Annotated in this window: 37 protein-coding genes, 3 tRNA genes, 9 rRNA genes, 1 other RNA gene, 1 pseudogene and 1 other annotated feature (1 of these 52 running past the window's edge); of the genes and pseudogenes, 45 read left to right on the top strand and 6 right to left on the bottom strand. The window is 40.6% G+C overall.

The features are described from left to right. From dnaA to asnB, 20 genes and pseudogenes are all read left to right on the top strand, one after another. Positions 1-1,350 carry a chromosomal replication initiator protein DnaA gene (gene dnaA / locus MKY46_RS00005; protein WP_036119568.1) on the top strand — a complete coding sequence of 450 codons (1,350 nt, stop codon included), beginning with the start codon at positions 1-3 and terminating at the stop codon, positions 1,348-1,350. A 169-nt stretch (positions 1,351-1,519) separates the two neighbouring features. Then, entirely contained in the window at positions 1,520-2,656 is a 1,137-nt protein-coding gene (gene dnaN, locus MKY46_RS00010) for a DNA polymerase III subunit beta (RefSeq protein WP_036119570.1), read from the top strand. 111 nt (positions 2,657-2,767) lie between these two features. Then, positions 2,768-2,992, top strand: coding sequence for a S4 domain-containing protein YaaA (gene yaaA / locus MKY46_RS00015; RefSeq protein WP_036119572.1), 225 nt, complete (start codon positions 2,768-2,770; stop codon positions 2,990-2,992). 3 nt (positions 2,993-2,995) lie between these two features. Beyond that, positions 2,996-4,111: a DNA replication/repair protein RecF gene (gene recF, locus MKY46_RS00020; RefSeq protein ID WP_036119574.1), complete on the top strand. Its 1,116-nt coding sequence runs from the start codon at positions 2,996-2,998 to the stop codon at positions 4,109-4,111. Between the two features lie 92 nt (positions 4,112-4,203). Beyond that, complete coding sequence (gene gyrB / locus MKY46_RS00025) at positions 4,204-6,138, top strand: DNA topoisomerase (ATP-hydrolyzing) subunit B (protein ID WP_340833591.1); 1,935 nt, start codon at positions 4,204-4,206, stop codon at positions 6,136-6,138. Positions 6,139-6,163: 25 nt separating this feature from the next. Beyond that, positions 6,164-8,632 (top strand): DNA gyrase subunit A, encoded by a 2,469-nt coding sequence (gene gyrA / locus MKY46_RS00030; RefSeq protein ID WP_036119576.1) that lies wholly within the window; start codon positions 6,164-6,166, stop codon positions 8,630-8,632. 142 nt (positions 8,633-8,774) lie between these two features. Next, positions 8,775-9,857 carry an HD-GYP domain-containing protein gene (locus MKY46_RS00035; RefSeq protein ID WP_058844066.1) on the top strand — a complete coding sequence of 361 codons (1,083 nt, stop codon included), beginning with the start codon at positions 8,775-8,777 and terminating at the stop codon, positions 9,855-9,857. A gap of 429 nt (positions 9,858-10,286) precedes the next feature. Then, a 16S ribosomal RNA gene (locus tag MKY46_RS00040) occupies positions 10,287-11,838 on the top strand. A 94-nt stretch (positions 11,839-11,932) separates the two neighbouring features. Next, a tRNA-Ile gene (locus tag MKY46_RS00045) sits at positions 11,933-12,009 on the top strand. A gap of 12 nt (positions 12,010-12,021) precedes the next feature. Beyond that, positions 12,022-12,097, top strand: a tRNA-Ala gene (locus tag MKY46_RS00050). 89 nt (positions 12,098-12,186) lie between these two features. Continuing rightward, a 23S ribosomal RNA gene (locus MKY46_RS00055) occupies positions 12,187-15,114 on the top strand. Positions 15,115-15,305: 191 nt separating this feature from the next. Then, positions 15,306-15,421: ribosomal RNA gene (gene rrf, locus MKY46_RS00060) — 5S ribosomal RNA — on the top strand. The 16S, 23S and 5S rRNA genes sit together here with 2 tRNA genes alongside, the layout of an rRNA operon. A gap of 169 nt (positions 15,422-15,590) precedes the next feature. Then, positions 15,591-16,090, top strand: a pseudogene (gene tnpA / locus MKY46_RS23765) (IS200/IS605 family transposase). Positions 16,091-16,593: 503 nt separating this feature from the next. Next, a complete protein-coding gene (locus MKY46_RS00070) occupies positions 16,594-17,487 on the top strand; it encodes a patatin-like phospholipase family protein (protein WP_036124545.1) in 894 nt (297 codons plus the stop codon). A 307-nt stretch (positions 17,488-17,794) separates the two neighbouring features. Further along, a 16S ribosomal RNA gene (locus MKY46_RS00075) occupies positions 17,795-19,346 on the top strand. A 182-nt stretch (positions 19,347-19,528) separates the two neighbouring features. Beyond that, positions 19,529-22,456: ribosomal RNA gene (locus MKY46_RS00080) — 23S ribosomal RNA — on the top strand. Between the two features lie 187 nt (positions 22,457-22,643). Continuing rightward, positions 22,644-22,759, top strand: a 5S ribosomal RNA gene (gene rrf, locus MKY46_RS00085). 293 nt (positions 22,760-23,052) lie between these two features. Beyond that, positions 23,053-24,516, top strand: coding sequence for an IMP dehydrogenase (guaB, locus tag MKY46_RS00090; RefSeq protein ID WP_036122042.1), 1,464 nt, complete (start codon positions 23,053-23,055; stop codon positions 24,514-24,516). Between the two features lie 142 nt (positions 24,517-24,658). Next, complete coding sequence (locus MKY46_RS00095; RefSeq protein WP_080717062.1) at positions 24,659-25,990, top strand: D-alanyl-D-alanine carboxypeptidase family protein; 1,332 nt, start codon at positions 24,659-24,661, stop codon at positions 25,988-25,990. 100 nt (positions 25,991-26,090) lie between these two features. Then, positions 26,091-27,926, top strand: coding sequence for an asparagine synthase (glutamine-hydrolyzing) (asnB, locus tag MKY46_RS00100; protein WP_340833593.1), 1,836 nt, complete (start codon positions 26,091-26,093; stop codon positions 27,924-27,926). A gap of 18 nt (positions 27,927-27,944) precedes the next feature. Here asnB and pdxR read toward each other — a convergent pair whose 3' ends face one another. Further along, positions 27,945-29,366 (bottom strand): MocR-like pyridoxine biosynthesis transcription factor PdxR, encoded by a 1,422-nt coding sequence (gene pdxR, locus MKY46_RS00105; protein WP_080717063.1) that lies wholly within the window; start codon positions 29,364-29,366, stop codon positions 27,945-27,947. 102 nt (positions 29,367-29,468) lie between these two features. Here pdxR and pdxS point away from each other — a divergent pair, with 102 nt between their 5' ends. The 4 genes from pdxS to MKY46_RS00125 all read left to right on the top strand — a co-directional run bounded on the left by pdxS (position 29,469) and on the right by MKY46_RS00125 (position 33,207). Beyond that, positions 29,469-30,353 carry a pyridoxal 5'-phosphate synthase lyase subunit PdxS gene (pdxS, locus tag MKY46_RS00110; RefSeq protein ID WP_340833596.1) on the top strand — a complete coding sequence of 295 codons (885 nt, stop codon included), beginning with the start codon at positions 29,469-29,471 and terminating at the stop codon, positions 30,351-30,353. Between the two features lies 1 nt (position 30,354). Beyond that, the gene (pdxT, locus tag MKY46_RS00115) at positions 30,355-30,918 is read left to right on the top strand and encodes a pyridoxal 5'-phosphate synthase glutaminase subunit PdxT (protein ID WP_036122068.1); all 564 of its coding nucleotides are present in this window, start codon (positions 30,355-30,357) and stop codon (positions 30,916-30,918) included. Positions 30,919-30,967: 49 nt separating this feature from the next. Next, positions 30,968-31,183: a binding site (T-box leader), on the top strand. Positions 31,184-31,259: 76 nt separating this feature from the next. Then, complete coding sequence (serS, locus tag MKY46_RS00120) at positions 31,260-32,540, top strand: serine--tRNA ligase (protein ID WP_036122092.1); 1,281 nt, start codon at positions 31,260-31,262, stop codon at positions 32,538-32,540. A 421-nt stretch (positions 32,541-32,961) separates the two neighbouring features. Beyond that, complete coding sequence (locus MKY46_RS00125) at positions 32,962-33,207, top strand: sigma 54-interacting transcriptional regulator (protein WP_051891647.1); 246 nt, start codon at positions 32,962-32,964, stop codon at positions 33,205-33,207. 118 nt (positions 33,208-33,325) lie between these two features. On the opposite strand, the gene tadA is transcribed toward MKY46_RS00125, so the two are convergent. Further along, positions 33,326-33,841: a tRNA adenosine(34) deaminase TadA gene (tadA, locus tag MKY46_RS00130; RefSeq protein ID WP_196243739.1), complete on the bottom strand. Its 516-nt coding sequence runs from the start codon at positions 33,839-33,841 to the stop codon at positions 33,326-33,328. Positions 33,842-34,075: 234 nt separating this feature from the next. Here tadA and MKY46_RS00135 point away from each other — a divergent pair, with 234 nt between their 5' ends. The 10 genes from MKY46_RS00135 to MKY46_RS00180 all read left to right on the top strand — a co-directional run bounded on the left by MKY46_RS00135 (position 34,076) and on the right by MKY46_RS00180 (position 42,442). Next, positions 34,076-34,411, top strand: a complete 336-nt coding sequence (locus MKY46_RS00135; protein WP_036122070.1) for an ArsR/SmtB family transcription factor — start codon at positions 34,076-34,078, stop codon at positions 34,409-34,411. Between the two features lie 19 nt (positions 34,412-34,430). Beyond that, the gene (locus MKY46_RS00140; protein WP_036122073.1) at positions 34,431-35,378 is read left to right on the top strand and encodes a cation diffusion facilitator family transporter; all 948 of its coding nucleotides are present in this window, start codon (positions 34,431-34,433) and stop codon (positions 35,376-35,378) included. Between the two features lie 67 nt (positions 35,379-35,445). Beyond that, on the top strand, positions 35,446-35,778 hold the full coding sequence (locus MKY46_RS00145; protein ID WP_036122075.1) for a metal-sensitive transcriptional regulator: 333 nt from the start codon (positions 35,446-35,448) through the stop codon (positions 35,776-35,778). A 32-nt stretch (positions 35,779-35,810) separates the two neighbouring features. Further along, on the top strand, positions 35,811-36,017 hold the full coding sequence (gene copZ / locus MKY46_RS00150; protein ID WP_058843215.1) for a copper chaperone CopZ: 207 nt from the start codon (positions 35,811-35,813) through the stop codon (positions 36,015-36,017). Positions 36,018-36,098: 81 nt separating this feature from the next. Then, complete coding sequence (locus tag MKY46_RS00155) at positions 36,099-38,510, top strand: heavy metal translocating P-type ATPase (protein WP_340833598.1); 2,412 nt, start codon at positions 36,099-36,101, stop codon at positions 38,508-38,510. 215 nt (positions 38,511-38,725) lie between these two features. Continuing rightward, the gene (locus tag MKY46_RS00160; protein ID WP_036122083.1) at positions 38,726-39,361 is read left to right on the top strand and encodes a deoxynucleoside kinase; all 636 of its coding nucleotides are present in this window, start codon (positions 38,726-38,728) and stop codon (positions 39,359-39,361) included. After that, positions 39,361-40,029 carry a deoxynucleoside kinase gene (locus MKY46_RS00165; RefSeq protein WP_036122086.1) on the top strand — a complete coding sequence of 223 codons (669 nt, stop codon included), beginning with the start codon at positions 39,361-39,363 and terminating at the stop codon, positions 40,027-40,029. Before MKY46_RS00160 ends, MKY46_RS00165 begins: the two co-directional genes overlap by 1 nt. An 84-nt stretch (positions 40,030-40,113) precedes the next feature. Then, complete coding sequence (locus MKY46_RS00170; RefSeq protein ID WP_058843213.1) at positions 40,114-40,641, top strand: LOG family protein; 528 nt, start codon at positions 40,114-40,116, stop codon at positions 40,639-40,641. 81 nt (positions 40,642-40,722) lie between these two features. Next, a complete protein-coding gene (locus MKY46_RS00175) occupies positions 40,723-41,631 on the top strand; it encodes a methyl-accepting chemotaxis protein (RefSeq protein ID WP_141905875.1) in 909 nt (302 codons plus the stop codon). 190 nt (positions 41,632-41,821) lie between these two features. After that, the gene (locus MKY46_RS00180; protein WP_036122116.1) at positions 41,822-42,442 is read left to right on the top strand and encodes an RraA family protein; all 621 of its coding nucleotides are present in this window, start codon (positions 41,822-41,824) and stop codon (positions 42,440-42,442) included. Between the two features lie 45 nt (positions 42,443-42,487). Here MKY46_RS00180 and MKY46_RS00185 read toward each other — a convergent pair whose 3' ends face one another. The 4 genes from MKY46_RS00185 to MKY46_RS00200 form a co-directional block, all read right to left on the bottom strand. Further along, entirely contained in the window at positions 42,488-43,762 is a 1,275-nt protein-coding gene (locus tag MKY46_RS00185; RefSeq protein ID WP_036122120.1) for a cation:dicarboxylate symporter family transporter, read from the bottom strand. A gap of 92 nt (positions 43,763-43,854) precedes the next feature. Next, positions 43,855-44,733: a response regulator gene (locus MKY46_RS00190; protein WP_036122124.1), complete on the bottom strand. Its 879-nt coding sequence runs from the start codon at positions 44,731-44,733 to the stop codon at positions 43,855-43,857. Further along, positions 44,734-45,993 (bottom strand): sensor histidine kinase, encoded by a 1,260-nt coding sequence (locus MKY46_RS00195; RefSeq protein WP_051891648.1) that lies wholly within the window; start codon positions 45,991-45,993, stop codon positions 44,734-44,736. Between the two features lie 128 nt (positions 45,994-46,121). Next, positions 46,122-46,214: transfer RNA gene (locus MKY46_RS00200), tRNA-Ser, on the bottom strand. 167 nt (positions 46,215-46,381) lie between these two features. On the opposite strand from MKY46_RS00200, the gene ffs reads away from it, so the two are divergent. The 11 genes from ffs to MKY46_RS00255 form a co-directional block, all read left to right on the top strand. Continuing rightward, positions 46,382-46,649, top strand: an RNA gene (gene ffs / locus MKY46_RS00205) — signal recognition particle sRNA large type. 143 nt (positions 46,650-46,792) lie between these two features. Beyond that, positions 46,793-48,577: a DNA polymerase III subunit gamma/tau gene (gene dnaX, locus MKY46_RS00210; RefSeq protein ID WP_330494076.1), complete on the top strand. Its 1,785-nt coding sequence runs from the start codon at positions 46,793-46,795 to the stop codon at positions 48,575-48,577. A gap of 21 nt (positions 48,578-48,598) precedes the next feature. Further along, a complete protein-coding gene (locus MKY46_RS00215; RefSeq protein ID WP_036122138.1) occupies positions 48,599-48,913 on the top strand; it encodes a YbaB/EbfC family nucleoid-associated protein in 315 nt (104 codons plus the stop codon). Between the two features lie 11 nt (positions 48,914-48,924). Then, on the top strand, positions 48,925-49,521 hold the full coding sequence (gene recR, locus MKY46_RS00220; RefSeq protein WP_036122141.1) for a recombination mediator RecR: 597 nt from the start codon (positions 48,925-48,927) through the stop codon (positions 49,519-49,521). 13 nt (positions 49,522-49,534) lie between these two features. Then, entirely contained in the window at positions 49,535-49,750 is a 216-nt protein-coding gene (locus MKY46_RS00225; protein ID WP_036122143.1) for a YaaL family protein, read from the top strand. A 76-nt stretch (positions 49,751-49,826) separates the two neighbouring features. Further along, positions 49,827-50,099, top strand: coding sequence for a pro-sigmaK processing inhibitor BofA family protein (locus MKY46_RS00230; RefSeq protein ID WP_036122146.1), 273 nt, complete (start codon positions 49,827-49,829; stop codon positions 50,097-50,099). 280 nt (positions 50,100-50,379) lie between these two features. Continuing rightward, a 16S ribosomal RNA gene (locus MKY46_RS00235) occupies positions 50,380-51,931 on the top strand. A 182-nt stretch (positions 51,932-52,113) separates the two neighbouring features. Further along, positions 52,114-55,041: ribosomal RNA gene (locus MKY46_RS00240) — 23S ribosomal RNA — on the top strand. A 189-nt stretch (positions 55,042-55,230) separates the two neighbouring features. After that, positions 55,231-55,346, top strand: a 5S ribosomal RNA gene (gene rrf / locus MKY46_RS00245). Positions 55,347-55,452: 106 nt separating this feature from the next. After that, positions 55,453-55,890, top strand: a complete 438-nt coding sequence (locus MKY46_RS00250; protein WP_036122269.1) for an SRPBCC domain-containing protein — start codon at positions 55,453-55,455, stop codon at positions 55,888-55,890. Between the two features lie 376 nt (positions 55,891-56,266). Beyond that, positions 56,267-57,671 carry the 5' portion of an aminotransferase class I/II-fold pyridoxal phosphate-dependent enzyme gene (locus MKY46_RS00255; RefSeq protein WP_036122273.1) on the top strand. Its footprint extends 29 nt past the window's final position, so 1,405 of the gene's 1,434 nt are visible here — the first part of the coding sequence; the start codon lies at positions 56,267-56,269; its stop codon lies off the right edge, out of view.

Consider the following 57,671-nt stretch of genomic DNA (forward strand, 5'->3'; position numbering starts at 1 on the left):
TTGGAACATTTAGAAGAACTATGGAATAATGTCCTGGCTCAAGTTGAACAAAAAATTTCTAAACCAAGCTTCGAAACGTGGCTAAAGTCTACAAAACTACTATCTTATAATGGTAGTGGTTCCACTGTGACAATAGCTGCGCCTAATTCGTTTGCTCGAGACTGGCTTGAGAATCATTATATTCATTTGATTACAGGTATATTAACGGAGCTTACAGGCGAAGACTTGCTTATTAAATTTGTTGTTCAAAAAAACCAGGATTCGGACGATTTCGATTTGCCGGCGCCGATTATCCAAGCGAAAAATAACGATCACCATGATATTTCACCAGGTATGTTAAATCCGAAATATACTTTTGATACGTTTGTTATTGGCTCTGGTAACCGCTTTGCACACGCTGCCTCGTTAGCTGTCGCTGAAGCCCCTGCAAAGGCATATAATCCTTTCTTTATTTATGGGGGAGTTGGGCTAGGTAAAACACACTTAATGCATGCGATTGGCCATTATGTTTTAGAACATAATCCAAATGCAAAAGTAGTCTACTTATCATCCGAGAAATTTACAAATGAATTTATTAACTCTATTCGTGATAACAAAGCACTTGATTTTCGCAATAAGTACCGCAACGTGGATGTACTGCTAATTGATGATATTCAATTCCTTGCTGGAAAAGAATCAACTCAAGAAGAATTTTTCCACACTTTTAATACTTTACATGAAGAATCAAAACAAATTGTTATATCCAGTGACCGTCCTCCTAAGGAAATTCCAACATTGGAAGATCGTCTACGTTCACGCTTTGAGTGGGGGTTAATAACTGATATTGCGCCGCCTGATTTGGAAACTCGTATAGCTATCTTGCGCAAAAAAGCAAAAGCAGATGGTCTAGAGGTACCAAATGAAGTAATGCTTTATATTGCGAACCAGATTGACTCCAATATTAGGGAGCTTGAAGGTGCGCTTATTCGCGTCGTCGCCTATTCTTCACTGGTGAACAAAGATATTACGGCAACATTAGCAGCTGAGGCATTAAAAGATATAATCCCAAATTCAAAGCCGCGAGCAGTGACAATACTAGATATTCAAAATGCAGTAGGGGAACATTTTAATATACGTTTAGAAGATTTCTCTGCCAAAAAACGTACAAAATTAATTGCTTTCCCACGTCAAATCGCTATGTATTTATCACGCGAATTAACAGATTTTTCGCTGCCGAAAATTGGCGAAGAATTTGGTGGTCGCGATCATACGACTGTCATCCATGCACACGAAAAAATATCTTCTATGTTGAAAGATGACGTTCAACTACAACAAGATGTTAAACAAATTCGTAGTATGTTAGGTAAGTAATTACTGTGGACAAACCAACTATTTAAACACAAACTTATACACAGTCTATCTACATGTGGATAGACTGATTTTATTCATAAAAATACACTTATCCACAAATCCACAGGGCCTATTACTATATCTTTTTATTTTATATAAATAAATAATATAAATATGTGAGGGAAATAGAATGAAATTTGATATTTTACGTGACCGTTTATTAGAGGGTTTAAATGATGTCATGAAAGCAGTAAGTTCAAAAACAACTATTCCGATTTTAACGGGGATTAAAATTGATGTAACAGAGGAAGGTATCCGCTTAACAGGTAGTGATGCTGATATTACAATTCAAACATTTATTCCAGTAGAGGAAGATGGACAACAAATTATTCACATTACTGAAACAGGATCTATTGTTGTACAAGCACGTATGTTTAATGAAATTGTACGTAAATTACCAACAAACGATGTTGAAATCCAAGTAACACCAGGTTTCCAAACGCATATTCGTTCAGGTAAATCTGAGTTCCATCTAATTGGCTCTGATGCAGCAGAGTACCCATTATTACCAGAATTAACGGAAGATCAAAAATTTACTATTCCGGCTGATCTTTTAAAAACAATTATCCGTGAAACAGTATTTGCTGTTGCCACTTCTGAAAGTAGACCAGTGTTGACAGGTGTAAACTGGCAGATCAAAAACGAAACTTTAATCTGTGTTGCAACAGATAGTCATCGATTAGCAAGACGTAAAGTGCAATTGGAAAATTTACCAGAAGTTGAACATAGCGTAGTTATTCCAGGGAAAAGTTTAAATGAATTAAATAAAGTACTAGAAGATTCAACAAATCTAGTGCAAATTGTTATTACAAGCCAGCAAGTATTATTTAAAACTGGTGATGTATTATTCTTCTCTCGTTTACTGGAAGGCAATTACCCAGATACAACGCGTTTAATCCCTGAAGAATATCAAACAAATGTAACGATTAACGGTAAAGCTTTATTACAAGCTATCGATCGTGCGTCACTTGTTGCACGAGGAGATCGTAACAATGTTGTACGTTTTGAAATATTAGATAACCAAGCAGTTGAAGTTTCTTCTAATTCTCCGGAGATCGGTAAAGTGCAAGAAGAAATTCCTGTTGAATCATTAGAAGGAGAAAGCTTGAAAATTTCCTTCAGTGCAAAATATATGATGGAAGCTTTAAAAGCAATTGATGGCCAAGATGTAGTTATTCAATTTACAGGAGCGATGAGACCATTTATTTTACGCTCCGTTCACGATGATGCTATTTTACAATTGATTTTACCTGTACGAACTTATTAAAAATTTCATAACTGCTAAGATAGTCGCTATTGTGACTATCTTTTTTTACTTATGGCGTAATTTTAGGTATGATAGAGAGATAGACAGTCTGTATTCGGAGGGAAACACACTATGCAGGACATTAAAATTGATGAGGAGTTCATCACGTTAGGGCAGCTTTTAAAAATCACTGATGCCATTAGTTCAGGTGGCATGGCCAAGTGGTTTTTACAAGAAAATGCTGTATATGTAAATGGAGAAGTAGACGATCGTCGAGGTCGAAAATTACGTGACGGAGACGTTATAAATATTCCCGGATGTGGTCGCTTCCAAATCGTAGGACCAGCTGGACAATAAATTATGTATATTGAGCAAATAAAACTTACAAATTATCGTAACTATGATGCCTTAGCTTTAAACTTTTCTCCAAAAATTAATGTTTTTATTGGTGAAAATGCTCAAGGAAAAACAAATGTTATGGAGTCCATCTATGTTTTAGCAATGGCTAAATCCCATCGAACAACGAACGATAAAGAATTGATACGTTGGGATTCAGACTATGGTAAAATAGAAGGGGCCGTTAAAAAAAGGCATGGTATTTTACCAATCGAACTTACGATTACAAAGAAAGGTAAAAAGGGCAAGATAAATCATATAGAGCAAAGTCGCCTCAGTCATTATATTGGTCAAATGAACGTTGTTATGTTTGCGCCAGAAGACTTGAACGTTGTAAAGGGGAGTCCTCAAATACGCCGACGTTTTATTGATATGGAGATTGGGCAAATTTCGCCTGTCTATTTACATGATTTATTGACCTTTCAAAAAGTTTTAAAACAACGTAACCATTTCTTAAAGATGAATCAAGGCAAGTCCATGTCAAATGATGTGATGTATGAGGTCTACAATGAACAATATATTCATGCAGCTACCCAAATTATTCGTAAAAGATTTCAATTTATGGATTTATTGCAGGAGTGGGCTGAACCTATACACGCAGGCATATCACAAGGTAAAGAAACACTGGTTATAAAATATCGTACGGTAGCTGGTATTGAAAAAGAACACTCTACCAGTGAAATTGAAAATACTTTACATCAAAAATTGATTGAAGCGAGAGAACGTGAATTTGACAGGGGTGTGACACTTGTTGGCCCACACCGTGATGATTTGCAGTTTTTAGTAAATGGCTATGATGTTCAAACTTATGGCTCTCAAGGACAACAACGTACAACTGCATTGTCTTTAAAGCTTGCTGAAATTGAATTAATTAAACAAGAAACAAAAGAAACACCCATACTACTTTTAGATGATGTTTTGTCGGAACTCGATGATTATCGTCAATCGCATTTATTAAATACCATTCAAGGTGAAGTCCAAACCTTTGTAACAACTACAAGTGTGGATGGAATTCATCATGAAACGATGGAACAGGCTCAACTGTTCCACGTGAAACAAGGTGCGATTGAAAAAAGTTAGCCAGGGTAGTTTTTTAGATTACAAAAGAATGGTAATAGTCAGCTCGGTTGACTGTTCATTCATTTACACACAATGATGTTATGAAGGAGTAGATGAAAGCCGTGGCTATAGAGAACGAAGGTTTACAAAACCAAGCTTATGAAGCCGATCAGATACAGGTACTAGAAGGTTTAGAGGCAGTACGTAAAAGACCAGGGATGTATATCGGTTCAACAAGTTCTAAAGGGCTTCACCATTTAGTATGGGAAATTGTTGACAATAGTATCGATGAAGCTCTTGCAGGATTTTGTACAGATATACAAGTAACAATTGAAAAAGAGAACTGGATTCGCGTAGAAGATAACGGTCGAGGTATTCCAGTTAGCATTCAAGAAAAAATGGGTAAGCCAGCTGTTGAAGTTATTATGACGGTTTTACATGCTGGTGGTAAATTTGGCGGTGGAGGCTATAAAGTTTCTGGTGGTCTTCATGGAGTTGGGGCATCAGTGGTGAATGCACTCTCTGTTGAAACAATTGTTCAGGTTCATCGTGAAGGTCATATTCATGAAATTAAGTTTGAACGTGGGAAAACTGTTCAAGAATTAATGGTGATCGGTGAAACAAACCACAATGGTACAACAACGCGATTTAAAGCTGATCCAGAAATTTTTAAAGAAACGACTGTTTATGAATATGATATTTTAGCTCATCGTATTAGAGAATTGGCTTATTTAAATCGTGGTATTAAGATTACGATTGCTGATGAACGAGAAGAAGAGATTCGTTCAACTACATATCACTATGAAGGTGGTATTCGATCTTATGTTGAGCATTTAAACCAATCTAAAGAGCCAATCCATGATCCAATTGATGTTCTTGGAGAGAAGGATGGCATCTCAGTGGAAATTGCTATGCAATACAATGCTGGATTCTCCTCTAATATTTTTTCATTTGCTAATAATATTAATACGTATGAAGGCGGTACACATGAGTCTGGTTTTAAAACAGCCCTTACACGTGTTATTAACGACTATGCTCGAAAAAATGGATTGCTTAAAGAATCTGATGCCAATCTTACAGGCGAGGATGTACGTGAAGGGTTAACAGCTATTGTTTCTGTTAAACATCCAGATCCACAATTTGAAGGACAAACGAAAACAAAGCTAGGGAATTCAGAAGTAAGTCAAATTACTAATTCATTATTCTCAGATGGCTTTGAACGTTTTATGTTAGAAAATCCAACTGTTGCTCGTAAGGTTGTAGAAAAAGGTTTAATGGCTGCCCGTGCACGTGTAGCTGCGAAAAAGGCACGTGAATTTACTCGTCGTAAAAATGCACTTGAAGTATCAAGCTTACCGGGTAAATTAGCTGACTGTTCTTCTACTATCCCCGCTGATTGTGAAATTTATATTGTTGAAGGTGATTCAGCCGGCGGTTCGGCTAAATCTGGACGTGACCGTCACTTCCAAGCGATTTTGCCTTTACGTGGTAAGATTCTTAACGTTGAGAAAGCCCGACTAGATAAAATTTTATCGAATGCGGAAATTCGTGCAATGATTACAGCATTCGGCACAGGTATTGGTGAAGAGTTTAATTTAGAAAAAGCTCGTTATCATAAAATCATTATCATGACAGATGCCGATGTCGATGGAGCACATATTCGTACATTACTTTTAACATTCTTCTTCCGTTTCCTTCGACCACTTATAGAAGCAGGCTATATTTATATTGCACAGCCACCACTTTATCAAGTGAAACAAGGTAAGCATATTGAGTACTGCTACGATGAAGAAACATTAAAAGAAATTATAGAACGACTACCAAAAATGCCAAAACCAAATGTGCAGCGTTATAAAGGTCTTGGTGAAATGAACGCTGAGCAACTTTGGGAAACAACAATGGATCCAGAGTACCGCACATTATTACAAGTAGAATTAGATGATGCAATTAAAGCTAACCAAGCATTTGAGCGTTTAATGGGCGATGAAGTTGAACCTCGTCGTCAATTTATCGAGGAAAATGCTGTATACGCTAATTTAGATATCTAATTTTTCTTGAGAGGAGGTCTACACTTTGTCAGAACAAGAACGCTCCGGTGTTAAAGGAGTTAATATCACAGAAGAAATTGAAACATCCTTTCTTGATTATGCAATGAGTGTAATTGTATCGCGTGCATTACCTGATGTACGTGATGGATTAAAACCAGTTCATCGTCGTATTTTATATGGGATGCAGGAATTAGGTAACACCGCAGATAAAGCTTACAAAAAATCAGCACGTATTGTTGGGGATGTAATGGGTAAGTACCATCCACATGGTGACTCATCCATTTATGATGCAATGGTACGTATGGCGCAAGATTTTAGTTATCGTTATATGCTTGTTGATGGTCACGGAAACTTTGGCTCTGTTGATGGTGATGGAGCAGCAGCCATGCGTTATACAGAATCACGTATGTCTAAAATAGCTATGGAAATGCTTCGTGATATCAATAAAGATACAATTGACTACACTGATAACTATGATGGATCAGAAAAAGAACCAATTGTTTTACCAAGTCGCTATCCCAACCTTTTAGTGAACGGTGCTGCGGGAATTGCCGTTGGTATGGCAACGAATATTCCTCCTCACCAGTTAGGAGAAACAATTGATGCTGTTATAGCACTTTCTGAAAATCCAGCCATTACTACTGAGGAGTTAATGGATATTATTCCAGGTCCTGATTTCCCTACTGGAGGATTGATTTTAGGGCGTAGTGGTATTCGCAGAGCTTATGAAACTGGACGCGGTTCCATCATTATTCGCGCGAAGGTGGAAATTGAGCAAAAGTCAAATGGTAAGGAGACCATTCTTATTCATGAATTACCTTACCAAGTGAATAAGGCTAAGCTTATTGAAAAAATTGCAGAGCTTGTACGTGATAAAAAAATAGATGGTATTACAAATTTACGTGATGAATCTGACCGTCGCGGTATGCGAGTAGTCATTGAAGTTCGTAAAGATGCCAACGCTAATGTAGTTTTAAATAATTTATATAAACAAACAGCTATGCAATCAAGCTTTGGTATCAATATGCTGTCATTAGTAAATGGTCAACCAAAAGTATTGGGCTTAAAAGAAATGCTTTACCATTATTTAGAGCACCAAAAGGTAATTATTCGTCGTCGTACAGAATTCGAACTTCGAAAGGCTGAAGATCGTGCTCATATTTTAGAAGGCTTACGAATTGCACTCGATCATATTGATGAAATAATTGCCATCATTCGTGGTTCGCGTAGCGGCGAAGAAGCAAAGCCGCAATTAATGGAGCGTTTTAGCTTATCAGAGCGCCAGGCTCAAGCTATTTTAGATATGCGTTTAGTTCGCTTAAGTGGATTAGAACGTGAAAAAATTGAAGCAGAATACCAAGAGCTTCAAATTCTTATTGCGGATTTAAAAGCAATTTTAGCGGATGAAGAAAAAATTGTGGATATTATTCGTACTGAAATTTTAGAGGTGAAAGAACGTTTTAATGATATACGCCGTACTGAGATTACATCTGGTGGTCTAGAAATGATTGAGGATGAGGACTTAATTCCTGTTGAAAACTCAGTTGTTACTTTAACACATAATGGCTATATCAAGCGTTTAGCTGCGAATACATATCGTAGTCAAAAGCGTGGTGGTCGTGGTGTACAAGGGATGGGGACAAACGAAGATGATTTTGTAGAGCATCTAATGAATACTTCTACCCATGATACAATTTTATTCTTTACGACCAAAGGTAAAGTATTTAGAGCAAAAGGATATGAAATTCCAGAGTTCGGTCGTACCGCTAAAGGATTACCAATTGTAAACCTACTCAACATAGATAAAGGTGAAAAAGTAACAGCCATGATTCGCGTTGGATCGTTTGATGAAGATGCTTACTTTATCTTTACGACGAAAACAGGTATTACGAAACGTACACCTGTCTCACAATTTGCTAACATTCGAACAAATGGTTTAATAGCTATTAGCTTACGAGAAGATGATGATCTTATTTCTGTACGTCTAACAGATGGAGATAAGCAAGTGATTATTGGTACACGCGATGGTATGCTCGTTCGTTTCCAAGAAGATGACATTCGTTCTATGGGTCGTACAGCTGGTGGAGTGCGAGGCATTAAGCTACGTGATGGTGACGAAGTAGTAGGCATGGAGATTGTTGAACCAGGGCAAGAAATTTTAGTAGTTACTGAAAAAGGTTACGGTAAACGTACTTCTGAAGATGAATATCGTTTACAAAGTCGCGGTGGTGTAGGTCTGAAAACCATCCAGATTACAGATAAAAATGGACCTATGGTAGCTGTGAAAACAGTTGATGGTTCTGAAGATCTCATGCTTATTACAATCAACGGTATGTTGATCCGTATGGATATCAATGATATTTCATTAATTGGACGTAGTACGCAAGGAGTTCGTTTAATTCGATTAGGAGACGACGAATTAGTTGCGACTGTAGCTAAAGTTGAAAAAGCTGAAGAGTCTCCAGAAGACGAAGAAGATGAAATAGAGGAATAATTTCAACCGATGACGACAGAATTACATGTTGTTCATCGGTTTTTTTTACGTAAATAATGAAAAATAAGTAATTATTTAGAATTCCATGATAAAATGAAGATACCTTATTTGAAGCAAGAAACAGTGGAGAGGTGTTCATTTCGTGGAAACTATATATGTTCCGATTTCAGAGTTAGGCGTTGGTAAAGTAATTTCTGAAGATATTTTTGCTAATACACAGTATCCAATCATTTTTAAAGATACGATGATTTCCTACGTACATTTGCAAGTATTTCATGCGTTTAATATTTTCAACGTCCCCGTTTATAAAAATGAAAACGATACTCGAGTAGAGAAGAAAGAAAATGATGTTGAGGTTGTGATAGAAGAAATACCGACTTTTAGAAAAGTCTATAATAATTCTGTTGAACAATTCAAAAAAGAATTTAAAAATTGGGAAGCCGGAGCAAAAGTAGATATTGCCAAGGCAAGGACAATTATTTTACCTCTAGTAGAGATGGTCCTAGATGATCGTACAATTATATTTGATTTAAATGAGTATTCAAATGCGAAAGACTACTTGTATCACCATTGTGTTGCAACTGGTTTGATTTCCGCAGTGATTGCTCAAAAGCTTGGTTATGATAGAGGGATTACCATTCAAGTTGCAATAGGTGGTTTATTAGCTGATTGTGGTATGGCTAAAGTACACCCACGTATTAGAGATAAGAAGACACCTTTAACAGAGCAAGAGTATAATGAAATTTATAAACATCCAATTTATAGCTATAATATGGTAAAAGATTTAACGATTTTAAAGGAGACAATGAAAGAGGCAATTTTCCAACACCATGAACGTTTAAATGGAAGTGGTTATCCGAAAGGTGAAAAGATCGCTAATATCTCAATTTTTGCTCAAATTATAGCTGTGGCAGATGTCTTTCATGCTATGACATGTGAACGAGTATATAGATCAAAACAATCTTCATTTAAAGTTATAGAAATGATTAATGAATCTGAGTTTGGGAAGTTCGATATTAAAGTAGTACGTGCTTTAATCGATATTGTTGCAGATCTTCCTATAGGTACGATTGTTGAACTGTCTAATTTGGAACGTGGTGAAGTAATGTTTGTAAATAAATTTGCACCAACACGTCCACTCATTAAATTAATCCATTCAGGAGAAATTTTCGATTTAGGAAAAAATCGTAGTTTTTATATTTCACGAATTATAACAAGTCTTTAAAAATATTAGGGCAAACCATATATTATGGCTTGCCATTTTTTGACCCTTAATGCCATTAGTAAAGTATGTGTCCATGTTGAGTATAGTTTGCATCTTCTTTACTAAGTGTCTGGATAGTATATTTTTATAAAATAACAAACAATATTAATCCATTAGGTAGTAGTCTTATTTGCTATGATGGTGTTTAAACGCATTTAATTATATTGCATTTAAATATTTTCGGAGAAAGTGTTGACATAGTTTTAGAATCTTGATATTATAAATGAGTCGCCAAGAGGTGACAGTGAAATAATGAACATGAACCTTGAAAACTGAACAAGCAAAACGTAATCAATAAAGTTTTCAGTAACTAACTTCGGTTAGTGAACAAAACAAAATTTTGGACATCAAAATGATGCCAGCAAAACAATTTGAGCTATTCAAATTTCTTTTATGGAGAGTTTGATCCTGGCTCAGGACGAACGCTGGCGGCGTGCCTAATACATGCAAGTCGAGCGAACAGAGAAGGAGCTTGCTCCTTCGACGTTAGCGGCGGACGGGTGAGTAACACGTGGGCAACCTACCTTATAGTTTGGGATAACTCCGGGAAACCGGGGCTAATACCGAATAATCTGTTTCACCTCATGGTGAAATACTGAAAGACGGTTTCGGCTGTCGCTATAGGATGGGCCCGCGGCGCATTAGCTAGTTGGTGAGGTAACGGCTCACCAAGGCGACGATGCGTAGCCGACCTGAGAGGGTGATCGGCCACACTGGGACTGAGACACGGCCCAGACTCCTACGGGAGGCAGCAGTAGGGAATCTTCCACAATGGGCGAAAGCCTGATGGAGCAACGCCGCGTGAGTGAAGAAGGATTTCGGTTCGTAAAACTCTGTTGTAAGGGAAGAACAAGTACAGTAGTAACTGGCTGTACCTTGACGGTACCTTATTAGAAAGCCACGGCTAACTACGTGCCAGCAGCCGCGGTAATACGTAGGTGGCAAGCGTTGTCCGGAATTATTGGGCGTAAAGCGCGCGCAGGTGGTTTCTTAAGTCTGATGTGAAAGCCCACGGCTCAACCGTGGAGGGTCATTGGAAACTGGGAGACTTGAGTGCAGAAGAGGATAGTGGAATTCCAAGTGTAGCGGTGAAATGCGTAGAGATTTGGAGGAACACCAGTGGCGAAGGCGACTATCTGGTCTGTAACTGACACTGAGGCGCGAAAGCGTGGGGAGCAAACAGGATTAGATACCCTGGTAGTCCACGCCGTAAACGATGAGTGCTAAGTGTTAGGGGGTTTCCGCCCCTTAGTGCTGCAGCTAACGCATTAAGCACTCCGCCTGGGGAGTACGGTCGCAAGACTGAAACTCAAAGGAATTGACGGGGGCCCGCACAAGCGGTGGAGCATGTGGTTTAATTCGAAGCAACGCGAAGAACCTTACCAGGTCTTGACATCCCGTTGACCACTGTAGAGATATAGTTTCCCCTTCGGGGGCAACGGTGACAGGTGGTGCATGGTTGTCGTCAGCTCGTGTCGTGAGATGTTGGGTTAAGTCCCGCAACGAGCGCAACCCTTGATCTTAGTTGCCATCATTTAGTTGGGCACTCTAAGGTGACTGCCGGTGACAAACCGGAGGAAGGTGGGGATGACGTCAAATCATCATGCCCCTTATGACCTGGGCTACACACGTGCTACAATGGACGATACAAACGGTTGCCAACTCGCGAGAGGGAGCTAATCCGATAAAGTCGTTCTCAGTTCGGATTGTAGGCTGCAACTCGCCTACATGAAGCCGGAATCGCTAGTAATCGCGGATCAGCATGCCGCGGTGAATACGTTCCCGGGCCTTGTACACACCGCCCGTCACACCACGAGAGTTTGTAACACCCGAAGTCGGTGAGGTAACCTTTTGGAGCCAGCCGCCGAAGGTGGGATAGATGATTGGGGTGAAGTCGTAACAAGGTAGCCGTATCGGAAGGTGCGGCTGGATCACCTCCTTTCTAAGGATTATTTCGGAATACAAACCTAGGGTTTGTAAGATTACGTTTTGCGTTCAGTTTTGAAGGTTTATTAAATAATATAAAACTTCCAAGAGGGCCTATAGCTCAGCTGGTTAGAGCGCACGCCTGATAAGCGTGAGGTCGATGGTTCGAGTCCATTTAGGCCCACCATATATACCTCTTGGGGCCTTAGCTCAGCTGGGAGAGCGCCTGCCTTGCACGCAGGAGGTCAGCGGTTCGATCCCGCTAGGCTCCACCAATCTTTGTTCTTTGAAAACTGGATAAAACGACATTGAAATTGTAACAAACACATTTATTTTTTAAGTTTTTTTATAGGCTTAATAACTTGGTTAAGTTATTAAGGGCGCACGGCGAATGCCTTGGCACTAGGAGCCGAAGAAGGACGGCACTAACACCGATATGCTTCGGGGAGCTGTAAGTGAGCTTTGATCCGGAGATTTCCGAATGGGGGAACCCACTACGTTTAATCGCGTAGTATCTTGACGTGAATACATAGCGTCTTGAAGGCAGACCCAGGGAACTGAAACATCTAAGTACCTGGAGGAAGAGAAAGAAAAATCGATTCCCTGAGTAGCGGCGAGCGAAACGGGAAGAGCCCAAACCAAGAGGCTTGCCTCTTGGGGTTGTAGGACACTCAATACGGAGTTACAAAAGAGCGAGTTAGATGAAGCGACTTGGAAAGGTCCGCCAGAGCAGGTAAAAGCCCTGTAGTCGAAAGTTCGTTCTCTCCTGAGTGGATCCTGAGTACGGCGGAACACGTGAAATTCCGTCGGAATCCGGGAGGACCATCTCCCAAGGCTAAATACTACCTAGTGACCGATAGTGAACCAGTACCGTGAGGGAAAGGTGAAAAGCACCCCGGAAGGGGAGTGAAAGAGATCCTGAAACCGTGTGCCTACAAGTAGTTAGAGCCCGTTAATGGGTGATAGCGTGCCTTTTGTAGAATGAACCGGCGAGTTACGATTACGTGCGAGGTTAAGCTTTAGAAGGCGGAGCCGCAGCGAAAGCGAGTCTGAATAGGGCGAAATAGTACGTGGTCGTAGACCCGAAACCAGGTGATCTACCCATGTCCAGGGTGAAGGTAAGGTAACACTTACTGGAGGCCCGAACCCACGCACGTTGAAAAGTGCGGGGATGAGGTGTGGGTAGCGGAGAAATTCCAATCGAACTTGGAGATAGCTGGTTCTCTCCGAAATAGCTTTAGGGCTAGCCTCGTGATGAGAATACTGGAGGTAGAGCACTGTTTGGACTAGGGGGCCATCCCGGTTTACCGAATTCAGACAAACTCCGAATGCCAGATATTTATACACGGGAGTCAGACTGCGAGTGATAAGATCCGTAGTCAAAAGGGAAACAGCCCAGACCACCAGCTAAGGTCCCAAAGTAATCGTTAAGTGGAAAAGGATGTGGCGTTGCACAGACAACCAGGATGTTGGCTTAGAAGCAGCCATCATTTAAAGAGTGCGTAATAGCTCACTGGTCGAGTGACGCTGCGCCGAAAATGTATCGGGGCTAAACGATTCACCGAAGCTGTGGATTGACATCTACGATGTCAGTGGTAGGAGAGCGTTCTAAGTGCGTTGAAGTCAGACCGGAAGGACTGGTGGAGCGCTTAGAAGTGAGAATGCCGGTATGAGTAGCGAAAGACGGGTGAGAATCCCGTCCACCGTATGACTAAGGTTTCCTGAGGAAGGCTCGTCCGCTCAGGGTTAGTCGGGACCTAAGCCGAGGCCGATAGGCGTAGGCGATGGACAACAGGTTGATATTCCTGTACCACCTCCTCACCGTTTGAGAAATGGGGGGACGCAGTAGGATAGGGTAAGCGCGCTGTTGGTTATGCGCGTCCAAGCAGTAAGGCGTGTGTGTAGGCAAATCCGCACACTGTAACGTTGAGCTGTGATGGCGAGTCCGTATGGACGAAGTTCCTGATTTCACACTGCCAAGAAAAGCCTCTATCGAGGTGAGAGGTGCCCGTACCGCAAACCGACACAGGTAGTCGAGGAGAGAATCCTAAGGTGTGCGAGAGAACTCTCGTTAAGGAACTCGGCAAAATGACCCCGTAACTTCGGGAGAAGGGGTGCTCTTGAGCGTGCAAGCGCATGAGAGCCGCAGTGAATAGGCCCAGGCGACTGTTTAGCAAAAACACAGGTCTCTGCAAAACCGTAAGGTGACGTATAGGGGCTGACGCCTGCCCGGTGCTGGAAGGTTAAGAGGAGTGGTTAGCGCAAGCGAAGCTGCGAATTGAAGCCCCAGTAAACGGCGGCCGTAACTATAACGGTCCTAAGGTAGCGAAATTCCTTGTCGGGTAAGTTCCGACCCGCACGAAAGGCGTAACGATCTGGGCACTGTCTCAACGAGAGACTCGGTGAAATTATAGTACCTGTGAAGATGCAGGTTACCCGCGACAGGACGGAAAGACCCCGTGGAGCTTTACTGTAGCCTGATATTGAATTTTGGTACAACTTGTACAGGATAGGTAGGAGCCAGAGATCTCGGAGCGCCAGCTTCGAAGGAGGCGTCGGTGGGATACTACCCTGGTTGTATTGAAATTCTAACCCATGCCCCTTAGCGGGGCAGGAGACAGTGTCAGGCGGACAGTTTGACTGGGGCGGTCGCCTCCTAAAAGGTAACGGAGGCGCCCAAAGGTTCCCTCAGAATGGTTGGAAATCATTCGTAGAGTGTAAAGGCACAAGGGAGCTTGACTGCGAGACCTACAAGTCGAGCAGGGTCGAAAGACGGGCTTAGTGATCCGGTGGTTCCGCATGGAAGGGCCATCGCTCAACGGATAAAAGCTACCCCGGGGATAACAGGCTTATCTCCCCCAAGAGTCCACATCGACGGGGAGGTTTGGCACCTCGATGTCGGCTCATCGCATCCTGGGGCTGTAGTCGGTCCCAAGGGTTGGGCTGTTCGCCCATTAAAGCGGTACGCGAGCTGGGTTCAGAACGTCGTGAGACAGTTCGGTCCCTATCCGTCGTGGGCGTAGGAAATTTGAGAGGAGCTGTCCTTAGTACGAGAGGACCGGGATGGACACACCGCTGGTGTACCAGTTGTCTTGCCAAAGGCATCGCTGGGTAGCTATGTGTGGACGGGATAAGTGCTGAAAGCATCTAAGCATGAAGCCCCCCTCAAGATGAGATTTCCCATTACGCAAGTAAGTAAGATCCCTCAAAGACGATGAGGTAGATAGGTTCGAGGTGGAAGTGTGGTGACACATGGAGCTGACGAATACTAATCGATCGAGGACTTAACCAAAAACGTTTGAACCATTCAATGAACCGTTTATCCAGTTTTGAAAGAACAAAACTTTCAATAAAAAAAGAGCTTCAAGACACAAGTAGAACAAGGAAGCAAACGAGTGATTGAAGGAGCGTACTTCTGTACGTGACTGATTGAACGAGAGCAGCTGACGCAGTAATACGCCGTGTATTGAAGGTCGACCATAGTCTAGTGATGATGGCAAAGAGGTCACACCCGTTCCCATACCGAACACGGAAGTTAAGCTCTTTAGCGCCGATGGTAGTTGGGGGCTTCCCCCTGTGAGAGTAGGACGTCGCTAGGCAATAGAAACAGTCAGCTGTGTGCTGGCTGTTTTTTTATTTTTGTATCTTTTGAAAACCCCTTGCTATGCGAGGGGTTCTAAAGAGCTTCTAGCTATGGACAAGAAAAAATCCCCAATCGTATAATGAATTCTGGTCTGGTCAACCGACTTCGTACGAAAGGGGATCCAAATAGATAACAAGAGTTTAGCACACACAACATGGAATTGTAAGTATCACATTGTCTTTGCGCCAAAATATAGAAGGCAGATTATTTGTGTACAAATTAAAGTTAATATAGGGAGAATCCTTTGCTAGTTAGGTGAAAGAAAAGGAGCAGAAATTATCGAAGCAACAGCCTGCCCTGATTATATTCATATGTTGGTGAGTAATTCTCCAAAATTAAGTGTTTCATATGGGTTATTTGAAAGGGAAAGGTAGTTTAATGAAATTTGATTGACAGGCGAATCTGAAATACAAATATATTAACAGGGAGTTTTGATGTCGTGGATATTATGTAGATACAGTAGGAAGAAACAAAAAACATTCAGAAATATATAATCAATGACAACAGTATTCTTGAGGATCAAATGATCATGAAGGGTTGTTCGTGCATAAAAATCTTGACTAATTTAAATTTATTTTCAGCTATATGTATGGAATGTCCTGTGCGCTTCCTTTCTCTACTATGACATAATAAGACCAATTATATTTTTGCATAAATCGTTACACTATTTTTTTGTTGGTAGATTTCTGAAAAATGTAGTGATTTCACCTTAACCATAACGAAATGTATGGCCTGCCCTTACCTTACCTGACTGTTTCGCCTCTTTCTCCTCTACGAATTGTTTCAATAGCATTTTAACTGTGTATGTTTTATATTCAGTTCCTCTAGTACTTGTTTTACTGGTATACAAGCAACTTCATTTCATTTGCCCTCATTTTACTTCAAATGGGTAACTTACTCTTAATAGCCATAGAAAAAACGTCTCTCTTAATTAATAGGTCAGTATGTACTAATTACCTTCCTTTTGTGAAATCCCTTTTATTCCGTATATTAGAAAAAATCCAATTTGATCATAAACAAAAGTTGTTAACCATGTTTTAGGTTTCGACAATAAAGTATAAATTTTAGTTCTAATCATCATTACCCTCTCTTATACTGTAAAGATTACATCAAAAAGGAGAGGAAATTTTGTGGATTGATGGCGTTTTTTCTGGTGGTGGTTTGAAGGGATTTGCCCTGGTTGGGGCATATCAAGTACTAGAAGCTGAACATTTTCGTTTTAAACGTGTAGCTGGTACAAGTGCAGGTGCAATTTTAGCTGCGTTTATTGCTGCGGGATATAGCGGTAAAGAGATCGAAGCTATGCTAGAAGAATTGGATGTACCTTCATTACTGGATCCTAGAAGAACAATATTACCTTTCCCTTTTATGAAATGGATAAATGTTTATAATCATTTAGGTCTTTATAAAGGAAAGGCATTAGAAAAATGGTTTTTTCAAAAATTAGCTGCAAAAGGTGTATATACTTTTGGAGATTTGCCTAAAGATTCACTAAAATTAGTAGCTTCAGATTTGACCAATGGTAGAATGATTGTTTTACCAGATGATCTACACAAATATCAGATTGATGCGAAGAACTTTTCAGTTGCTTGTGCACTACGTATGAGTTGTGGTATACCATTTTTCTTTGAACCAGTTACCTTAAAAACTGGCAAAGGAGAATCAGTAATCGTGGATGGTGGGGTTTTAAGTAATTTCCCATTATGGATATTTGATGATAAAGAAGGTCGAAAAGTACGACCAATTTTGGGTTTGAAGCTAAGCAGAAGGAGAGAAGAACAATGTCCGCAAGAAATTAAAAATGGCCTAAACTTATTTGAAGCATTATTTTCAACTATGAAAGACGCACATGATGAGAGGTATATATCAAGGCGACATGAAAGAGATATTATCTTTATTCCTGTAGAAGATTATAGTGCAACTCAATTTGATTTAAATGAGGAGACAAAAGAAACTCTTTTAGAAATAGGAAGAAATCGTACAATTCAATTTTTACGGAATTGGCCAAGGTTGAAATTTTAGTTCGTTTAAAATTATTTATATAAAACTATTGACCAATAATAAATGAGGTGTTATTATATAAAAGTTGCTGTTGAGATAAGCAACTACTAAAATATAAAAATAAAATAACTGTTGACATTAAATATTAAACATGTTATTATATAAAAGTTAGCTCTTAACAAAGAGAAAACATAAAATGAACCTTGAAAACTGAACAAGCAAAACGTAATCAATAAAGTTTTTAGTAACTAACCTTGGTTAGTGAACAAAACAAAATTTTGGACATCAAAATGATGCCAGCAAAACAATTTGAGCTATTCAAATTTCTTTTATGGAGAGTTTGATCCTGGCTCAGGACGAACGCTGGCGGCGTGCCTAATACATGCAAGTCGAGCGAACAGAGAAGGAGCTTGCTCCTTCGACGTTAGCGGCGGACGGGTGAGTAACACGTGGGCAACCTACCTTATAGTTTGGGATAACTCCGGGAAACCGGGGCTAATACCGAATAATCTGTTTCACCTCATGGTGAAACACTAAAAGACGGTTTCGGCTGTCGCTATAGGATGGGCCCGCGGCGCATTAGCTAGTTGGTGAGGTAACGGCTCACCAAGGCGACGATGCGTAGCCGACCTGAGAGGGTGATCGGCCACACTGGGACTGAGACACGGCCCAGACTCCTACGGGAGGCAGCAGTAGGGAATCTTCCACAATGGGCGAAAGCCTGATGGAGCAACGCCGCGTGAGTGAAGAAGGATTTCGGTTCGTAAAACTCTGTTGTAAGGGAAGAACAAGTACAGTAGTAACTGGCTGTACCTTGACGGTACCTTATTAGAAAGCCACGGCTAACTACGTGCCAGCAGCCGCGGTAATACGTAGGTGGCAAGCGTTGTCCGGAATTATTGGGCGTAAAGCGCGCGCAGGTGGTTTCTTAAGTCTGATGTGAAAGCCCACGGCTCAACCGTGGAGGGTCATTGGAAACTGGGAGACTTGAGTGCAGAAGAGGATAGTGGAATTCCAAGTGTAGCGGTGAAATGCGTAGAGATTTGGAGGAACACCAGTGGCGAAGGCGACTATCTGGTCTGTAACTGACACTGAGGCGCGAAAGCGTGGGGAGCAAACAGGATTAGATACCCTGGTAGTCCACGCCGTAAACGATGAGTGCTAAGTGTTAGGGGGTTTCCGCCCCTTAGTGCTGCAGCTAACGCATTAAGCACTCCGCCTGGGGAGTACGGTCGCAAGACTGAAACTCAAAGGAATTGACGGGGGCCCGCACAAGCGGTGGAGCATGTGGTTTAATTCGAAGCAACGCGAAGAACCTTACCAGGTCTTGACATCCCGTTGACCACTGTAGAGATATAGTTTCCCCTTCGGGGGCAACGGTGACAGGTGGTGCATGGTTGTCGTCAGCTCGTGTCGTGAGATGTTGGGTTAAGTCCCGCAACGAGCGCAACCCTTGATCTTAGTTGCCATCATTTAGTTGGGCACTCTAAGGTGACTGCCGGTGACAAACCGGAGGAAGGTGGGGATGACGTCAAATCATCATGCCCCTTATGACCTGGGCTACACACGTGCTACAATGGACGATACAAACGGTTGCCAACTCGCGAGAGGGAGCTAATCCGATAAAGTCGTTCTCAGTTCGGATTGTAGGCTGCAACTCGCCTACATGAAGCCGGAATCGCTAGTAATCGCGGATCAGCATGCCGCGGTGAATACGTTCCCGGGCCTTGTACACACCGCCCGTCACACCACGAGAGTTTGTAACACCCGAAGTCGGTGAGGTAACCTTTTGGAGCCAGCCGCCGAAGGTGGGATAGATGATTGGGGTGAAGTCGTAACAAGGTAGCCGTATCGGAAGGTGCGGCTGGATCACCTCCTTTCTAAGGATTATTTCGGAATACAAACCTAGGGTTTGTAAGATTACGTTTTGCGTTCAGTTTTGAAGGTTCATTCTTCTTGAATGAAAAGCTTCAAAACTTGTTCTTTGAAAACTGGATAAAACGACATTGAAATTGTAACAAACACATTTATTTTTTAAGTTTTTTTATAGGCTTAATAACTTGGTTAAGTTATTAAGGGCGCACGGCGAATGCCTTGGCACTAGGAGCCGAAGAAGGACGGCACTAACACCGATATGCTTCGGGGAGCTGTAAGTGAGCTTTGATCCGGAGATTTCCGAATGGGGGAACCCACTACGTTTAATCGCGTAGTATCTTGACGTGAATACATAGCGTCTTGAAGGCAGACCCAGGGAACTGAAACATCTAAGTACCTGGAGGAAGAGAAAGAAAAATCGATTCCCTGAGTAGCGGCGAGCGAAACGGGAAGAGCCCAAACCAAGAGGCTTGCCTCTTGGGGTTGTAGGACACTCAATACGGAGTTACAAAAGAGCGAGTTAGATGAAGCGACTTGGAAAGGTCCGCCAGAGCAGGTAAAAGCCCTGTAGTCGAAAGTTCGTTCTCTCCTGAGTGGATCCTGAGTACGGCGGAACACGTGAAATTCCGTCGGAATCCGGGAGGACCATCTCCCAAGGCTAAATACTACCTAGTGACCGATAGTGAACCAGTACCGTGAGGGAAAGGTGAAAAGCACCCCGGAAGGGGAGTGAAAGAGATCCTGAAACCGTGTGCCTACAAGTAGTTAGAGCCCGTTAATGGGTGATAGCGTGCCTTTTGTAGAATGAACCGGCGAGTTACGATTACGTGCGAGGTTAAGCTTTAGAAGGCGGAGCCGCAGCGAAAGCGAGTCTGAATAGGGCGAAATAGTACGTGGTCGTAGACCCGAAACCAGGTGATCTACCCATGTCCAGGGTGAAGGTAAGGTAACACTTACTGGAGGCCCGAACCCACGCACGTTGAAAAGTGCGGGGATGAGGTGTGGGTAGCGGAGAAATTCCAATCGAACTTGGAGATAGCTGGTTCTCTCCGAAATAGCTTTAGGGCTAGCCTCGTGATGAGAATACTGGAGGTAGAGCACTGTTTGGACTAGGGGGCCATCCCGGTTTACCGAATTCAGACAAACTCCGAATGCCAGATATTTATACACGGGAGTCAGACTGCGAGTGATAAGATCCGTAGTCAAAAGGGAAACAGCCCAGACCACCAGCTAAGGTCCCAAAGTAATCGTTAAGTGGAAAAGGATGTGGCGTTGCACAGACAACCAGGATGTTGGCTTAGAAGCAGCCATCATTTAAAGAGTGCGTAATAGCTCACTGGTCGAGTGACGCTGCGCCGAAAATGTATCGGGGCTAAACGATTCACCGAAGCTGTGGATTGACATCTACGATGTCAGTGGTAGGAGAGCGTTCTAAGTGCGTTGAAGTCAGACCGGAAGGACTGGTGGAGCGCTTAGAAGTGAGAATGCCGGTATGAGTAGCGAAAGACGGGTGAGAATCCCGTCCACCGTATGACTAAGGTTTCCTGAGGAAGGCTCGTCCGCTCAGGGTTAGTCGGGACCTAAGCCGAGGCCGATAGGCGTAGGCGATGGACAACAGGTTGATATTCCTGTACCACCTCCTCACCGTTTGAGAAATGGGGGGACGCAGTAGGATAGGGTAAGCGCGCTGTTGGTTATGCGCGTCCAAGCAGTAAGGCGTGTGTGTAGGCAAATCCGCACACTGTAACGTTGAGCTGTGATGGCGAGTCCGTATGGACGAAGTTCCTGATTTCACACTGCCAAGAAAAGCCTCTATCGAGGTGAGAGGTGCCCGTACCGCAAACCGACACAGGTAGTCGAGGAGAGAATCCTAAGGTGTGCGAGAGAACTCTCGTTAAGGAACTCGGCAAAATGACCCCGTAACTTCGGGAGAAGGGGTGCTCTTGAGCGTGCAAGCGCATGAGAGCCGCAGTGAATAGGCCCAGGCGACTGTTTAGCAAAAACACAGGTCTCTGCAAAACCGTAAGGTGACGTATAGGGGCTGACGCCTGCCCGGTGCTGGAAGGTTAAGAGGAGTGGTTAGCGCAAGCGAAGCTGCGAATTGAAGCCCCAGTAAACGGCGGCCGTAACTATAACGGTCCTAAGGTAGCGAAATTCCTTGTCGGGTAAGTTCCGACCCGCACGAAAGGCGTAACGATCTGGGCACTGTCTCAACGAGAGACTCGGTGAAATTATAGTACCTGTGAAGATGCAGGTTACCCGCGACAGGACGGAAAGACCCCGTGGAGCTTTACTGTAGCCTGATATTGAATTTTGGTACAACTTGTACAGGATAGGTAGGAGCCAGAGATCTCGGAGCGCCAGCTTCGAAGGAGGCGTCGGTGGGATACTACCCTGGTTGTATTGAAATTCTAACCCATGCCCCTTAGCGGGGCAGGAGACAGTGTCAGGCGGACAGTTTGACTGGGGCGGTCGCCTCCTAAAAGGTAACGGAGGCGCCCAAAGGTTCCCTCAGAATGGTTGGAAATCATTCGTAGAGTGTAAAGGCACAAGGGAGCTTGACTGCGAGACCTACAAGTCGAGCAGGGTCGAAAGACGGGCTTAGTGATCCGGTGGTTCCGCATGGAAGGGCCATCGCTCAACGGATAAAAGCTACCCCGGGGATAACAGGCTTATCTCCCCCAAGAGTCCACATCGACGGGGAGGTTTGGCACCTCGATGTCGGCTCATCGCATCCTGGGGCTGTAGTCGGTCCCAAGGGTTGGGCTGTTCGCCCATTAAAGCGGTACGCGAGCTGGGTTCAGAACGTCGTGAGACAGTTCGGTCCCTATCCGTCGTGGGCGTAGGAAATTTGAGAGGAGCTGTCCTTAGTACGAGAGGACCGGGATGGACACACCGCTGGTGTACCAGTTGTCTTGCCAAAGGCATCGCTGGGTAGCTATGTGTGGACGGGATAAGTGCTGAAAGCATCTAAGCATGAAGCCCCCCTCAAGATGAGATTTCCCATTACGCAAGTAAGTAAGATCCCTCAAAGACGATGAGGTAGATAGGTTCGAGGTGGAAGTGTGGTGACACATGGAGCTGACGAATACTAATCGATCGAGGACTTAACCAAAAACGTTTGAACCATTCAATGAACCGTTTATCCAGTTTTGAAAGAATAATTTCTTTTATGAAGGGTTTCAAAATACGAGTAGTTCGAGGAAGCAATGGAGAGAGGGAAGGAGCGTACTCAAGTACGTGACTGACTGAACGACAGAAGCTGACGAAGAAATGCGATGTATATTGAAAGCCGACCATAGTCTAGTGATGATGGCAAAGAGGTCACACCCGTTCCCATACCGAACACGGAAGTTAAGCTCTTTAGCGCCGATGGTAGTTGGGGGCTTCCCCCTGTGAGAGTAGGACATCGCTAGGCAAAAAAAACAGTCAGCTGTGTGCTGGCTGTTTTTTTATTTCCTAATGAAATTCTTTAATAATTTAAAGGATTTTCTACAAAAAACAATTACTTTCTAAGAAATATTATGAAAAAATTAAATATATCTAACTCATTCTATATTTTTACTGTAGCTATTTATTTGGATTTTTAATTAAAATTTGCTATCATTAAAAATCTGAATTGTCTTTCTTTTATAAGTTTCTTGACAGTAGCAGTCCACGTTGTTAATCTTACAATTAATATTCTTTTAACTATAGGAGGAAGTTACGAAAATGTGGGAGACTAAATTTGCCAAAGAAGGTTTAACTTTTGATGATGTATTATTAGTACCAGCTCATTCCGAAGTATTACCGAAAGATGTTGATCTATCTGTTCAATTAACACCAAAGATTAAATTAAACATTCCAATGGTCAGTGCAGGTATGGATACAGTTACAGAGTCTAAAATGGCGATTGCTATGGCACGTCAAGGCGGTATCGGTATTATTCATAAAAACATGGGGATCGATGAGCAAGCTGAACAAGTAGAAAAAGTAAAACGTTCTGAAAATGGTGTTATTACAAACCCATTCTTCTTAACTCCGACACATCAAGTTTTCGATGCTGAGCATCTAATGGGTAAATACCGAATCTCTGGTGTACCTATTGTTGATAGTATGGAAAATCAAAAGCTAGTAGGGATTATTACAAACCGTGACTTACGTTTTATCTCTGATTACTCTTTAAAAATTGAAGATGTAATGACAAAAGAAGATTTGATTACAGCACCTGTAGGAACGACTTTAGAGGATGCTGAAAAAATTCTTCAACAATATAAAATCGAAAAACTTCCAATTGTAGATGAAGAAGGTAGATTAACTGGTCTTATTACAATTAAAGATATCGAGAAAGTAATTGAGTTCCCGAATGCTGCTAAAGATACACATGGTCGTTTACTAGTAGGAGCAGCAGTCGGTGTATCAAAAGATACAATGGTGCGTATTGAGAAACTTGTAGAAGCACAAGTTGACATTGTAGTAATCGATACAGCCCATGGGCATTCAGAAGGCGTTTTACAAACAATCCGTTCAATCCGAGAAACCTACCCAGAGTTAGAGATCATTGCTGGTAACGTAGCAACAGGAGAAGGTGCACGTGCATTATTTGAAGCTGGTGCAGATGTTGTTAAAGTAGGTATTGGTCCAGGTTCTATTTGTACTACACGTGTTGTAGCTGGTGTGGGTGTACCACAAATTACAGCAGTATATGATTGTGCTACAGTAGCCCGTGAGCTTGGTAAAACAATTATTGCTGATGGTGGTATTAAATACTCTGGTGATATCGTAAAAGCTCTAGCAGCTGGAGGTAATGTTGTAATGCTTGGTTCACTTCTTGCAGGTACATCTGAATCTCCTGGAGAAACAGAAATCTTCCAAGGACGTCGTTTCAAAGTTTACCGTGGTATGGGTTCTATCGGAGCAATGGAAAAAGGTTCTAAAGATCGTTACTTCCAAGAGGATGCGAAAAAATTAGTACCTGAGGGTATTGAGGGTCGCCTTCCATATAAGGGACCATTAGCTGATACAATTTACCAACTGATTGGTGGTATTCGCGCTGGTATGGGTTATTGTGGAGCACCACATCTTGAGCACCTACGAGATAATGCACAATTTGTTAGAATGACAGGTGCTGGTCTACGTGAATCACATCCACATGATGTACAGATTACAAAAGAATCACCAAACTATTCCATGTAATAAATTACTTGCAACTTTTATGCTTTCGCATCGTCTACAAAGATGGCGCGAGAGCATTTTTTTATGGTAGAGAGTCAACACGGTTGTTGTTATCTATGATAAAATGTCGAGGACAAGATTATTTTTTTGGAGGGCTTTAAAGGTGAAAAAGAAAATGAACACCGTATTACGTTTACTCCTAATCCCTGTTTTATTATTTAGTATTTTTGCGGGTATTCCTGCAAAGGCAAATGCGGAAACAGATTTGGGATTAACAGTGGATGCTGCGATTTTAATTGACGCAGATTCAGGGAAAATTTTATATGAACAAAACGCAGATACTTCACTAGGTATTGCAAGTATGACGAAAATGATGACTGAATACCTGTTACTGGACGCGATTGATGCAGGGACAGTTAAGTGGGAACAGGAATATCAAGTAACAGATTATACGTATCGTATGTCTCAAAATCGTGCATTAAGTAATGTACCTTTACGTAGAGATGGCTCTTACACGATCCGTGAGTTATACGAAGCCATGGCCATTTATTCGGCAAATGCGGCAACCGTAGCTATTGCCGAAACGATTGCGGGTTCTGAGACTGAATTTTTAAAGTTAATGAATAAAAAAGCAGAGGAACTTGGCTTAGAGGGCTATAAATTTGTCAATTCTACGGGTCTTAATAACGCTGATTTATTTGGTATGCATCCATCAGGTACAGGTCCAGAAGACGAAAATGTAATGCCTGCTAAATCTGTAGCTAAATTGGCGTATCATCTATTAAAAGACCACCCGAAGGTTTTAGAAACATCTCAAATTACAAAGAAAACGTTCCGTGAAGGCACAGATGATGCCATTGAAATGTCTAACTGGAACTTTATGTTACCTGGATTAGTGTATGAATATCAAGGGGTAGATGGATTAAAAACAGGTACAACAAACTTTGCAGGTCACTGCTTCACAGGTACTGCAGAGCGCAATGGTACTCGTTTGATTGCGGTGGTTATGAAAGCTGTTGATGCAAATGGACAAGGATCATATGCAGCTCGCTTTGATGCCACAGCAAAATTATTTAATTATGGTTTTTCACAATTCTCTAAACAAGAAATTTTACCAGCGAACTATACATTCAAAGATCAAAAAACGGTAAAAGTGACAAAAGGTAAAGAAGACAAAGTAGCGATTGCAGTAAAAGAACCAATTTCATTTATGATTAAGTCTTCTGATAAAGATTTATATAAACCTACATTGGTTTTAGATAAAAAGAGTTTAGAGGCAGATGTTAAGAAAGACACTGTTGTAGGAAAGGTCGTTATTGAGCGCACAGAAGGCACTGATTACGGCTTTATCGATGGCAAGGATATTTCATCCGATGTTGTCACAACAGAGGCTGTAGAGCGTGCTAGCGGTATTTCATTGTTCTTCCAAGGTATAGGTAACTTCTTCGGCAATTTATGGGGAGGCATTACAGACTTTGTTGGGGGACTATTTTAATCTATAGTTAATAAGCACATGAATGTTATAAAGCATTCATGTGCTTTTTCACATTTTAGCATAGTCCTGCATAAGCTAATAGGCGAAAGGATGTGGCTAAATGTGTGGAATTACAGGATGGGCTAGTTTTCAAAGGGATTTAAGAACAAGTGACACAATTTTAAAATCGATGACACAAACATTAAATAAAAGAGGGCCGGATGATGAAAATATTTGGTGTAGTGAGCATATTGCATTTGGCCATCGACGATTGGCAGTTATCGATCTAATTGGCGGCAAACAGCCAATGAAAAAAATACATGATGGCGTAAACTATGTCATTACATACAATGGCGAACTTTATAATACGGAAGAGTTACGTAAAGAACTTTTAAAAAGAGGACACAGCTTTACAACACATTCAGATACGGAAGTGTTATTAACTGCCTATATTGAATGGAAAGAAAAATGTGTAGATTTTTTAAATGGCATTTTTGCCTTCGGTGTTTGGGATGAGCAAACACAATCACTATTTTTATGCCGAGATCGATTAGGTGTGAAACCTTTGTATTATACAGAGCAACAAGGCGGTGTGCTTTTTGCATCTGAAGTGAAGGCCTTGTTGGTACATCCGACGGTTCAAGCAAGTGTAAATGTGGAAGGATTGGCAAGTATGATGGCTGTAGGGCCCTCTAGAGCACCAGGCAAGACACTTTTTCAAAATATCGAGGAATTAAGACCGGGATATGCTATGCGGTTTTCCAGAGAAGGCTTGAAAAAGTGGCCATATTGGCAGCTACAAAGCCAAAGGCATGAAGAAACATTAGAGGAAACTACTGAGCATGTTCGTTTTTTATTGACGGATGCGATTGAACGTCAGCTTATTTCAGATGTACCTATTTGTACATTTCTTTCAGGTGGACTTGATTCAAGTATCATTACCGGCATTGCAGCAAATAGATTTCAACAACAAAATCATAAATTGCATACATTTTCTATCGATTACGAAGATAATGAACGTTTCTTTAATCCACATGCTTTCCAAACATCAACGGATACGTATTGGATTCAAAAAATGACGGATACTTTCCAGACAACACATCATGCAGAGGAAATCACGCAACAACAATTAATTGATTTATTAGTAGAATCAGTGATCGTCCGGGATTCTCCTGGAATGGCAGATGTCGACTCATCGTTATTATGGTTTTGTCGAGAAATAAAAAAAGATTTTACTGTAGCATTATCAGGAGAGTGTGCAGATGAAATTTTTGGTGGATACCCATGGTTTCAAGAAAAAACTTCAGGTTTTCCTTGGATTCGTTCATTGTCTGAAAGAGGTGGATTACTTCAAGAGAAGTGGGATAAAAAATTAAAAATTGAGTCCTATGCACATCAACTCTACACACAAACAATGGCTGAAGTACCGTTGTTAGATGGAGAAAGTCCTGCAGAAGCAAGACATCGAGAAATGTTTTATTTAAATATGCTCTGGTTCATGCAAACATTGTTAGAAAGAAAAGATCGTATGAGCATGGGGGCAAGTTTAGAGGTGCGTGTTCCTTTTGCAGATCATAGGCTTGTGGAATATGCTTGGAATATTCCGTGGGAAATGAAGAATTTGGATGGAATAGAAAAAGGATTACTTCGAAAATCGATGGCACACTTATTACCTGATGAAGTGTTGTATCGTAAAAAGAATCCTTATCCTAAAACGTACCACCCTGTTTATACAGCAGGTGTTCAAAAATGGTTGAGAGAAATCCTTCACGATAAAAATTCAATTTTACATGAACTATTTGAACGACAAAAGCTTGCAGAGTTAATTGAATCGGGAGGTAGCTCTTTTAAAATTCCATGGTATGGGCAATTAATGGCAGGGCCTCAGCTTTTAGCATATTTAGGGCAAATTCATACATGGTTTGAACACTATCAGATTCAATTGATTGAAACGTAAAAGAAAATGACCTATCTACTAACTAGTAGACGGGTCATTTTTTTCTATTTCCCAACAATCCATCAGCTGTTCAATGGATTGTTCAATTGTTTGAACAGGTATTCCACCAAAGCCAAGTAAAAATTGAGCATGTGAAGATTCATAATGGTCTAGTCTATAAGCAGATAACGGATAAATACCAATCTCCGCTTGAGAAGCAAGTTGCTGTAATTGTTTTTCTGATAAAATGTGCTGTACTTCTAATAAAATATGCATTCCAGCTTGTTCACCAGTTATTTTAATCGCTGAAGAATATTTTTCTAAAAAGGAGGTTAGCTTATCATGTTTTTTTCGATAAACTTTACGCATTCGATTGAGGTGCTTTGCAAAATGCCCGTCTCGCATAAAATTTGCCACGATATGCTGATCGAAGCGAGGTACAGTAGATGAATAATAATTAAAGACATCGTTATATGTGGCAAGTAGTTTAGGTGGAAGTACAAAATAAGCTACTCGCAAGGATGGCATTAATGACTTTGTAAAAGTACTCATGTAAATCACTGTATCATTTCGATCTAAGGCATGTAGTGCAGGAATTGGTTTTCCAGCATAACGAAATTCCGAATCATAATCATCTTCAATAATATAACGTGAGGAGCTCTGAGCAGCCCAGTTTAAAGCTTGTGCCCGTCTAGTGGCAGATAATACCGCACCGGTAGGAAATTGGTGTGAGGGTGTAATATAAACGACATTAGCGCTCGTTTTTTCAAGCTCATGAATAATAATTCCCTCTTCATCCACTGCAATCGGATAGACTTTTCGCTTATGCTGCGAAAACATACGATGCACGGCTGGGTACCCTGGGTTTTCTAGGGCAAAGCAGGTATCGTCGTTAAAAAGACGTAGGATCATAGGCAGAAGCTGTTCAGTACCAGAGCCAATTACGATTTGCTTTGGATGACAGACAACACCGCGTGATTGATATAGATAATTTGCAATCTCTGTACGTAAAGAAAGTTCACCTTGAGGTTCACCTGTTAATAATAATTCTTTTGAGGTATCGTCAAAAAGCTCTTTCGCATACTTTCTCCATGTTTGAAACGGAAAGGCATCGATATCAATAGAACCAGGATTAAAATCAATTTTGTATGTTTTTTTCTTAGGATGCTCATTGACGGAGGTTACATTGTCTTGCTGAATGTAGGGTAGTTCATCTATTTCTTCAACAAAGTAGCCAACCCGTGATTTAGACATAATATAACCTTCAGCTAATAGCTGTGCATAAGCAATTTCAATTGTTGTTTGAGAAATATTTAAAAAATCGGATAATTTTCTTTTTGACGGTAATTTTTCTCCTACCATTATTTTCTTGGAAATAATAGCATCCTTAATACCGTTATAAAGCTGATCATAAAGCGGTTTATCACTATCTCTTTCAAGCTGAAATAAAAGCATATCCATGTTGTATAACCTCCTGACCTTATGATTATTTTAAAAACTGGATATTTTTATATGGTCAATTTCTATTATACTAAACTTCATCATAAAGGTGGAGGTTAGAAAATGAAACAAACAGGTACAGAGTTAGTAAAACGTGGAATGGCAGAAATGCAAAAGGGTGGCGTTATTATGGACGTCATTAATGCAGAGCAAGCAAAAATAGCAGAAGCAGCAGGCGCTGTAGCCGTTATGGCATTAGAAAGGGTACCTTCAGATATTCGTAAGGCAGGTGGCGTTGCACGTATGGCTGATCCTCGTATTGTGGAGGAAGTAATGGCGGCTGTAACCATTCCTGTTATGGCAAAGGCACGTATAGGGCATATCGTTGAAGCACGCGTTTTAGAGGCAATGGGGGTTGATTATATTGATGAAAGTGAAGTTTTAACACCAGCAGATGAAGAATACCATTTATTAAAAAGTGATTACACAGTACCGTTTGTGTGCGGCTGTCGTGATTTAGGTGAATCAGCCCGTCGTATCGGAGAAGGCGCGTCAATGCTACGAACAAAAGGTGAACCAGGAACAGGGAATATAGTGGAGGCAGTTCGACATATTCGCAAAGTAAATGCTCAGGTACGTAAAGTAGTGGGTATGACAGAAGATGAATTAATGACGGAGGCAAAATTACTGGGGGCTCCTTTCGAATTATTAAGAGAAATTAAACGTCTTGGTCGTTTACCAGTAGTAAATTTTGCGGCAGGTGGTGTTGCTACGCCAGCCGATGCTGCATTAATGATGGAGCTTGGAGCTGATGGCGTTTTCGTGGGCTCTGGTATTTTCAAATCCGAAAATCCAGAAAAATTTGCACGTGCTATTGTGGAGGCGACTACCCACTATAAAGACTATAAGCTAATTGCTGAAATATCTAAAGAGCTCGGTGTACCAATGAAGGGTATTGATATTGCACAGCTTGGGCAAAACGAGCGTATGCAAGAGCGAGGCTGGTAAAATGAAACGAATTGGTGTTTTAGCATTACAAGGAGCAGTCCGTGAGCATGTCCAAATGTTAGAAGGGCTTGATTGTGAAGCGATTTTAGTAAAACAGAAGAAGGATTTAGTGAATCTCGATGGACTTGTACTACCTGGTGGAGAAAGTACGACAATGCGAAAATTGCTGGATCGTTTTGACCTACTAGAGCCAATCCGTGAACTTGCACAGCAAGGTTTACCGGTATTTGGCACATGTGCAGGATTAATTTTATTAGCCAATCAATTAGTGGATGACGAACCGCATTTAGCAGTTATGGATGTGACGGTAGCAAGAAATTCATTTGGACGTCAGATAGATAGCTTCGAAGTTCAACTGGATATTCCTAAAATAGGTGCACGTATTCCAGCAGTTTTTATTCGTGCACCTCATATTGAAGCGGTAGGTAAAGATGTTGATGTTCTCGCTCAGCATGACGGAAAAATAATTTTGGCGCAAGATGGTCATTTATTAGGTTGTTCGTTTCATCCTGAATTAACAGCAGATAAGCGAATTCTTGAATATTTTGTCTCCTCCATGGTATGACTTGCAAAATTTGTTTTCATATAGTACAGTATGGTTAAAATTTAAATAATTGAACACGATGATGGGAAGTAGTAGCAAGCACGTTTTTTTTAGAGAGTCAGCGGTTGGTGGAAGCTGATAAAAGCACTTGTGAATCCGTCCTGGAGTTGCACAGTCGAAGTGAGTGAAGTAGGCTGTAGCCGGCTGAAATGTCGTTATAAAATAAGTGGATTAGGCATACGCCTAGTCAATTAGGGTGGCAACGCGGGTAGCTCTCGTCCCTTTCCAGGGATGAGGGCTTTTTTGTGTTTATTTTGATGCAACAATTTCCCATCATTAAAGAAACTATTGGAGGTATGAATATGTTAGATATTAAACGTGTACGCGATAATTTCGCGGAAATTAAAGAAATGCTATTAACACGTAATGAAGATTTAGGTAACTTAGATGACTTTGAAGGCTTAGATGCAAAGCGTCGTGAATTAATTGCTAAAACGGAAGAATTAAAAGCAGAACGTAATAAAGTATCTGAACAAATTTCACTTATGAAGCGCAATAAGGAAAACGCAGATGAAGTCATTGCTCGTATGCGTCAGGTAGGCGATGAAATTAAAGAATTAGACAATCAATTAAATGATGTAGAAGAGCGCTTTAAAGATATGATGATGCGTTTACCAAACATTCCTCATGAATCTGTCCCAGTAGGCACAACAGAGGACGACAATGTTGAGGAATATACTTGGGGTGAAATTCCAGCATTTGATTTTGATATTAAAGCACACTGGGATCTAGCGACAGATTTGAAAATTGTGGATTTTGAACGTGGCGCAAAAGTAACAGGTAGCCGTTTCTTATTCTACCGTGGTCTTGGAGCTCGTTTAGAACGTGCATTAATGACGTTCATGATGGATTTACATGCAGAAGAGCATGGCTATGAGGAAATGCTACCACCTGTCATTGTAAATCGTGATAGCTTAACAGGTACTGGACAGCTTCCAAAATTCGAGGAAGATGTATTCAAATTAGAAGAAACGGATTATTTCATGATTCCAACAGCAGAGGTTCCAGTAACGAACTTCTATCGTGATGAAATATTACCAGCTGAGGCTTTACCACAAGGTTTTGCTGCGTACAGTGCATGCTTCCGCTCAGAGGCAGGTTCTGCAGGACGTGATACACGTGGTTTAATCCGTCAACACCAATTCAATAAAGTAGAACTAGTTCGTTTTGTAAAACCAGAGGAATCATACGAACAGTTAGAGCTATTAACAGGTCATGCTGAAAGAGTACTGCAATTATTAGGATTACCATATCGTAAACTAAAAATGTGTACAGCCGATTTAGGCTTTACTGCAGCGAAGAAATATGATTTAGAAGTGTGGATTCCAGCACAAAACATGTACCGTGAAATTTCTTCTTGTTCTAACTTTGAGGATTTCCAAGCACGACGTGCAAATATCCGCTTCCGTCGTGAATCAAATGCAAAACCAGAGTATGTTCACACATTAAATGGTTCAGGTCTTGCCATTGGTCGTACAGTTGCCGCTATCCTGGAAAACTATCAACAAGCTGATGGAAGCGTAGTGATTCCTGAAGTTTTAAGACCTTATATGGGCGGTAAAGACGTAATCGCACCAAAATAAACAACAAATGAAAGCTATTTTAGACCATCCTTTAAGGGAGCATCTAAAATAGCTTTTTTAATTTTCCAAAATTGAAATCTCCCATGAAAGGTTTTGTAATTTTTTATAATCTAGCAAATTTAAATATATTAATTAGAAATTCGCTTAACACCTGAAACAAGTACCGTTTTTGAAGTCATGCAATCAGGGAAATCCGTTTTAACCTATGGGCAACAGCTTACAACATTAGATGGTTTTAGTTATTTATCGCTAAACTTATCCCATTATGGAGCAATGGAAAGCTATGGAGGCAATTGAATTCTCAAAGCATTTTTATGAAAGTAAGCAATTAAAATACTTAGATAATTTCCTGGGACATAAACTATCTTGAGATAATCATACGGCTTATCGTCTAGAAAGTTCCATTACGACTAACACTGAAATGAAGTCTCAACTTGAAAAGGCCAGTCTTAGCGCCAAGAAAAATGCTTCGATTTTATTAACAGGGGAAACTAGAACAGAGAAAGATTTTATAGCACAAGTTCTTCATAATGAAAGTTGCCGCTATACTAATGAAGAAAGAAAAGGCCAGTTACAGGAAGCTAATGGTGGAACGTTACTCATTGACCACCAGATGTATCTTTACAAGCAAAGTTATATCGAAGTGAATGTGTTTTCAGACGATTAACTATTTAACCTTAATATTCATTACCTATGAAGATGCTGTTGCTGCTACGACACAGTTCATATATATTGCTATTACTTTGAGGATGAAAAAGAAGGTGTCTCATTAGGAGGCACCTTCTTTAATTGATAGTCTCATTTTTCGAAGCTATACGTGCTTTTTTCTCAGCTTTTTTACGCTCTCGTAAAGCTTTAAAAAAATCGGTTAAGATTTGTCCACATTCATCTGCTAAGATTCCTTCAGATACTTCACATTCATGGTTAAAGCGTGCATCGTTTAATAAACGATAGAGTGAATCTACACAGCCTGCTTTGATATCTCTTGCACCATAGACAACACGTGGTACACGAGATTGCAAAATTGCACCTGCGCACATTGGGCAAGGTTCAAGCGTAACATAGAGTGTTGTTTTTTCGAGACGCCAGCTGCCGATTTTTTTACAAGCCTCTTGAATAACCATTAGCTCAGCATGTGTTGTTGCATTTTGTGTTGTTTCTCGTAAATTATGAGCTTTTGCAATAATTTCCCCATTGTAAACAAGTACAGCACCTATAGGCACTTCCCCAAGTATAGCTGCTTTTTTGGCTTCCTTTAATGCTTGTTTCATAAATAGACGATCTGTTTCAAAAATATCCACTAAAAATCTCTCCTTATAAAGTAGTTTATCCTGCTTAATTGGTAATTGCTACTTTTAACTTTCTTTCAGCGGGTGTCAAGGAATCAGAAAGGAACGCTTTGTGTAAGCACAAAGCTAAATCTGAATGCAACTAGGCTTCGGTATAGTTGATTATTGACATTCCTAAAATAACCCTATATATTTATACATGAACACATGCTCATATATAAATATTTAAGAATGGGGTAAACTTTTATGGATGAAACAATAAAAAGTTCAGAAACACAAAAAATTGCAATTCAGCATTTAGATGAAGAGACATTATTTGTAGTATCTCAAACCTTTAAGGCATTGAGTGATCCGACTCGAATTCGCATTTTAAACTTACTATGTACAGATGAACATTCAGTCAACGACATTGCTGAAATTTTAGATTTAGGCCAATCGACTGTTTCTCATCAATTACGTTTTTTAAAAAATTTACGCTTAGTGAAATTTCGAAGAGAGGGAACAACCTTGTATTATTCTAAGGATGACGATCACATTATGAATTTATTGAAGCAAGCTATTGAGCATGCGACACATAATTAAATGAAATGGAGGAATACAAATGGGACATCAACACGATCACGGTCATGATCATACACATGGTGCAAATAAAAAGGTGTTATTACTGTCGTTTATTATTATTACAGGCTATATGATAGTAGAGGCAATTGGTGGTTTTTTAACGAATAGCTTAGCTCTTTTATCAGACGCAGGTCATATGTTAAGTGACTCTATCTCTTTAGGTATTGCGATGTTAGCCTTTATGTTTGGAGAAAAGGCGGCTAGCTATAGTAAAACGTATGGTTATAAACGATTTGAAATTTTAGCTGCTGTATTAAATGGTATTACATTAATAGGGATAGCATTATTTATTTTCTATGAAGCGTTTAAACGCTTTGCCAATCCGCCTGAAGTAGCTACTTCAGGAATGCTTATTATTAGTACGATTGGTTTGTTCATTAATATTTTAGTGGCATGGATTATGATGCGTGGCAGTGACACAAAAGATAATTTAAATATGCGTGGCGCTTTTTTACATGTACTTAGCGATATGCTAGGGTCTGTAGGGGCAATTGTTGCGGCTTTATTAATTATGTTTTTTGGCTGGGGCTGGGCAGATCCACTTGCGAGCGTAATTGTTGCTTTATTAGTAGTAAGAAGTGGCTACTATGTTACAAAGGCTTCAATCCATGTCTTAATGGAAGGAACACCTTCAAATGTAGATGTTCAGGAAATTATTCAACTAATAGAACAGACGGATGGAATAAAAAGTATCCATGATCTACACATCTGGACAATTACTAGTGGAACGAATGTATTGTCCTGTCATGCGGTTGTCAATGAACAGTTAAAAATAGCTGATGGTGAGCATATTCTACGAAAAATTGAACATAATCTTGAGCATAAGGGTATTAAGCATGTAACCATTCAATTAGAAACGGCATCACATCAACATGAAAATACAATTTTATGCCAATTAAAAAATGATCATGAGCATCATCATGAATAAAAAAATTTTTATGGCTTGCATACCCTTCTTGGGTATAGTATTATGAGGTTGAGATAGGAGGGGTAGAATGGAAGACACAGTAAAAGATGATGTTTGTCATACAGAGGGAGCTACGTCTTGTCGAAAAAGTCATCACCCTGAGCGTGTGAAAAAGGATTTAACAACGCGCTTAAATCGTATTGAAGGCCAGATTCGCGGCATTAAAGGAATGATTGATAAAGACGTTTACTGTGATGATATTATTACGCAACTATCTGCTACACAGTCCGCATTAAATAGTGTGGCAAAAATATTATTAGAAGGTCACTTAAAGGGTTGTGTTGTAGATCGTTTATCAGAGGGCGATGAAGCGGTTTTAGATGAGTTAGTAGTAACGATTCAAAAGTTAATGAAAAAATAAATATAAACCATATTAAAAGGAGAGATTTTATTATGCAAAACGTAACGTTAAATGTACAAGGAATGTCATGTGGTCATTGTGTAAGTGCAGTTGAAAAAAATGTTGGTGCTTTAGCTGGTGTTGAACAAGTAAAAGTTAATTTAGCAGATGGTTTAGTTGATGTTGCATTTGATGATGCACAGGTATCCATTGATCAAATTAAAGAGACAATTGATGATCAAGGCTATGATGTAAAATAGTAGTTGCAGAGTGCTCCTGTAGCACTCTCTTATTTTCAAAAATATATACCCCCTGTTGGTATAAGGAGAGGTGAAAGGTAAATGAGTTCTGATATAAAAGAAGCGAATTTGCAAATTACAGGCATGACATGTGCAGCCTGTGCCACTCGTATAGAAAAAGGCTTAAATAAAATGGATGGGGTAGAACAAGCGACGGTTAATTTAGCGCTAGAAAAATCATCTATTAAGTATGACTCAAAAAAGCTAACTGAAGAAGATTTTGAAAAGAAAATAGAAGCACTAGGTTATGGTGTTGTTAAACAAAAGACTGAGCTTGATATTACGGGTATGACATGTGCAGCTTGTGCGACTCGCATTGAAAAAGGGTTAAATAAGCTAAGTGGTATTTCTTCTGCCAATGTTAACCTAGCACTGGAAAAAGCGGTGATTGAGTTTAATCCATCAGAAGTGTCCATGGCAGATATCATTGCAAAGGTAGAGAAGTTAGGCTATGGTGCTCATCAAAAGGCAGATGAGCAGGAAACAGTGGATTACCGTGAAAAAGCCATTAAACAGCAACAACGGAAATTTATTTTTTCGGCTATTCTTTCTTTACCATTGCTTTGGACGATGGTCGGCCATTTTTCCTTTACGTCATTTTTATATATGCCAGAATTCCTTATGAATCCATGGGTCCAAATGCTATTGGCTACTCCTGTGCAATTTATTATTGGTAAGCAATTTTATGTAGGTGCCTATAAAGCATTACGCAATGGCAGTGCAAATATGGATGTACTTGTGGTCATGGGGACATCAGCTGCTTATTTCTATAGTGTCTATCAAGCAATTGTGACGATAGGATCACATCATGGTCCACATCTTTATTTTGAAACGAGTGCAGTTTTAATTACATTAATTTTATTAGGTAAATTATTTGAAGCAAAAGCAAAAGGACGCTCATCTGAAGCCATAAAAAAACTAATGGGACTTCAAGCCAAAACTGCTATTGTTGTACGTGATGGTGTAGAAAAAGAGATTGCTTTAGAAGAAGTGATCATTGGCGATGTAATGTTAGTGAAACCAGGGGAAAAGATACCAGTTGATGGCGAGGTAATTGAGGGAATAACAGCCGTTGACGAATCAATGTTAACAGGGGAAAGTCTACCAGTTGATAAAAAACAAGGCGATCCATTATTTGGTTCTACGATTAATAAAAATGGTTTTATTAAAATGATAGCGACAAAGGTTGGTCGTGATACAGCATTAGCGCAAATCATAAAAGTGGTAGAAGATGCTCAAGGATCAAAAGCACCGATTCAACGTTTGGCAGATCGAATTTCAGGAATTTTTGTACCAATCGTTGTTGGCATTGCAATTGTCACATTTTTAATTTGGATTATATGGGTTCGACCTGGTGAATTTACACCTGCTTTAGAGGTTTTAATTGCAGTACTTGTCATTGCTTGTCCATGTGCTCTTGGATTAGCAACGCCAACGTCAATAATGGCAGGCTCAGGACGTGCAGCTGAATTTGGTATTTTATTTAAAGGTGGAGAACATTTAGAACAAACACAAAGTATTGATACAGTAGTTGTAGATAAAACTGGTACAGTGACACATGGTAAACCTGAGCTTACAGATGTTTTATTAGCATCAGAGCAGGATGAAGTACGCTTTTTATCTTTAATTGGGGCAGCTGAGAAACAATCAGAGCACCCTCTAGCAGAAGCCATTGTACACGGTATAGAAGATCGTGGTATCGCTTTAGGTGAAGTTCAATTCTTCGAAGCAATACCTGGTTATGGTGTGCAGGCAACTGTCTCAGGTCAAGGTATTGTCATTGGTACACGTAAATTAATGCAACAATATGGAATTTATATTGATGATATATTACCAACCATGGAGCAACTAGAACGCAACGGCAAAACAGCGATGCTTGCTGCCATTAATGGTCGATATGCAGGCTTAGTAGCGGTCGCTGATACAGTGAAAGATACATCAAAAGAGGCTATTCATCGTTTACAGGATATGGGCATTACGGTCATTATGATGACTGGTGATAATGAACGGACTGCTCAAGCCATAGGAACAGAGGTAGGCGTAAATCATGTAATTGCTGAAGTATTACCTGAAGGCAAAGCAGATGAAGTGAAAAAGCTTCAAGCTCAAGGGAAAAAAGTAGCGATGGTAGGTGACGGTATTAATGATGCACCTGCACTGGCAACCGCAAATATTGGTATGGCAATCGGTACAGGAACAGACGTTGCGATGGAAGCGGCAGACATTACGCTAATTCGTGGTGACTTAAATAGTATCGCAGATGCCATTCTAATGAGTCGAAAAACAATGCGTAATATTAAACAAAATCTATTTTGGGCATTTGCCTATAATACATTAGGTATTCCTATTGCTGCAATCGGTCTACTTGCTCCGTGGGTGGCAGGGGCGGCAATGGCTTTCAGTTCGGTATCGGTAGTATTGAATGCACTACGATTACAGCGAGTGAAATTATAAGAATTGTAAGGGCATTGGGAAGTATATTCTCGATGTCTTTTTTCTATGAATTAGAGAAAAATCGCGCAGAGAAATTTACTAGAACAATCAATAGGTTGATTCTGTTTTTCATTTTCCTACTATGATAGAATGAAAAGTACTGATTTATTTAATGAATGAGGTGCCAAAGTAGGGCACAACGTGATAATCCATCGAACAAAAAGGAGGAACTTCTGGTGACGGTTCCATTTGTTACGGTAGAAGGTCCGATTGGTGTTGGTAAAACCTCTTTATCAAAAGAGATAGCAGCGACATTTAATTACCATCTATTAAAAGAAATTGTAGACGAAAACCCTTTTTTAAATAAGTTTTATGAAAACATTGAGGAGTGGAGTTTCCAAACGGAAATGTTCTTCCTTTGTAATCGCTATAAGCAATTAACGGATATTAAAAAATTTCGATTAGCGCATGCCAAACCGGTTGTAGCAGACTATCATATTTTTAAAAATTTAATATTTGCGAAACGTACATTGGCGCCAACTGAGTACGACAAGTACGAGGAAATCTATAGAATTTTAACGAAGGATATGCCTGTTCCAAATGTAGTGGTTTATTTACATGCCAGCGTTGAAACATTAATGAAGCGTATCGCCATGCGTGGTCGAGAATTTGAAAAGATGATTTCACGAGATTACATGGAGCAGCTTGTGGCTGATTATCATTCCTTTATCCAGCATTTTGAGAACATGCATCCTGAAATTCCAGTTATTCGATTTAATGGAGATCAGCTTGATTTTGTAAAAAATCCAAATGATTTAGAACATGTTTTAAAAATAATTAAAGATACGTTACAACAAAGGAGTTTGCAATAATGAATTTAAGAGAGAAGTATGATATTCCACCACAAACAGTCATCACTATTGCAGGAACTGTTGGTGTAGGAAAATCAACGATGACAAAGGCATTGGCAGAGGCACTAAACTTTCGTACATCATTCGAGAAAGTAGATACGAATCCATACCTTGATAAATTTTATGATGACTTTGAAAAATGGAGCTTTCATTTACAGGTTTACTTTTTAGCAGAGCGATTTAAAGAACAGAAGCGTATTTTTGAATATGGCGGAGGATTTGTACAAGATCGATCCATTTACGAAGATACTGGGATTTTTGCTAAGATGCACTATGATAAAGGAACAATGAGTCCGACAGATTATGAAACATATACAAATTTGTTTGATGCGATGGTGATGACACCCTATTTCCCGCATCCAGATTTGCTTGTCTATCTTGAAGGACCAATTGATGCAGTTATTGGTCGTATTCAAGAGCGTGGACGTGCCATGGAGCAACAGACACCGAATGATTATTGGGTAGAAATGCATGAACGCTACGAAAACTGGATTAATAACTTTAATTCCTGTCCAGTTCTTCGTTTAGATATTAACGATTATGATTTATTAAAAAATCCTGATGCCATTGAATCAATTGTGAGCCGCATCAGTCATATGCTAAAACAAACAAGCCATTTACGAAAGTAAAAGTAAATGACCAAAAAACGTGGGACAATATATAGCTGATTGTTGCACGTTTTTTGAATAGGAGGGATTACTATAAGAATTGCAGTGTATTGCGGATCTGGTTTAGGTAAAAATCCTATTTATGCTGAGAAGGCGGCGGAGCTAGGTACAGCACTAGCTAACAGCGGTCATGGTGTGGTCTATGGTGGTTCTAAAACAGGGTTAATGGGGAAGGTAGCCGATGCTGTTTTAGCAGCGGGTGGAGAAGTAATTGGTGTGATGCCCACTCATTTACAGAAGAGAGAATTGGCACATGCCTCATTAACAGAGATTCATTTTGTAGACTCTATGCATATTCGTAAGGCTAAAATGGCAGAGTTAGCCGATGCCTTTATTGCTCTTCCTGGTGGCGCAGGAACTTTAGATGAATATTTTGAGGTATTTACTTGGGCTCAGATTGGACTGCATGAAAAACCTGTCATTTTATATAATGTAAATGGATTCTATAATGCAATTTTGAAGCATTTTAAAATAATGTTAGAGGAAGACTTTATACGTGCAGAACAAAAGGCGCTCTTTCATGTGGCAACGACATCGAAAGGTGTTTTACGTTTATTAAAAAAACATGGGTGAGCATTCCCATGTTTTTTATGTAATATAAAAGTTAAATAATTATATTTTAAGTAAAAAATAGAAATTAATGAGGTGTTGTATATGCACAGTGTAGATGCTCAAGTAACCGATGATTTAGTAGTACAAGCCATTGAACGTAATATAGCAATTATCCGCTTTAATATGGACAGAAGAGTAGCATACGTCAATGAGCTATTTGCTCAAACATTAGGTTATACCGTACAGGAGATGTTAGGAAAGCACCATAAAGAACTTTGCTTGCCTGATTTTACGAATAGTAGCGAGTATGATAAATTTTGGCGTAATCTAACAGCTGGAAATAGCTATCAGGATAAAGTTGAGCGAATCGATGCTAACGGTCAAAGAATTTGGTTGGAAGCGACATATATGCCTGTTTTCGCAAATAATACAAGAAAAGTAATAGGTGTTTCTAAAATAGCTGCTAATATTACTGAACGTCAAAATGAGATAATGAGCGTAGCCGACAAATTGAAGAGTATGTCTAAAGAGCTTTATCAGCGTTCAGAGGCTGGTATTCAAAATAGCCAGGACCTACTGGAAACCATTCAAGTAGTGTCACAGGAATCAAATGAAAATGTAAGTAACCTTGCACAGCTTCAAAAACAAGCGGATTCTATAAAAGGCATTGTCAAAACGATTCAAGAGATTGCCTCACAAACTAATTTATTGGCTTTAAATGCGGCCATTGAAGCAGCTAGAGCTGGCGAATATGGTAGAGGTTTTGATGTAGTAGCCAAAGAGGTTCGAAAGCTTTCTGTAAGAGTTGAGCAATCCATTTCAGAAGTGAAAGATAATGTAGAAGGGATTGAACGAGAAATTGGTCAGGTGACAGACAGTATTACAAGGATAGCTGAAAAAGCGGATAAAACGAATGAACAAATTACCGTCACTACAAATGATTTTAGTGAAATTGCATCTGCTGCTGAAGCATTAGATGAACAATCCAAGCAGTTTATCGAAATCATTTAATCTTAAACAGGGCACTATCCTTTAAATAGATGATGCCATTTTAATATCAATACACATATTTCATAAAAAATAATGGTGAAATGCTGTTGTCATTTTTTCCATTTGTTTTCGATATATATTGAAATAGTCTATATTTTTTATTTACAATAATAGTGTAAGGCTTTCATCAATCATAATAGGGGTGTTATGTATGACAAAAGTGGAAGTAAGCTTTCAGCATCTACCAACTACAGCTATATCAGATGCGACAGGTGGGCATACCAATTTGCGTAGTGATATCAAGCCGTTAGCAGATCATTTTAAAATTGCAGGGCGAGCTGTGACTGTACGTTTACCAGATGGTGAAAACGGGGCAGTATTGGAAGCAATTAGAGCAGCGAATGAAGGGGATATTTTAGTAATTGATGCAAAAGGAAATACGAATAGAGCGGTAGCTGGAGATTTTGTGATTTCCTTAGCAAAGGGCATTGGTGTACAAGGTATTGTTGTAGATGGCGTAATCCGTGATATTGAAGCAATTCGGGAGCTAAATTTCCCTATATTCTCGTTAGGTACTACCGTAGCTGCAGGCAATAAAAATGGTGGTGGTCAAGTAAATGTGCCCATTGCCATAGGGGGAGTAACAGTTCTCCCTGGTGATTATATAATTGGGGATGTAGACGGTGTGATTGTCGTGCCACAGCAAGAGGCTGAAAAAATTGTAGCAGCAGCAGAAGCCAAACTCGAAAAAGATGAAAAGCGTGCACAGGAAGCACATGTCAATGGAAAAGAATCCATTATAGCTTATTTAGATAAAGTATTAGCAAAATAAAAAAACCCTCACGATGCCATCCAACATCGTGAGGATTTTTTTAACTTACGCTAGATTTTCATTATCATTAAAGTAATTTTTCATCTTTTCGCGATCGAAACGACCTTCCCATTTTGCCATTACTAATGACGCTAATGAGTTACCAATTACGTTAACAACTGTACGTCCCATATCAAGAATACGGTCAATACCAGCGATAAATGCTAGTCCTTCAAGTGGAATACCGACAGTACCTAAAGTTGCTAGAAGTACTACGAATGATACTCCTGGAACACCTGCAATCCCTTTAGATGTAACCATTAGTACAAGCATTAACGTAATTTGTTCACCAATGCTTAGGTGAATACCGTACATTTGAGCAATAAATAATGCTGCAATGGCTTGGTAGAGTGTTGATCCATCTAAGTTAAAGGAGTAACCAGTTGGTATAACAAAGGAAACAATATCCTTTGGCGCACCTAATTTCTCCATTTTCATCATAACACGTGGTAATACAGCTTCAGAACTTGCTGTAGAGAACGCTAAAATTAGTTCATCTTTTAATACTTTAATTAAATAGAAGATGCTAATTCCTGCGAATTTTGCCACAAGGCCAAGAACGACAAAGATAAAGAATAGCATTGTTGCATATACAAGAATGGCCAATTTGGCAAGTGGAACCAGGGAGGCAAACCCATATTTGGAAACGGTTACACCAATTAAACCAAATACCCCAAGTGGAGCGAATTTCATTACGAGGTTTGTTACCCAGAACATAGCATCTGCTACCCCTTGGAAGAAGTCTAAGACTGGTTTTCCTCGATCACCAACTGCAGCAACCCCTAAACCAAAAAGAACTGAGAAGAAGATAATCGCAAGCATATCACCTTCAGCCATTGACTGAATGATATTTGTTGGGACAATGCCTACAATGATATCAAATGGCCCCTCATGCTGTACTTCTTCAGTTGTTGATACATACTTTGAAATATCACCTTGAGATAGTTCATTCATATTTATACCTGCACCAGGTTGGAAAATGTTCGCAGAAAGTAATCCAACTACGATGGCAACAGTTGTAATAATTTCAAAGTAAATAATAGATTTCCCGCCTAATCGTCCAAGTTGCTTCATATCTCCAGTACCAGCAACACCAACGATTAAAGTCGAAATTATAATCGGTACAACAATCATCTTAATAAGATGTAAAAATATATCCCCTAATGGTTGTAAATATGTCTCAATTTTGGGGTTTCCGTAAAAGATACCACCAATAATGATCCCTAAAATCAAACCGATTAAAATTTGAGCGGCTAAACTGATTTTAAATTTCTTTTTCAAATCCTTTGTACCTCCCCTAGTATTAAATTTTCAGGACACGCCTTACTTTAATAATACAGAGGACTTACGGAATCCGACAAAATCCGAGAAAATTAATTTACTTTTGTTAAAATGTCTGAATATAAAACTTGAATAAACTTCTTAATATTAACCTTTGCTTTACGATTATCGTGGTCTTCAATTTGTGTCATGAGCTGGCGAATCTCTTTAAAATCAAAGTAGCGTGGGGCATAGTACTCGAATTCAGAGTTTGTATAATCAACAACCCCTAAATTAGCAAGATTAATCATTGCAGCTAATATTGTCCGGCGCACACGCTGTTCAATGGCTTTACTTTCCTTTAATATGTCATCGGGTGTAGCCTTTGTCACAGCTGCAATTTCTTCATACAGCTCCTTTAATGGAGGAAGAGGTGCAATCTTATGCTGATGTGCAAGTAATGTTTCTATAATGGCAATTATATCCTCACTACCAATTTCACCGACAATGCCCATATCATTTAAAATAGATTGAATATGATCTCGTGATGTTGCTTTATGAGCCTTTTGTTCAGTTAATTCAATGTTTGTAAGTGATTGACGTATAACTAACAGCGAATTTTTAAGTCGAAATTGTTCAGTTGTTTTTTTCAAAACATTTTCTACTTCGATACGGTTGATTGGTTTATGAATGAAGAAATCAATTCCTTGTTCATAGGCCTCACCAACCATTTCCTTATTCACAACTTGTGAAATCATAATAAATTGTCCCTCAAAACGATTTTGCATAAGTTGCTCAACTGTTGCTATACCGTCGAGCTTGGGCATCAGTAAATCAATTAACACAAATTCTGGCTGCGTCATTAAAATCTGTGGTATGGCATCCTCACCATTACGTGCCTCACCAATAACTGTACCTAGCCCGCTATCTTCAATAATTTGTTTTAACATAACACGACTTGCACGATCATCGTCTACAATAAAATACCTCATTTAAGTCTCTCCCGTTTGAATAGTTTGCGTAGGAATTATGATTTTAAACGTTGTATATTGATCGTCTGAATCAACGGTTATTGAGCCTTTTAATTTTTCTACTAATTCAGCAACGTGTGAAAGCCCAATGCCAGTTGCCGCTACACCATCAATATTGAACTTGGTTGTGTATCCAGGTTCAAAGATAACAGAAATATCTGCTTGTGAAATTCCTTGTCCATTATCACATACTGTTATTACAGTATTATCTTCTTGGCGCCCAATAGCAATAGAAATGATACCTTGTTCTTCAATAGCCTCAACAGCATTGGCAGATAAGTTATTTAAAAGAGCAAGGAGTGCAATATGTTCCTTTGTTTGAAAATCGAAGTCTATACATGTATTAAATTGTATATCCTTACCGAGTAATTCAGCGTATTTCCTATTGCCTTCCTCAATATAATGCAATAATTCAGATAATACAAAAGGGCCGAAGCTTCTTTCGCCCACAATCTTCGAAATACCAGCATATATACGTTGAGAATCTTTCTTCACTTCATGGATTTCCTGGGCAATATGAAGTGCCTGTAAACTTTCAGCTCGATAACCTAGCACTTTTAACTGTCGATATAATTCATAACCGCTGGCTGTAATAGTTTCAATATGGTTCATTGATTTTTTTAAGTATAGGGTCTCAACATAGAGGTCAGATCCGATATTGAGCATTTCTTGTACTCGTTTTTTTTGCTCAGCAATCAAAATGGAGCTATAAATACCTACTACAAAAAAACTGCGTAATATTGCTACGGCTAATAGGATCAGGAGGTCATGAAGAAATAAAAAAGTATAATTTTGGACAAAAAATCGAAAAATTTGTTCTGCTAAATTACTAATGACCTCACTAAAGGCGACGAGTAAACCAAGTTTTAAAGGTTTTTCTCTATATTGTTGAATATCTAAAATTTGTAGGCACACTGCAAACAATACATAAAATAATGCGGCTGGTAAATGGTTAAATAGACTCTCAGAAATTGGAACATTGTGTAACGTGGAATTAATAACACGAAAAATTGTTGTCACTATACTTGTTGCAATACCGGCTAAAATAATCGGTGTAGGCTTAAGTAGTGTGCATAAAAAGAAGATGATCGTACCTAAACCAAAACGAAATGTTGTATTAGCAAATGGCATAATTTTAATTTCACTACCAATTGCGGTCAGGACAGCAATAATGAAAATCCAAGTAAGGGAAGCACGTGTCATAGATAATTTCGATTGCAATATTACAACCTCCCATCATTCATATAATAAAAAATACCACAACCGAGGCGGAAGTGGTATCTAACAAGTAATACATACAATTTTGGCAAAAAAAAAACGGCTACAATTGTAGTCGGAAATTTTAAAAATGGAGGAGGTAGAGGGATTCGAACCCCCGCGCGGTGTTACCCGCCTGTCGGTTTTCAAGACCGATCCCTTCAGCCAGACTTGGGTATACCTCCATGTTATATTGCTCTGCTGTCTTATCGACAAAAATAAATTTATCATAACTAGAAACACTCGTCAATATTTTTTTGAAAAAAATTTAAGTAGTTTATTCAGGGCTTGGAAATAAATAATTTGTGCATTAAGTTGCAATTTATACAAACTGTCAGTATACTAGTTATTGCCGTGCTAGGTGGGAAGGTAGCGGTGTCCTGTAACTCGCAATCCGCTCTAGCGAGACTGAATTCCTTTTTCGAGGCTGTCCGTATTGTTTGGTCTGCCTTTTGCACGTAGTGTTGACGATTGGGTCCTGCGCAATGGATACCCATGAACCATGTCAGGTCCGGAAGGAAGCAGCATTAAGTGGTCTTATCCATGTGCCGCGGGGTTGCCTAATCCGAGCTAACGACAAGAGTAACGCTTATGTGCGGCTGTCAAGGAAAGGTGCACGGCATTAACTTGCCAATTCAAAGCATCCGTCTACTATAAGGCGGGTGCTTTTTTATTTTTAAATTTAGTAACTTCATTTTCTATATAAGAAGGCAAATGCTATAATATAACTATTCAATTAAATGGAGAAGGAGAGAGGAAATCAGTGACGTATCAAGCATTTTATCGTGTGTATCGACCGCAATCTTTTCGAGAAATGTCTGGCCAAGCACATGTCAAAAGAACGCTACAAAATGCTCTCCTAGCAAATAAAACAACGCATGCTTACTTATTTTCTGGGCCGCGTGGTACAGGGAAAACAAGTACAGCCAAAATCTTTGCGAAGGCTTTAAATTGTGAACATGCACCATCGAAAGAACCGTGTAATGAATGCGCTACATGCATAAGTATTACGGATGGCTCCCATCCTGATGTCATTGAATTTGACGCGGCTTCGAATTCACGTGTTGAAGAGATTAGGGATATTATAGAAAAGGTTCGCTTTGCTCCTGCAAGCAGTAGATATAAGGTGTACATCATAGACGAAGTGCATATGCTTTCTACAAGTGCCTTTAACGCTCTTTTAAAAACTTTGGAAGAGCCACCTCCTCATGCTGTATTTATTTTAGCAACGACAGAGCCTCACAAATTGCCTGCAACGATTATTTCTCGTTGTCAGCGCTTTGATTTTAAGCGACTTTCTACCAATGATATTATTGAACGTATGAAGGTTGTCCTAGAAGATATTGATTTACCATATGAAGAACAAGGTTTAAAGGTGATCGCACAATCAGCCGCAGGAGGAATGCGTGATGCTTTAAGTTTGCTAGACCAAGTTGTGTCATTTAGTGGCGAAAAATTAAAGCTTGAGGACACATTATTAGTTACAGGTTCAATTAGTCAGGATGTTTTTTATGACTTAGCTGAAGCATTGAAAGTAAAAGATGTTGCTCAAATGTTAGCTCTTTTAGAGCAACTTATAGCTGATGGCAAGGATCCCTTGCGTCTTTCAGAAGATTTAATTACTTTTTTCCGCGATTTACTATTACTTCAAACAAGTGATAATTTAGCTGAACTTTTAGAGTTAGTGTCCCCTGAGGAGCGTGTATTTACTTTAGCACACGAATTTGCTCCAGATATGCTTTATGGCTATATTGATATACTCGCAAAAATACAGCAGGAGATGCGTTTCTCTCACCATACGAAAATTTACTTAGAAACAGCATTGCTTAAAATGGCACAATTTTCGGGAGGGTTAGCGCATCAAACAGTGGCTATGAACGAAACTGTACAAAGCTCAGAACTCACGCAAAAGGTGGTAGCGCTTGAGCAGATGGTTCAACAATTATCCTTGCAACTGCAAACAGGAACTCCTGTGCAAACGACGTCAGCGCAAAAAGAGCAAAGACCTCGTGCTAAAAACCCGAATGGCTATAAAGCACCCACTGGTCGTATTCAGGAAGTGTTGAAAGATGCTACAAAGCAAGATGTGCAACGTATCAAGTCAGTTTGGGCACAAGCATTAAATCAAATGCAAAAATCTCAATCGGCTCTTTTAGCAGAGGCTGAACCTGTTGCGGCATCTTCGAGTGCTTTTGTGTTAAAATTCAAGTATGATATTCATTGTCAGATGGTTGCCGATAACCAATCTTTAAAGGCTCACTTTACACAATTAATTGCTGGGCAAACTGGTACAATGTACGAGATGCTATGTATACCAGAAGAATCTTGGTTGAAAATGCGTGAAGAGTTTATCCGTGATCACAGTCTACAGCAAAAGAAATCACAGGCTGTCTCAGAGCATGGAGAAGAATTATTAGAGCCACCACCGGCAGAAATGCCAGATGAACCATTTATCGATGATGCCCAACCTCTTGCTTCACAAGATCCACTTGTGACAGAGGCTGAAAAGCTCTTTGGTAAAGATTTTGTTGAAATTATTGAAGATTAAATTTTTAGGAGGAAGACATTTATGCGTGGAATGGGAAATATGCAAGGTATGATGAAAAAGATGCAAAAAATGCAAAAGGAAATGATGGAGGCTCAAGAGGCTTTAAATGCTGAGCAATTTGAAGGTGTTGCAGGCGGCGGCATGGTAAAAGTAACAGTTTCTGGTCAGCGTGAAGTAGTGTCAGTAAATCTAGATGAAGCTGTAGTAGACCCAGAAGACATCGAAATGTTACAAGACCTAATTGTTATTGCAACAAATGAAGCGTTGAAAAAGGTAGAAGAAAAAACAAACTCAACGATGGGTAAATTCACTCAAGGCTTAAACCTTCCATTCTAGGAGGTAATCATATGTACTACCCAGAACCAATATCTAAATTGATCGATAGTTTTATGAAATTGCCAGGTATCGGGCCGAAAACCGCGGCTCGTCTGGCGTTTTTTGTGTTATCTATGAAAGAAGACGATGTATTATCTTTCTCTAAAGCATTGATTGATGCTAAACGAAACCTGAGTTACTGTTCTGTCTGTGGCAATATAACAGATGTAGACCCATGTCACATTTGTGCAGACAAGCAGCGAGATCATTCTATTATTTGTGTTGTGCAAGATACAAAGGATGTTATTGCAATGGAAAAAATGCGTGACTACAACGGCATGTATCATGTACTTCAAGGTGCAATTTCTCCAATGGATGGTATCGGTCCAGAGGATATTAATGTTGCTTCCTTGTTAGTGCGTTTGCAAGATGAAAGTGTACAAGAGCTTATTTTAGCTACGAATTCAACAATTGAAGGTGAGGCAACAGCTATGTACATATCTCGCCTTGTCAAACCTTCAGGGATTCGTACGACTCGTATTGCGCATGGATTGCCAGTAGGGGGAGATTTAGAATACGCAGATGAGGTTACGCTATCTAAGGCAATGGAAGGCCGACGCGAATTATGAGTGAGGGATTAATATGTTCTTCCGTAGTAAAGGAAAGTTAAAAAAAGAATTCGATGATAGGCTTGTGAATCTTATAAAAGAAACAAAAGAGGATTTACAGCAGGCGAAGATAATAGAAGAATTAATGGATGACTATGATCTCGGGGTAATTGCTCAACGCAAAACAGCAGAAAGTATTCATTTCTATTTATTTAAGGAAGCTAGAATTCGCAAGGTATTAATAAAATAGTTCTTATTTAAATATTCATAGAAGCGATACAGGAAACATAAACTTTCATAATTATTTAATTGAGGGGGCAACCATATTGTCTTGGTTAGTAATTATGAGTATTAGTATTCCTGTAGGGCTTCTTTTTCTTTATGTAATAATAAGACATGCTAAACTAGGTAAGATTTTAGAAGGGTTATCGGTGTTTTGGTTTAGATTTGCATTTGCTTTTCTATTATTATTTATAATCCATTTAGGTATTGGTTATATAGGATATAATGTACCCATCAATCTATTTTCAGTCTTAACTATTGCCGTCTTAGGTATTCCGGGTGTATTAGGAATAACAGCTTTAATATTTTTTTTATAAAAAGCTTGCAATATGAAAAGAATATGATATAGTTATAAAAGTCGCTAATATAACTGATTGAAACGAAAATAAATTAAAAATTTATGTTGACACATTATATACGACATGGTATTATATAAGAGTTGCTGCTAAAACAGTGGTTAACGAAATGAACCTTGAAAACTGAACAAGCAAAACGTAATCAATAAAGTTTTCAGTAACTAACTTCTGTTAGTGAACGAAACAAAATTTTGGACATCAAAATGATGCCAGCAAAACAATTTGAGCTATTCAAATTTCTTTTATGGAGAGTTTGATCCTGGCTCAGGACGAACGCTGGCGGCGTGCCTAATACATGCAAGTCGAGCGAACAGAGAAGGAGCTTGCTCCTTCGACGTTAGCGGCGGACGGGTGAGTAACACGTGGGCAACCTACCTTATAGTTTGGGATAACTCCGGGAAACCGGGGCTAATACCGAATAATCTGTTTCACCTCATGGTGAAACACTAAAAGACGGTTTCGGCTGTCGCTATAGGATGGGCCCGCGGCGCATTAGCTAGTTGGTGAGGTAACGGCTCACCAAGGCGACGATGCGTAGCCGACCTGAGAGGGTGATCGGCCACACTGGGACTGAGACACGGCCCAGACTCCTACGGGAGGCAGCAGTAGGGAATCTTCCACAATGGGCGAAAGCCTGATGGAGCAACGCCGCGTGAGTGAAGAAGGATTTCGGTTCGTAAAACTCTGTTGTAAGGGAAGAACAAGTACAGTAGTAACTGGCTGTACCTTGACGGTACCTTATTAGAAAGCCACGGCTAACTACGTGCCAGCAGCCGCGGTAATACGTAGGTGGCAAGCGTTGTCCGGAATTATTGGGCGTAAAGCGCGCGCAGGTGGTTTCTTAAGTCTGATGTGAAAGCCCACGGCTCAACCGTGGAGGGTCATTGGAAACTGGGAGACTTGAGTGCAGAAGAGGATAGTGGAATTCCAAGTGTAGCGGTGAAATGCGTAGAGATTTGGAGGAACACCAGTGGCGAAGGCGACTATCTGGTCTGTAACTGACACTGAGGCGCGAAAGCGTGGGGAGCAAACAGGATTAGATACCCTGGTAGTCCACGCCGTAAACGATGAGTGCTAAGTGTTAGGGGGTTTCCGCCCCTTAGTGCTGCAGCTAACGCATTAAGCACTCCGCCTGGGGAGTACGGTCGCAAGACTGAAACTCAAAGGAATTGACGGGGGCCCGCACAAGCGGTGGAGCATGTGGTTTAATTCGAAGCAACGCGAAGAACCTTACCAGGTCTTGACATCCCGTTGACCACTGTAGAGATATAGTTTCCCCTTCGGGGGCAACGGTGACAGGTGGTGCATGGTTGTCGTCAGCTCGTGTCGTGAGATGTTGGGTTAAGTCCCGCAACGAGCGCAACCCTTGATCTTAGTTGCCATCATTTAGTTGGGCACTCTAAGGTGACTGCCGGTGACAAACCGGAGGAAGGTGGGGATGACGTCAAATCATCATGCCCCTTATGACCTGGGCTACACACGTGCTACAATGGACGATACAAACGGTTGCCAACTCGCGAGAGGGAGCTAATCCGATAAAGTCGTTCTCAGTTCGGATTGTAGGCTGCAACTCGCCTACATGAAGCCGGAATCGCTAGTAATCGCGGATCAGCATGCCGCGGTGAATACGTTCCCGGGCCTTGTACACACCGCCCGTCACACCACGAGAGTTTGTAACACCCGAAGTCGGTGAGGTAACCTTTTGGAGCCAGCCGCCGAAGGTGGGATAGATGATTGGGGTGAAGTCGTAACAAGGTAGCCGTATCGGAAGGTGCGGCTGGATCACCTCCTTTCTAAGGATTATTTCGGAATACAAACCTAGGGTTTGTAAGATTACGTTTTGCGTTCAGTTTTGAAGGTTCATTCTTCTTGAATGAAAAGCTTCAAAATTTGTTCTTTGAAAACTGGATAAAACGACATTGAAATTGTAACAAACACATTTATTTTTTAAGTTTTTTTATAGGCTTAATAACTTGGTTAAGTTATTAAGGGCGCACGGCGAATGCCTTGGCACTAGGAGCCGAAGAAGGACGGCACTAACACCGATATGCTTCGGGGAGCTGTAAGTGAGCTTTGATCCGGAGATTTCCGAATGGGGGAACCCACTACGTTTAATCGCGTAGTATCTTGACGTGAATACATAGCGTCTTGAAGGCAGACCCAGGGAACTGAAACATCTAAGTACCTGGAGGAAGAGAAAGAAAAATCGATTCCCTGAGTAGCGGCGAGCGAAACGGGAAGAGCCCAAACCAAGAGGCTTGCCTCTTGGGGTTGTAGGACACTCAATACGGAGTTACAAAAGAGCGAGTTAGATGAAGCGACTTGGAAAGGTCCGCCAGAGCAGGTAAAAGCCCTGTAGTCGAAAGTTCGTTCTCTCCTGAGTGGATCCTGAGTACGGCGGAACACGTGAAATTCCGTCGGAATCCGGGAGGACCATCTCCCAAGGCTAAATACTACCTAGTGACCGATAGTGAACCAGTACCGTGAGGGAAAGGTGAAAAGCACCCCGGAAGGGGAGTGAAAGAGATCCTGAAACCGTGTGCCTACAAGTAGTTAGAGCCCGTTAATGGGTGATAGCGTGCCTTTTGTAGAATGAACCGGCGAGTTACGATTACGTGCGAGGTTAAGCTTTAGAAGGCGGAGCCGCAGCGAAAGCGAGTCTGAATAGGGCGAAATAGTACGTGGTCGTAGACCCGAAACCAGGTGATCTACCCATGTCCAGGGTGAAGGTAAGGTAACACTTACTGGAGGCCCGAACCCACGCACGTTGAAAAGTGCGGGGATGAGGTGTGGGTAGCGGAGAAATTCCAATCGAACTTGGAGATAGCTGGTTCTCTCCGAAATAGCTTTAGGGCTAGCCTCGTGATGAGAATACTGGAGGTAGAGCACTGTTTGGACTAGGGGGCCATCCCGGTTTACCGAATTCAGACAAACTCCGAATGCCAGATATTTATACACGGGAGTCAGACTGCGAGTGATAAGATCCGTAGTCAAAAGGGAAACAGCCCAGACCACCAGCTAAGGTCCCAAAGTAATCGTTAAGTGGAAAAGGATGTGGCGTTGCACAGACAACCAGGATGTTGGCTTAGAAGCAGCCATCATTTAAAGAGTGCGTAATAGCTCACTGGTCGAGTGACGCTGCGCCGAAAATGTATCGGGGCTAAACGATTCACCGAAGCTGTGGATTGACATCTACGATGTCAGTGGTAGGAGAGCGTTCTAAGTGCGTTGAAGTCAGACCGGAAGGACTGGTGGAGCGCTTAGAAGTGAGAATGCCGGTATGAGTAGCGAAAGACGGGTGAGAATCCCGTCCACCGTATGACTAAGGTTTCCTGAGGAAGGCTCGTCCGCTCAGGGTTAGTCGGGACCTAAGCCGAGGCCGATAGGCGTAGGCGATGGACAACAGGTTGATATTCCTGTACCACCTCCTCACCGTTTGAGAAATGGGGGGACGCAGTAGGATAGGGTAAGCGCGCTGTTGGTTATGCGCGTCCAAGCAGTAAGGCGTGTGTGTAGGCAAATCCGCACACTGTAACGTTGAGCTGTGATGGCGAGTCCGTATGGACGAAGTTCCTGATTTCACACTGCCAAGAAAAGCCTCTATCGAGGTGAGAGGTGCCCGTACCGCAAACCGACACAGGTAGTCGAGGAGAGAATCCTAAGGTGTGCGAGAGAACTCTCGTTAAGGAACTCGGCAAAATGACCCCGTAACTTCGGGAGAAGGGGTGCTCTTGAGCGTGCAAGCGCATGAGAGCCGCAGTGAATAGGCCCAGGCGACTGTTTAGCAAAAACACAGGTCTCTGCAAAACCGTAAGGTGACGTATAGGGGCTGACGCCTGCCCGGTGCTGGAAGGTTAAGAGGAGTGGTTAGCGCAAGCGAAGCTGCGAATTGAAGCCCCAGTAAACGGCGGCCGTAACTATAACGGTCCTAAGGTAGCGAAATTCCTTGTCGGGTAAGTTCCGACCCGCACGAAAGGCGTAACGATCTGGGCACTGTCTCAACGAGAGACTCGGTGAAATTATAGTACCTGTGAAGATGCAGGTTACCCGCGACAGGACGGAAAGACCCCGTGGAGCTTTACTGTAGCCTGATATTGAATTTTGGTACAACTTGTACAGGATAGGTAGGAGCCAGAGATCTCGGAGCGCCAGCTTCGAAGGAGGCGTCGGTGGGATACTACCCTGGTTGTATTGAAATTCTAACCCATGCCCCTTAGCGGGGCAGGAGACAGTGTCAGGCGGACAGTTTGACTGGGGCGGTCGCCTCCTAAAAGGTAACGGAGGCGCCCAAAGGTTCCCTCAGAATGGTTGGAAATCATTCGTAGAGTGTAAAGGCACAAGGGAGCTTGACTGCGAGACCTACAAGTCGAGCAGGGTCGAAAGACGGGCTTAGTGATCCGGTGGTTCCGCATGGAAGGGCCATCGCTCAACGGATAAAAGCTACCCCGGGGATAACAGGCTTATCTCCCCCAAGAGTCCACATCGACGGGGAGGTTTGGCACCTCGATGTCGGCTCATCGCATCCTGGGGCTGTAGTCGGTCCCAAGGGTTGGGCTGTTCGCCCATTAAAGCGGTACGCGAGCTGGGTTCAGAACGTCGTGAGACAGTTCGGTCCCTATCCGTCGTGGGCGTAGGAAATTTGAGAGGAGCTGTCCTTAGTACGAGAGGACCGGGATGGACACACCGCTGGTGTACCAGTTGTCTTGCCAAAGGCATCGCTGGGTAGCTATGTGTGGACGGGATAAGTGCTGAAAGCATCTAAGCATGAAGCCCCCCTCAAGATGAGATTTCCCATTACGCAAGTAAGTAAGATCCCTCAAAGACGATGAGGTAGATAGGTTCGAGGTGGAAGTGTGGTGACACATGGAGCTGACGAATACTAATCGATCGAGGACTTAACCAAAACGTTTGAACCATTCAATGCACGTTTATCCAGTTTTGAAAGAACAAAACTTTCAATAAAAAAAGAGCTTCAAGACACAAGTAGAACAAGGAAGCAAACGAGTGATTGAAGGAGCGTACTTCTGTACGTGACTGATTGAACGAGAGCAGCTGACGCAGTAATACGCCGTGTATTGAAGGTCGACCATAGTCTAGTGATGATGGCAAAGAGGTCACACCCGTTCCCATACCGAACACGGAAGTTAAGCTCTTTAGCGCCGATGGTAGTTGGGGGCTTCCCCCTGTGAGAGTAGGACGTCGCTAGGCAACAAAGTAACCACTGAGAAATCAGTGGTTTTTTTTATTTATTTAGAGATCTATAAAATGTTAAAGTTTAATGGAGTGATTAAAACACACAAAGGGGTGCAATGTAATGGCAACTGGACAATATAGTAAGAATATCAGTATGCAGAAAGAAAAGTTAGAGGAATTTATTCAAAATAAAGAACAATGGGCTGTTTTAATACCAGGTTACTTACACCACGAATTACTGAATGAAAATGATATGATTTGGGTCTTTCAAGGAGATTTTGGCATTATTCAAAAAGCTGTTAAAGTGGAGCTGAAGGTGAAAAAATCAGAGGCTCATCAGATATTTTTTGATTTGGAGGGCTTATCCGATCCGATAAATGGCGATGGTTCATTTAAAATAAAACAAAATCAAGATCAATCATTGCAACTTACTGGTAAGTTAACAATGAAGGCTAGCGGCTTTTTAGCAGGAATGATGAATCCAGTTTTAGATAATTTTGTCCCAAGACTAGTGGAGCAATTAGTAAAGGAAATGGCCGTTAAAGTGGTGAAAGAATAGTTTTGTGAAAAAGGGTGGGAGAACCGATTATTGCAGATAACGGCAATAATCGGTTTTTATATGGAATGAGCCAATGTTTTTTTACTAAATGTTCTCTCTTCGATAATGAGGTAAAGAATGTCTGCTTTTTAGTGGCTATTCAAATATCTATTGAAATAGAATGCCGGCGTGACTAAATTATGTTGTCACATAGCCTCTAAACGATGATTCCTTTGGAGTAAACTCAAAGTAAACTAGATGCAATGGAAACAGAGATAATAAGACGTTTTGTTGAAAAATTTTAGTTCAACAAACAAATATGGAGAACCTTGTTGAGGGATAGCTTTTTTATCTCGTTATAATTTCGTATAATTAAATAAGAATCTAACGAAAATGGGTGTTTGTTTTGCAAAAGAAAAAGCCAATTATAGAGGGATTAGAACGTTTTAGACAACAACAAAATATTTCTTTTCATGTCCCAGGTCATAAGCATGGCGAACTGTCCCATCTTCCGCAAGCATTTAAAGATGTTATGCGTTATGATGTAACCGAATTAACAGGTTTAGATGATTTGCATTACCCTGAGGAAATGATATTAGAAGCAGAAAATTTACTAGCAGATACATATGGAGCAATGAAGAGTTTCTTTCTAGTGGGCGGTTCTACTGTTGGAAATTTAGCGATGATTTATGCTACATGCGATAAAGGCGATACCATTATTGTCCAACGTAATGCCCATAAATCAATTTTCCACGCCATTGAACTTGTGGGGGCTAAGCCTATTTTTGTCTCACCAATCTGGGATGAGCGAACGTTAACAGCAACGCATGTCACTTATAAAGATCTTAAAGAAGCAGTGAAAAATTATCCAGAGGCGAAAGCGGTCGTTTTAACATATCCTACTTATTATGGGATGACATCGAATGAAATACAGCAACAAATTGCTTATTGTCATGAAAAAAAAATCCCTGTCTTAGTGGATGAGGCACATGGCGCTCATTTTAATGCGTGTACATTATTTCAACCAACCGCTTTGTCATTAGGAGCAGATGTCGTTGTACAATCGGCACATAAGACATTACCTGCAATGACGATGGCATCCTTTATGCATGTTAAGTCGAAATTAATTGATGCTGACAAAATACATCACTATCTACGTATGCTGCAATCTAGTAGCCCATCCTATGTATTATTAGCCTCATTAGATGATGCTCGCTATTATGTACAGACATATATGGAGAGTGATGGGGCATATATAATAGAAAAAAAGAATCAATGGATTGAAGCATTACGATCAATTGGTTCCTTAGAAGTAATTGAAGTAGATGATCCACTTAAGGTATTGTTACGTGTCAATGGTTATAGTGGTTTTCAATTACAGGAGGTACTGGAGGCCAAGCATGTCTATGGAGAGCTAGCTGATGCGAATCAAGTATTATTTGTGTTACCTTTACTGAAGCAAGGACATCCTTACCCATTTGCTGAAATAAGAGTCCGCATAAAAGAAGCTATAACAATGCTATTAAACACAGCTAAAACGGATAGCATAGCTTCTTCTCAAACAGCCTATCATTTTGTACCTATTACTGAACCTATTTATACCTTTAATGAAATTGCATCATTAAGTAAAGAATGGTTACCATATATGCGTACAATGGGAAGGGTTTCAGCAAGTATGATTATTCCTTATCCGCCTGGTATTCCATTACTTGTTCCAGGAGAAAGAATAACCGTAGCAAAATTAAGTCAACTGGAAGAGCTATTAGCAGCAGGAGCGACATTCCAAGGAAATCATCGATTAG

The organism is Lysinibacillus sp. FSL M8-0355 (assembly GCF_038008985.1).
Taxonomy (GTDB): Bacteria; Bacillota; Bacilli; order Bacillales_A; family Planococcaceae; genus Lysinibacillus; species Lysinibacillus fusiformis_D.

What these genes read in the sequence shown, in the direction of transcription:
- dnaN (WP_036119570.1), top strand. Translation starts at nt 1,520, where the DNA reads ATGAAATTTGATATTTTACGTGACCGTTTATTAGAGGGTTTAAATGAT.
- yaaA (WP_036119572.1), top strand. Translation starts at nt 2,768, where the DNA reads ATGCAGGACATTAAAATTGATGAGGAGTTCATCACGTTAGGGCAGCTT.
- recF (WP_036119574.1), top strand. Translation starts at nt 2,996, where the DNA reads ATGTATATTGAGCAAATAAAACTTACAAATTATCGTAACTATGATGCC.
- gyrB (WP_340833591.1), top strand. Translation starts at nt 4,204, where the DNA reads ATGAAAGCCGTGGCTATAGAGAACGAAGGTTTACAAAACCAAGCTTAT.
- guaB (WP_036122042.1), top strand. Translation starts at nt 23,053, where the DNA reads ATGTGGGAGACTAAATTTGCCAAAGAAGGTTTAACTTTTGATGATGTA.
- asnB (WP_340833593.1), top strand. Translation starts at nt 26,091, where the DNA reads ATGTGTGGAATTACAGGATGGGCTAGTTTTCAAAGGGATTTAAGAACA.
- pdxR (WP_080717063.1), bottom strand. Translation starts at nt 29,366, where the DNA reads ATGGATATGCTTTTATTTCAGCTTGAAAGAGATAGTGATAAACCGCTT.
- pdxS (WP_340833596.1), top strand. Translation starts at nt 29,469, where the DNA reads ATGAAACAAACAGGTACAGAGTTAGTAAAACGTGGAATGGCAGAAATG.
- pdxT (WP_036122068.1), top strand. Translation starts at nt 30,355, where the DNA reads ATGAAACGAATTGGTGTTTTAGCATTACAAGGAGCAGTCCGTGAGCAT.
- serS (WP_036122092.1), top strand. Translation starts at nt 31,260, where the DNA reads ATGTTAGATATTAAACGTGTACGCGATAATTTCGCGGAAATTAAAGAA.
- MKY46_RS00125 (WP_051891647.1), top strand. Translation starts at nt 32,962, where the DNA reads ATGAAGTCTCAACTTGAAAAGGCCAGTCTTAGCGCCAAGAAAAATGCT.
- MKY46_RS00135 (WP_036122070.1), top strand. Translation starts at nt 34,076, where the DNA reads ATGGATGAAACAATAAAAAGTTCAGAAACACAAAAAATTGCAATTCAG.
- MKY46_RS00140 (WP_036122073.1), top strand. Translation starts at nt 34,431, where the DNA reads ATGGGACATCAACACGATCACGGTCATGATCATACACATGGTGCAAAT.
- MKY46_RS00145 (WP_036122075.1), top strand. Translation starts at nt 35,446, where the DNA reads ATGGAAGACACAGTAAAAGATGATGTTTGTCATACAGAGGGAGCTACG.
- copZ (WP_058843215.1), top strand. Translation starts at nt 35,811, where the DNA reads ATGCAAAACGTAACGTTAAATGTACAAGGAATGTCATGTGGTCATTGT.
- MKY46_RS00155 (WP_340833598.1), top strand. Translation starts at nt 36,099, where the DNA reads ATGAGTTCTGATATAAAAGAAGCGAATTTGCAAATTACAGGCATGACA.
- MKY46_RS00165 (WP_036122086.1), top strand. Translation starts at nt 39,361, where the DNA reads ATGAATTTAAGAGAGAAGTATGATATTCCACCACAAACAGTCATCACT.
- MKY46_RS00175 (WP_141905875.1), top strand. Translation starts at nt 40,723, where the DNA reads ATGCACAGTGTAGATGCTCAAGTAACCGATGATTTAGTAGTACAAGCC.
- MKY46_RS00180 (WP_036122116.1), top strand. Translation starts at nt 41,822, where the DNA reads ATGACAAAAGTGGAAGTAAGCTTTCAGCATCTACCAACTACAGCTATA.
- MKY46_RS00190 (WP_036122124.1), bottom strand. Translation starts at nt 44,733, where the DNA reads ATGAGGTATTTTATTGTAGACGATGATCGTGCAAGTCGTGTTATGTTA.
- MKY46_RS00215 (WP_036122138.1), top strand. Translation starts at nt 48,599, where the DNA reads ATGCGTGGAATGGGAAATATGCAAGGTATGATGAAAAAGATGCAAAAA.
- recR (WP_036122141.1), top strand. Translation starts at nt 48,925, where the DNA reads ATGTACTACCCAGAACCAATATCTAAATTGATCGATAGTTTTATGAAA.
- MKY46_RS00225 (WP_036122143.1), top strand. Translation starts at nt 49,535, where the DNA reads ATGTTCTTCCGTAGTAAAGGAAAGTTAAAAAAAGAATTCGATGATAGG.
- MKY46_RS00250 (WP_036122269.1), top strand. Translation starts at nt 55,453, where the DNA reads ATGGCAACTGGACAATATAGTAAGAATATCAGTATGCAGAAAGAAAAG.